The organism is Azospirillum thiophilum (assembly GCF_001305595.1).
Taxonomy (GTDB): Bacteria; Pseudomonadota; Alphaproteobacteria; order Azospirillales; family Azospirillaceae; genus Azospirillum; species Azospirillum thiophilum.
In genome coordinates, this window is record NZ_CP012405.1 from 163,102 (window position 1) to 219,216 (window position 56,115).

At 67.5% G+C, this 56,115-nt stretch carries 52 protein-coding genes (1 of these 52 only partly in view); 25 read left to right on the forward strand and 27 right to left on the reverse strand.

Annotated features, from left to right (window positions below; translation table 11 throughout):
• The 10 genes from AL072_RS26795 to AL072_RS26840 form a co-directional block, all read left to right on the forward strand.
• On the forward strand, positions 1 to 228 hold the end of the coding sequence (locus AL072_RS26795; protein WP_200909945.1) for an alcohol dehydrogenase catalytic domain-containing protein. The gene continues 894 nt to the left of window position 1, outside the view; 228 of the gene's 1,122 nt are visible here — the last part of the coding sequence; the start codon falls outside the window, past its left edge; the stop codon is at positions 226 to 228.
• Positions 221 to 1,075: an enoyl-CoA hydratase-related protein gene (locus AL072_RS26800; protein ID WP_063840402.1), complete on the forward strand. Its 855-nt coding sequence runs from the start codon at positions 221 to 223 to the stop codon at positions 1,073 to 1,075. The genes AL072_RS26795 and AL072_RS26800 overlap by 8 nt, the downstream gene beginning before the upstream one ends.
• A gap of 23 nt (positions 1,076 to 1,098) precedes the next feature.
• On the forward strand, positions 1,099 to 2,394 hold the full coding sequence (locus AL072_RS26805) for an ABC transporter substrate-binding protein (RefSeq protein WP_045585836.1): 1,296 nt from the start codon (positions 1,099 to 1,101) through the stop codon (positions 2,392 to 2,394).
• 141 nt (positions 2,395 to 2,535) lie between these two features.
• Positions 2,536 to 3,285 (forward strand): GntR family transcriptional regulator, encoded by a 750-nt coding sequence (locus tag AL072_RS26810; RefSeq protein WP_052710458.1) that lies wholly within the window; start codon positions 2,536 to 2,538, stop codon positions 3,283 to 3,285.
• Positions 3,286 to 3,300: 15 nt separating this feature from the next.
• Positions 3,301 to 4,191 carry a LysR family transcriptional regulator gene (locus tag AL072_RS26815; RefSeq protein WP_045585837.1) on the forward strand — a complete coding sequence of 297 codons (891 nt, stop codon included), beginning with the start codon at positions 3,301 to 3,303 and terminating at the stop codon, positions 4,189 to 4,191.
• 315 nt (positions 4,192 to 4,506) lie between these two features.
• Entirely contained in the window at positions 4,507 to 5,322 is an 816-nt protein-coding gene (locus tag AL072_RS26820) for a 2-hydroxyacid dehydrogenase (protein WP_200909946.1), read from the forward strand.
• Positions 5,319 to 6,539 carry an enolase C-terminal domain-like protein gene (locus tag AL072_RS26825; RefSeq protein WP_200909947.1) on the forward strand — a complete coding sequence of 407 codons (1,221 nt, stop codon included), beginning with the start codon at positions 5,319 to 5,321 and terminating at the stop codon, positions 6,537 to 6,539. Before AL072_RS26820 ends, AL072_RS26825 begins: the two co-directional genes overlap by 4 nt.
• A 38-nt stretch (positions 6,540 to 6,577) precedes the next feature.
• On the forward strand, positions 6,578 to 7,666 hold the full coding sequence (locus AL072_RS26830; protein ID WP_045585839.1) for a maleylacetate reductase: 1,089 nt from the start codon (positions 6,578 to 6,580) through the stop codon (positions 7,664 to 7,666).
• Between the two features lie 45 nt (positions 7,667 to 7,711).
• On the forward strand, positions 7,712 to 8,719 hold the full coding sequence (locus tag AL072_RS26835) for a TRAP transporter substrate-binding protein (RefSeq protein ID WP_045585840.1): 1,008 nt from the start codon (positions 7,712 to 7,714) through the stop codon (positions 8,717 to 8,719).
• Positions 8,716 to 10,590 carry a TRAP transporter large permease gene (locus AL072_RS26840; RefSeq protein WP_045585841.1) on the forward strand — a complete coding sequence of 625 codons (1,875 nt, stop codon included), beginning with the start codon at positions 8,716 to 8,718 and terminating at the stop codon, positions 10,588 to 10,590. The genes AL072_RS26835 and AL072_RS26840 overlap by 4 nt, the downstream gene beginning before the upstream one ends.
• A 73-nt stretch (positions 10,591 to 10,663) precedes the next feature.
• Here the strand turns inward: AL072_RS26840 and AL072_RS26845 are convergent, their stop codons facing one another.
• On the reverse strand, positions 10,664 to 11,875 hold the full coding sequence (locus tag AL072_RS26845) for an MFS transporter (protein WP_045585842.1): 1,212 nt from the start codon (positions 11,873 to 11,875) through the stop codon (positions 10,664 to 10,666).
• Positions 11,876 to 12,003: 128 nt separating this feature from the next.
• On the opposite strand from AL072_RS26845, the gene AL072_RS26850 reads away from it, so the two are divergent.
• The gene (locus AL072_RS26850; protein ID WP_045585843.1) at positions 12,004 to 12,780 is read left to right on the forward strand and encodes an AraC family transcriptional regulator; all 777 of its coding nucleotides are present in this window, start codon (positions 12,004 to 12,006) and stop codon (positions 12,778 to 12,780) included.
• 131 nt (positions 12,781 to 12,911) lie between these two features.
• On the forward strand, positions 12,912 to 13,931 hold the full coding sequence (locus AL072_RS26855; RefSeq protein ID WP_245637045.1) for an MBL fold metallo-hydrolase: 1,020 nt from the start codon (positions 12,912 to 12,914) through the stop codon (positions 13,929 to 13,931).
• Here the strand turns inward: AL072_RS26855 and AL072_RS26860 are convergent.
• The gene (locus tag AL072_RS26860; protein ID WP_045585844.1) at positions 13,855 to 15,258 is read right to left on the reverse strand and encodes an aminotransferase-like domain-containing protein; all 1,404 of its coding nucleotides are present in this window, start codon (positions 15,256 to 15,258) and stop codon (positions 13,855 to 13,857) included. The two genes, AL072_RS26855 and AL072_RS26860, sit on opposite strands and share 77 nt — an antisense overlap.
• Positions 15,259 to 15,389: 131 nt before the next feature.
• Here AL072_RS26860 and AL072_RS26865 point away from each other — a divergent pair, with 131 nt between their 5' ends.
• Positions 15,390 to 16,274 (forward strand): DMT family transporter, encoded by an 885-nt coding sequence (locus tag AL072_RS26865; protein WP_045585845.1) that lies wholly within the window; start codon positions 15,390 to 15,392, stop codon positions 16,272 to 16,274.
• A gap of 19 nt (positions 16,275 to 16,293) precedes the next feature.
• Here AL072_RS26865 and AL072_RS26870 read toward each other — a convergent pair whose 3' ends face one another.
• A complete protein-coding gene (locus AL072_RS26870; protein ID WP_045585846.1) occupies positions 16,294 to 17,514 on the reverse strand; it encodes an ATP-dependent DNA helicase in 1,221 nt (406 codons plus the stop codon).
• 437 nt (positions 17,515 to 17,951) lie between these two features.
• Here AL072_RS26870 and adhE point away from each other — a divergent pair, with 437 nt between their 5' ends.
• Positions 17,952 to 20,642, forward strand: coding sequence for a bifunctional acetaldehyde-CoA/alcohol dehydrogenase (gene adhE, locus AL072_RS26875; protein WP_045585847.1), 2,691 nt, complete (start codon positions 17,952 to 17,954; stop codon positions 20,640 to 20,642).
• A 57-nt stretch (positions 20,643 to 20,699) separates the two neighbouring features.
• Here adhE and AL072_RS26880 read toward each other — a convergent pair whose 3' ends face one another.
• The 4 genes from AL072_RS26880 to AL072_RS26895 form a co-directional block, all read right to left on the reverse strand.
• Positions 20,700 to 22,271, reverse strand: coding sequence for a GMC family oxidoreductase (locus tag AL072_RS26880; RefSeq protein WP_045585848.1), 1,572 nt, complete (start codon positions 22,269 to 22,271; stop codon positions 20,700 to 20,702).
• A 60-nt stretch (positions 22,272 to 22,331) separates the two neighbouring features.
• On the reverse strand, positions 22,332 to 22,886 hold the full coding sequence (locus AL072_RS26885) for a twin-arginine translocation signal domain-containing protein (RefSeq protein WP_045585849.1): 555 nt from the start codon (positions 22,884 to 22,886) through the stop codon (positions 22,332 to 22,334).
• 71 nt (positions 22,887 to 22,957) lie between these two features.
• Positions 22,958 to 23,353, reverse strand: a complete 396-nt coding sequence (locus AL072_RS26890; protein ID WP_045585850.1) for a VOC family protein — start codon at positions 23,351 to 23,353, stop codon at positions 22,958 to 22,960.
• 33 nt (positions 23,354 to 23,386) lie between these two features.
• Positions 23,387 to 23,782 carry a c-type cytochrome gene (locus AL072_RS26895; RefSeq protein ID WP_052710459.1) on the reverse strand — a complete coding sequence of 132 codons (396 nt, stop codon included), beginning with the start codon at positions 23,780 to 23,782 and terminating at the stop codon, positions 23,387 to 23,389.
• Positions 23,783 to 24,285: 503 nt separating this feature from the next.
• Here AL072_RS26895 and AL072_RS26900 point away from each other — a divergent pair.
• The 7 genes from AL072_RS26900 (at position 24,286) to AL072_RS26930 (ending at position 33,244) form a co-directional block, all read left to right on the forward strand.
• Complete coding sequence (locus AL072_RS26900; protein WP_045585851.1) at positions 24,286 to 25,950, forward strand: aromatic/alkene/methane monooxygenase hydroxylase/oxygenase subunit alpha; 1,665 nt, start codon at positions 24,286 to 24,288, stop codon at positions 25,948 to 25,950.
• 90 nt (positions 25,951 to 26,040) lie between these two features.
• A complete protein-coding gene (locus AL072_RS26905) occupies positions 26,041 to 27,099 on the forward strand; it encodes an NADH:ubiquinone reductase (Na(+)-transporting) subunit F (protein ID WP_045585852.1) in 1,059 nt (352 codons plus the stop codon).
• Between the two features lie 31 nt (positions 27,100 to 27,130).
• The gene (locus AL072_RS26910) at positions 27,131 to 28,294 is read left to right on the forward strand and encodes an aromatic/alkene monooxygenase hydroxylase subunit beta (RefSeq protein ID WP_045585853.1); all 1,164 of its coding nucleotides are present in this window, start codon (positions 27,131 to 27,133) and stop codon (positions 28,292 to 28,294) included.
• Between the two features lie 47 nt (positions 28,295 to 28,341).
• Entirely contained in the window at positions 28,342 to 28,698 is a 357-nt protein-coding gene (locus AL072_RS26915) for an MmoB/DmpM family protein (RefSeq protein WP_045585854.1), read from the forward strand.
• Between the two features lie 86 nt (positions 28,699 to 28,784).
• The gene (groEL, locus tag AL072_RS26920; RefSeq protein ID WP_045585855.1) at positions 28,785 to 30,425 is read left to right on the forward strand and encodes a molecular chaperone GroEL; all 1,641 of its coding nucleotides are present in this window, start codon (positions 28,785 to 28,787) and stop codon (positions 30,423 to 30,425) included.
• A gap of 244 nt (positions 30,426 to 30,669) precedes the next feature.
• Positions 30,670 to 32,817, forward strand: a complete 2,148-nt coding sequence (locus AL072_RS26925) for a sigma-54-dependent Fis family transcriptional regulator (protein WP_045585856.1) — start codon at positions 30,670 to 30,672, stop codon at positions 32,815 to 32,817.
• A gap of 61 nt (positions 32,818 to 32,878) precedes the next feature.
• Entirely contained in the window at positions 32,879 to 33,244 is a 366-nt protein-coding gene (locus AL072_RS26930) for a ribbon-helix-helix domain-containing protein (protein ID WP_045585857.1), read from the forward strand.
• Here the strand turns inward: AL072_RS26930 and AL072_RS26935 are convergent.
• The 6 genes from AL072_RS26935 to AL072_RS26960 are packed head-to-tail and all read right to left on the reverse strand — an operon-like array spanning position 33,201 to position 37,545.
• Entirely contained in the window at positions 33,201 to 33,962 is a 762-nt protein-coding gene (locus tag AL072_RS26935) for a (5-formylfuran-3-yl)methyl phosphate synthase (protein ID WP_063840403.1), read from the reverse strand. The two genes, AL072_RS26930 and AL072_RS26935, sit on opposite strands and share 44 nt — an antisense overlap.
• Entirely contained in the window at positions 33,959 to 34,543 is a 585-nt protein-coding gene (locus AL072_RS26940; RefSeq protein ID WP_200909948.1) for a DUF447 domain-containing protein, read from the reverse strand. The genes AL072_RS26935 and AL072_RS26940 overlap by 4 nt, the downstream gene beginning before the upstream one ends.
• Positions 34,534 to 35,931: a DUF6513 domain-containing protein gene (locus AL072_RS26945; protein WP_045585858.1), complete on the reverse strand. Its 1,398-nt coding sequence runs from the start codon at positions 35,929 to 35,931 to the stop codon at positions 34,534 to 34,536. The genes AL072_RS26940 and AL072_RS26945 overlap by 10 nt, the downstream gene beginning before the upstream one ends.
• Positions 35,907 to 36,572 (reverse strand): amino acid kinase family protein, encoded by a 666-nt coding sequence (locus tag AL072_RS26950; protein WP_045585859.1) that lies wholly within the window; start codon positions 36,570 to 36,572, stop codon positions 35,907 to 35,909. The genes AL072_RS26945 and AL072_RS26950 overlap by 25 nt, the downstream gene beginning before the upstream one ends.
• Positions 36,569 to 37,015, reverse strand: a complete 447-nt coding sequence (locus AL072_RS26955; RefSeq protein ID WP_045586011.1) for a dihydroneopterin aldolase — start codon at positions 37,013 to 37,015, stop codon at positions 36,569 to 36,571. The genes AL072_RS26950 and AL072_RS26955 overlap by 4 nt, the downstream gene beginning before the upstream one ends.
• Positions 37,016 to 37,065: 50 nt before the next feature.
• Positions 37,066 to 37,545, reverse strand: a complete 480-nt coding sequence (locus AL072_RS26960; protein ID WP_245637046.1) for a DUF3280 domain-containing protein — start codon at positions 37,543 to 37,545, stop codon at positions 37,066 to 37,068.
• A 108-nt stretch (positions 37,546 to 37,653) separates the two neighbouring features.
• Here AL072_RS26960 and AL072_RS26965 point away from each other — a divergent pair, with 108 nt between their 5' ends.
• On the forward strand, positions 37,654 to 38,256 hold the full coding sequence (locus AL072_RS26965; protein WP_045585861.1) for a hypothetical protein: 603 nt from the start codon (positions 37,654 to 37,656) through the stop codon (positions 38,254 to 38,256).
• Positions 38,257 to 38,280: 24 nt separating this feature from the next.
• Here the strand turns inward: AL072_RS26965 and AL072_RS26970 are convergent, their stop codons facing one another.
• The 5 genes from AL072_RS26970 to AL072_RS26990 form a co-directional block, all read right to left on the reverse strand.
• Complete coding sequence (locus AL072_RS26970; RefSeq protein WP_052710473.1) at positions 38,281 to 39,606, reverse strand: quinoprotein dehydrogenase-associated putative ABC transporter substrate-binding protein; 1,326 nt, start codon at positions 39,604 to 39,606, stop codon at positions 38,281 to 38,283.
• 20 nt (positions 39,607 to 39,626) lie between these two features.
• Positions 39,627 to 40,169 (reverse strand): c-type cytochrome, encoded by a 543-nt coding sequence (locus AL072_RS26975; RefSeq protein WP_082109393.1) that lies wholly within the window; start codon positions 40,167 to 40,169, stop codon positions 39,627 to 39,629.
• A gap of 96 nt (positions 40,170 to 40,265) precedes the next feature.
• Positions 40,266 to 42,098, reverse strand: a complete 1,833-nt coding sequence (locus AL072_RS26980) for a methanol/ethanol family PQQ-dependent dehydrogenase (RefSeq protein WP_045585862.1) — start codon at positions 42,096 to 42,098, stop codon at positions 40,266 to 40,268.
• A 393-nt stretch (positions 42,099 to 42,491) separates the two neighbouring features.
• Positions 42,492 to 43,307: an ABC transporter permease gene (locus AL072_RS26985; RefSeq protein WP_045585863.1), complete on the reverse strand. Its 816-nt coding sequence runs from the start codon at positions 43,305 to 43,307 to the stop codon at positions 42,492 to 42,494.
• Positions 43,307 to 44,107 (reverse strand): ABC transporter ATP-binding protein, encoded by an 801-nt coding sequence (locus tag AL072_RS26990; protein WP_082109394.1) that lies wholly within the window; start codon positions 44,105 to 44,107, stop codon positions 43,307 to 43,309. Before AL072_RS26990 ends, AL072_RS26985 begins: the two co-directional genes overlap by 1 nt.
• Positions 44,108 to 44,324: 217 nt before the next feature.
• Between AL072_RS26990 and AL072_RS26995 the strand changes: the two genes are divergently transcribed.
• From AL072_RS26995 to AL072_RS27005, 3 genes are read left to right on the forward strand one after another with little or no spacing between them, the layout of a single operon-like run.
• Entirely contained in the window at positions 44,325 to 45,443 is a 1,119-nt protein-coding gene (locus tag AL072_RS26995; protein WP_045585864.1) for an ATP-grasp domain-containing protein, read from the forward strand.
• A complete protein-coding gene (locus AL072_RS27000; protein WP_045585865.1) occupies positions 45,440 to 46,360 on the forward strand; it encodes a RimK family alpha-L-glutamate ligase in 921 nt (306 codons plus the stop codon). The genes AL072_RS26995 and AL072_RS27000 overlap by 4 nt, the downstream gene beginning before the upstream one ends.
• A gap of 11 nt (positions 46,361 to 46,371) precedes the next feature.
• Positions 46,372 to 47,220, forward strand: a complete 849-nt coding sequence (locus tag AL072_RS27005) for a RibD family protein (protein WP_045585866.1) — start codon at positions 46,372 to 46,374, stop codon at positions 47,218 to 47,220.
• Between the two features lie 161 nt (positions 47,221 to 47,381).
• Here the strand turns inward: AL072_RS27005 and pqqA are convergent, their stop codons facing one another.
• The 9 genes from pqqA to AL072_RS27045 all read right to left on the reverse strand — a co-directional run bounded on the left by pqqA (position 47,382) and on the right by AL072_RS27045 (position 56,107).
• Complete coding sequence (pqqA, locus tag AL072_RS33825; RefSeq protein ID WP_082109395.1) at positions 47,382 to 47,462, reverse strand: pyrroloquinoline quinone precursor peptide PqqA; 81 nt, start codon at positions 47,460 to 47,462, stop codon at positions 47,382 to 47,384.
• Between the two features lie 431 nt (positions 47,463 to 47,893).
• The gene (gene fae, locus AL072_RS27010; protein ID WP_281178706.1) at positions 47,894 to 48,421 is read right to left on the reverse strand and encodes a formaldehyde-activating enzyme; all 528 of its coding nucleotides are present in this window, start codon (positions 48,419 to 48,421) and stop codon (positions 47,894 to 47,896) included.
• Positions 48,422 to 48,759: 338 nt separating this feature from the next.
• Positions 48,760 to 49,137 (reverse strand): hypothetical protein, encoded by a 378-nt coding sequence (locus tag AL072_RS27015; protein WP_045585867.1) that lies wholly within the window; start codon positions 49,135 to 49,137, stop codon positions 48,760 to 48,762.
• A gap of 110 nt (positions 49,138 to 49,247) precedes the next feature.
• Positions 49,248 to 50,219, reverse strand: a complete 972-nt coding sequence (locus tag AL072_RS27020) for a PQQ-dependent catabolism-associated beta-propeller protein (protein WP_045585868.1) — start codon at positions 50,217 to 50,219, stop codon at positions 49,248 to 49,250.
• 20 nt (positions 50,220 to 50,239) lie between these two features.
• Complete coding sequence (locus tag AL072_RS27025) at positions 50,240 to 51,409, reverse strand: ABC transporter substrate-binding protein (protein WP_245637047.1); 1,170 nt, start codon at positions 51,407 to 51,409, stop codon at positions 50,240 to 50,242.
• A gap of 61 nt (positions 51,410 to 51,470) precedes the next feature.
• Entirely contained in the window at positions 51,471 to 52,226 is a 756-nt protein-coding gene (locus AL072_RS27030) for a formylmethanofuran dehydrogenase subunit C (RefSeq protein ID WP_052710460.1), read from the reverse strand.
• 10 nt (positions 52,227 to 52,236) lie between these two features.
• Complete coding sequence (gene fhcD, locus AL072_RS27035; RefSeq protein WP_245637048.1) at positions 52,237 to 53,163, reverse strand: formylmethanofuran--tetrahydromethanopterin N-formyltransferase; 927 nt, start codon at positions 53,161 to 53,163, stop codon at positions 52,237 to 52,239.
• Complete coding sequence (locus AL072_RS27040; RefSeq protein ID WP_045585870.1) at positions 53,163 to 54,839, reverse strand: formylmethanofuran dehydrogenase subunit A; 1,677 nt, start codon at positions 54,837 to 54,839, stop codon at positions 53,163 to 53,165. Before AL072_RS27040 ends, fhcD begins: the two co-directional genes overlap by 1 nt.
• Positions 54,833 to 56,107: a molybdopterin-binding domain-containing protein gene (locus tag AL072_RS27045; protein ID WP_045585871.1), complete on the reverse strand. Its 1,275-nt coding sequence runs from the start codon at positions 56,105 to 56,107 to the stop codon at positions 54,833 to 54,835. Before AL072_RS27045 ends, AL072_RS27040 begins: the two co-directional genes overlap by 7 nt.
• Positions 56,108 to 56,115: the final 8 nt, after the last annotated feature.

Here is a 56,115-nt window from a genome sequence, read left to right on the forward strand (position 1 = left end):
GAACTGCGCTTCGGCTCGATCTCCGGGGAACGGCGCATCCTGCGCTCCAGCCTGGGCGGGGCCCGGGCGGCCGACGATTTTCCGGCCTATGCCCGCGCCTATCTGGATGGCCGGCTGTGCCTGGACGAGTTGATCGACCGGCGCCTCCCGCTGGAAGACATCAACGATGCCTTCGGGGACGTGGAGCGCGGGGACGTGATCCGCGCCGTGGTGGTGATGCATGAGTGACGCGACCGAGACCGCCGGAACCGTCCGGCTGGAGCGCCGGGGTGCCGTCGCGCTGCTGACGCTCGACGCGCCGAAGACCCGCAACGCGGTGACCGACCCGCCAGTGCTCGATGCGCTGATCGCCGCGCTGGAGGAGGTCGGGGCCGACCGCGGCGTCCGGGTTCTGATCGTGACCGGAGCCGGCAGGGCGTTCAGTGCCGGCGGCAACATCCACGACATCCGCAACCGGCGCGGCATGTTCGCCGGCCCGGCCGACCAGGTGCGCAACGCCTACCGCGACGGGGTGCAGCGCATTCCCCGGACCATGGCAAATCTGGAAATTCCGGTGATCGCGGCGGTCAACGGCCCGGCCTATGGCGCCGGCTGCGATCTGGCCTTCATGTGCGATCTGCGCATCGCCGGGGAGTCGGCACGCATCAGTTCCAACTTCGTCAGGCTCGGGCTGATTTCGGGCGACGGCGGTCTGTGGTTCCTGTCGCGCGCCGCCGGCCCGGCGGTCGCCGCCGAGATGGCCTTCACCGGCCGGGCGGTGAGCGGCACCGAAGCGGCTGCCCTGGGCCTCGTCTCCCGCGTCGTTCCCGATGGGGAGTTGCTGCCCGCAGCCCTCGCCCTGGCCGGCGAGATCGCGGCCAACCCGCCGGAGGCGGTGCGGATGACCAAGCGCATGCTGCAGCAGGCCGGACGGGTCGACCTGTCCACCATGCTGGACATGGCGGCCGCCCTCCAAGGCATCTGCCATGCCGGAGAGGAATCCCGCGCCGCCATCGCGGCGGCCGCCGGGCCGGTGCCGCAACCGCCGGCATCGGAAGAACAAGAAGAACAAGCCGAAGGCAACACGCAAACCTGAAAAGAGAGAGGGAGGGACGATCCATGAAAAAGCCCGTGTCGAACCCCATCGCGCATGCGGTCCTGGCGGCCACGGCCGTTCTGGCGCTCTGCGCCTCCCCCTGGTCGGCCGCTTCGGCGGCGGCCCAGGGCGGCCAGCCGGCCCCTGCCGCTTCCCCCGCGTCCACCGGGCCGATCCGCATCGGCGTGCTGACCGATCTGTCGGGCTCGCTGGCCGACCTCAGCGGCCGCGGCAGCGTCGAGGCGGTCAAGATGGCGGTCGAGGATTTCGGTGCCTCCGTGCTCGGCCGCCCGGTCGAGGTGGTGGCCGCCGACCACCAGAACAAGGCCGACATCGGCTCGCAGATCGCCAACGACTGGTATGACAACAAGAATGTCGAGCTGATCATCGACCTGCCCAACTCGGCGGTGATGCTGGCGATCCAGGAACTGGGCCGGCGCAAGAACAAGATCGTGATCGGCACCGCCGGGGGGTCGTCCGACTTCACCGGCAAGGCCTGCTCGCCGAACGGCATCCATTGGGTCTACGACACCTACGCGCTGGCCGCCGGAACCGGGCGGACCATGGTCAAGCAGGGCGGCGACAGCTGGTACTTCATCACGCTGGACTATTCCTTCGGCCTGTCGCTGGAGCGCGATACCGCCGCCTTCGTCACCGGCGCGGGGGGCAAGGTCCTGGGCTCCGCCCGCCATCCGCTGAACAGCGCCGACTTCTCGTCCTACCTGCTGCAGGCGCAGGCGAGCAAGGCAAAGGTCATCGGGCTGGCCAATGCCGGCGGCGACCTGATCAACACCGTCAAGCAGGCGGCCGAGTTCGGCATCACCCGGCAGGGCCAGAAGCTGGCCGGCCTGCTGATGTTCCTGTCCGACATCCATGCGCTGGGGCTGGAGACGGCGCAGGGGCTGGTGCTGACAGAATCCTTCTATTGGGACCAGAACGAGGCCACGCGGACCTTCTCCAAGCGCTTTTTCGAGCGGACCGGGCGGATGCCGACCATGGTCCAGGCCGGCAACTACGGCGCGATCACCCATTATCTGAAGGCGGTCAAGGCCGCCGGGACGTCCGACACGGCCACGGTGATGAAGACGATGCGCGAGACGCCGATCAACGACTTCATGACCAGGGACGGGCGCATCCGCGAGGACGGCCGGGTGCTGCGCGACATGTACCTGTTCGAGGTGAAGACCCCGGCGGAGTCGAAGAGCCCCTGGGACTACTACAAGCAGCTCGGCGTCATCGCCGCGGCCGACGCCGCCCGCCCGCTGGCTGAAAGCGACTGTCCGCTGGTCCGCAACAAGGCCGCCGCCGCGAAGCCCTGAGACCGATCCTCCGCCGCTTGGTCTCATGCCTTGCGTCCCGGGCGCGGGCGCGCTAAGCCAGCATCGGGACGTGAGACGTTCCGGCCAAAGGCCGGAGCGTGGCCGCAGCCAAGGGACGAGACAAGGGGCGAGGGCGGTGCCGTGACGGATCCGGGCAACCAGACTGAGATTGGGCCGGCCGAAACCGGGCCGGCCGAATTCGCGTCGATGGCCGACAAGGCCTATGCCGGGATCGAGGAACTGATCGTGTCCGGCACCTTGCCGCCGCGCGGCTTCGTTTCCGAAAAGCAGCTCAGCGCCCAGCTCGGCATCGGCCGCACCCCGGTCCGTGAGGCGCTGAAGCGGCTGGAGCTGGACGGCATGGTCACCATCGTCCCCTCCCGCGGGATCATGGTGACCGAGGTGGACGTCAAGCTCCAGCTCTATGTCCTGGACGTCCGCCGTGAGCTGGAGCGGCTGATCGCCCGCCGCGCCGCCCGCTACGCCCTGCCGGCGGAGCGGGAGCGCTGCCGGGCGGTCGCCGCGGAGATGCTGGACGCCGCCAGGGCGGAGGACGGGATGCGCTTCATGCATCTCGACCAGGAGGTCAACCAGCTTCTCGACCAGTGCGCCCGCAATCCGGTGGCGACCCAGACGATCCGCCCGCTGCGGTCGCTGTCGCGGCGCTTCTGGTTCCAGAACTACCACGCCCATTCAGGCAGCCTGGAGGATGGCGCCCGGACCCACGCCGACCTGATGCTGGCGATCCACAAGGGCGACGTGGAGGCGGCGGCGACCGCATCGGACCGGCTGATGGGCTATGTGGAGGCCTATGCGCGCGAGACCCTGCGCTACCCCTTCGGGGACGAGCTTTCCGGGAGCCGGCTTTCCGAAGGGCGGGCGGCGCAGTAGCCGGTCTTCCGCGCCATGGATCGTCGCCGGCTCCAGTTTTTCGTCGCGCTCTGCGAGGAGTTGCATTTCCACCGCGCCGCCGCGCGGTGCCACATCACGCAGCCTGCCCTCAGCCAGCAGTTGCGGCAGTTGGAAGAGGAACTTCAGGTCCAGCTGATTCACCGCAACAAGCGGCGCGTGTCCCTGACGCGGGCGGGAGAGACCTTCCTGGGCGAGACCCGGAAGATTCTGCGGCAGATGGACCGGGCCGCGCAACTGGCGCGCCAGACTGACCGGGGCGAGATCGGGCAATTGTCGGTCGGCATGACGGCGCCGGCGCTCTACATCGTCTTTCCCGAGATCATGCACCGGTTCCGCACGGCGTTGCCCAATTTCGGCGTGAACGTCCATGTCATGACCACGGCGGAACAGGAAGAGGCGCTGCGGGCGGGAGCAATCGACGTCGGCATCTTCCATCCACCGCTCGACGACCAGTCGCTGTCGTCGCACCCGATCGCGCGCATGCGGTTCAACGTCGTGCTGTCCGACAGCAATCCCCTGGCCGCCCTGCCGAGCCTGCGGCTGGAGGATCTGTCGAAACAGCGATTCATCATCTTCCCGCGCGTGATCGGGCCGCGGCTCTATGACGAGATCATCAGCCTGTGCCAGCAGGCCGGGTTCAGCCCGGAACTGATCCTCGAAGCGTCCCCGGCGCAATCGATCATCGCGCTGGCCGCCGCCGATTTCGGCATCGGCCTCATCGCCTCCGATCTCCAGCAGTTCGAGCGGCCGGGGGTGGTCTACCGCCAGCTGGAGGGGCCGGCCCCCTATCTGACGCTGGGTGTCGCCTATCAGAGCGACGATACCTCTCCCGCCATCCAGACTTTCCTGAACGTGGCGACCGCCGTCGGCGAGCAGGTTTCGTAAGTCTGCCGGTTCCCGGCTCCGACCGGTGAAAACTTTTCCTTATCAAACGATCATTTTAAATCGTTGGACCTACTCAATTGGTTGGCCCTATCGTTCGTGCAACGGAGGACCCTGCCAATGAAAGTCTTCATGATTGGGGAAGCTGCCAATCACAAGGACAAGCTCGCCGCTTTCCTGACAACGTCCTGCGACATCGTTCCTCTTCCCCGCGAAGCCGCCCAATCGTCCGAGTTCGATTCCGCGATCTCGGCGGATGACGTGGTCGTGTCCTTGCGCTTCTCCCGTCGCGATGGCCCGGCCCCGGATTTTCGCCTTATGCATGTGCCGGGGGCCGGGCTGGACGGCATCGACATGGCATCCGTGCCGGCCGGAACCGGCATCTGTAACGTCTTCGAGCATGAAATCCCCATCGCCGAATTCGTCATGGCGGCGATGCTGAACTGGGAAATCCGTCCCGAAGCGCTGCGCGCTTCCTTCACCACCGATACATGGCCCGACGTCTACCGGTCGCGGGTGCCCCATGGCGAGATTTGCGGCCTTACCCTCGGTCTGGTCGGTTTCGGCCGCATCGGGCGGACCATCGCCCGGCGGGCGCGCGCCTTCGGCATGCGCATCGTCGCCGTCGACCAGTTTGCCGAGGATACCGATGGTCTGGCCGACGCCATCCTGCCGCCGGACCGGTTGCCCGAGATGCTCGCCGGGGCGGACTTCCTGGTGATCGCCTGCCCGTTGACCGACCGGACCCGCAACCTGATCGGCGCCGCCGAATTCGCAGCCATGAAGCCGACCGGCGTGCTGGTGAACGTGTCGCGCGCGCCCATCGTCGACGAGGCGGCGCTGTACGACGCGCTGTCGCGCCGGACGATCGGCGGCGCGGTGCTCGACGTCTGGTACGGCTATCCGGCCGGGGCCGACGACCGGGTCGCGCCGTCGCGCTTCCGTTTCGAGGAACTGCCCAACGCGGTCTGCACGCCCCATTCGTCGGCCTGGACGACCCGGCTGCCCGAGCGCCGCTACGCCTTCATCGCCCGGAACATCGACCGGCTGGCCGCCGGCGAACCGCTGCTGAATCTGGTGCGGGAGCCCGTCCCGGCATCCCGCCCCGCCATCCAAGACACGAGCGTTCCATGATCCGAGACAACGAGGACCTCGCCCGCCGCAGCGCGGGCGTGCCGATCAAGATCACCGGCGTGAAGACCGTCGTGGTCAATGCCGAGATGCGCAACTGGATCTTCGTGAAGGTCCTGACCGACCAGCCCGGCCTCTATGGCTGGGGCGAGGCCAGTCTGAACTGGAAGACGCGGGCGGTCACCGGCGCGGTCGAGGATCTGGAGCCGACCGTGCTGGGCCGCGATCCGCGCGACATCGAGCAATGCGTCCGCGCGATGAACAAGTTCAGCTACTACAAGCTGGGCATGGTCGGCGCGACGGCGATCAGCGGCATCGAACACGCACTCTGGGACATCTTCGGCAAGAGCGTCGGCCTGCCGGTGTGGCGTCTGCTGGGCGGCAAGGTGCGCGACCGCGTGCGCGTCTACACCCATCTCGGCCTCGGCGAGATGAAGTCGGTCTATGAGACCTTCGACATCGGTTCGCTGAAGGAGCGCGCCGCCGCGGTGACGGAGAAGGGCTACGACGCGCTCAAGGTGGTGTTCATCCCCTATGGCGCCCACAGCGCCCCGATCCCGGCCCAGCGCCATGTCGGCAAGATGATGCAGGCTCTGCGCGACACCGTGGGCGACGGGGTCGACATCATGATCGACTTCCACGGACGTCCCGGTTCCATCGCCGCCGCCATGGGATATATCCGCGAACTGGAGCCCTACCGGCCGATGTTCTGCGAGGAGCCGGTCCAGCCCGGCGACACCGAGGCGCTGCGCCGGATCGCCGAGCAGGCCGATTGTCCCATCGCGTCCGGCGAGCGGCTGGTCGGGCTGAAGGAGTTCCAGCCGGTCTTCGCGCAAAAGGCGGTCCACATCGCCCAGCCCGACCTGAACCACACCGGCGGCCTGCTGGAAGGCAAGCGGATCGCGGCGCTGGCCGAAGCCGAGCTGATCGGCATCGCCCCGCACAATCCCAACGGCCCGCTGGCCGGCGTCGCCGCCCTGCATTTCGACGTCTCGACGCCGAACTTCGTCATCCAGGAGGAGATGAGCGGCGCGGTGCCCTGGTACGACGACGTGGTGCAGACCCCGATCCGCCGCACCGGCAGCCATTGGGAGGTGCCCGACGCCCCCGGCTTCGGCATCGAGGTGAACGAGACGGAGGCGGCAAAGCACCCGTTCAAGCCGGAGGTGATGCACACGACCTCGGCCATCCTGGACGACGGTACCATCGTCGACTGGTAAGCGCCGCCTTCAAGCGATCCATCGGACGGATTTCCATCATGAGAGAATTCAGCACTCCCGGCGACGTGTTCAATGCGCTGCCGTCGCGGGTGGTCTTCGGGGCCGGCGCCGTCGACCGGATCGACGCGGAGGTGGAACGGCTGGGCGCCGGGCGCGCGCTCGTCGTCTCCACCCCCGGCCGCAGCGCCATGGGCGGGCGCGTCGCCGACCGTCTCGGCGGCCGCTGCATCGGCATTCTGCCGGAAGCCATTTCCCAGGTGCCGATCGAGCTTGCCATCCGCGGGCGGGCGAAGGCGCGGGAGATGGGCGCCGACTGCCTGGTCAGCGTCGGCGGCGGCGCCTCCATCGGGCTGGGCAAGGCCATCGCGCTGGAACTCGGGCTGCCGATCATCGCGGTGCCCACCACCTATTCCGGATCGGAGATGACCGGCTTCTGCGGCATCACCATCGACGGCGTGAAGCGGATGCACCAGAGCCTGCGCATGCTGGCCGGCACCGTCGTCTATGATCCGGCCCTGACGCTCGGGCTGCCGGTCGATGTCAGCATGGCCAGTGCCATGAACGCGCTCGCCCATTGCGTCGACGCCATCTACACCCCGACCATCAGCCCGGTGATCGTGCCGGCGGCGATGGAGGGCGCGCGGGCGATCATGGACGCGCTGCCGCGGGTGGCGGCCCGTCCGGACGATGCGGAGGCGCGCGCCGACCTGCTCTACGGCGCCCATCTCGCCGGCGCGGCGCTGGCCGGCGGCTTCGCCCTCCAGCATGGCGTCGCCCATGTGCTGGGCGGCACCTACGGGGTTTCGCACGGCCTGTCCCATGCGCTGGTGCTGCCCCATGTCGCCGCCTACAATGCGCCTTTCGCCCGCGGGGCGATGGACCGGCTGGCCGCCGCCATCGGCGTGGCGGATGTCGGTGCCGCCATCTTCGACGTGATGGAGACGGTCGGCCTGCCGACGCGCCTGACCGAAGTCGGCTTCTCCGCCGACCGGATCGAGGAGGCGGCCCGGATCACCGTCGAGACCGACAACGGCTACAACCCCGGCCCGGTGACCGAGGAGGCCGTGCGCGGCATTCTCGCCGCGGCGCTGGAAGGCCGTCGCCCGGATGTGCAGCAGGTCCGGTGAGGACGCCGAACCGGAACAGAGAAGACAAAAGGGGAGGAAACCAGGATGTTGATCAAGCGTAGACAGTTTCTGGCCGTCACCGCGGCGGGTGCGCTGGCCGCACCCTTCATCTCCAAGGCGCATGCCGCGGAGTTCGCCTGGAAGTTCGGCCACGGCTTCCCGGCCACCCATCCGCTGCATGTCCGTGCCGTCGAGGCGGCGGAGCGCATCCGCAAGGAGACCGGCGGAAAGGTCGACATCGCCGTCTTCCCCAACAGCCAGCTCGGCGGCGACAGCGACCTGCTGGCGCAGGTCCGCTCCGGCGCCATCGAATTCTTCAGCACCGGCGGGCTGATCCTGTCCACCCTGGTTCCGGTGGCGTCGATCAACGGCATGGGCTTCGCCTTCAAGGACTACGACGCGGTCTGGAAGGCGATGGACGGCCCGGTCGGCTCCGTGGTGCGCAAGGGCTTCGACAAGGTCGGCCTCTTCGCCTTCGACCGCATCTGGGACAACGGCTTCCGCCAGATCACCACCAGCACCAAGCCGATCACCGGGCCGGCCGATCTCGCCGCCTTCAAGATCCGCGTCCCGGTCAGCCCGGTCTATGTCTCGCTCTTCAAGGGGCTGGGCGCCTCGCCGACCAGCATCAACCTGGGCGAGGTCTATGCCGCGCTGCAGACCGGCGTGGTGGACGGGCAGGAGAATCCGCTGGTGGTGGCCGACACCGCCAAGTTCTACGAGGTGCAGAAATTCTGCTCCATCACCAACCATGTGTGGGACGGCTCCTGGATTGTCACCAACGGCCGCTCCTGGCGCGGGCTGCCCGACGATCTCCGCCAGATCGTCAGCCGCAACCTGAATGACGGCGCGCTGCAGCAGCGCCAGGACATCGCCGGCCTCAACGCCGCATTGCAGGAGTCGCTGTCGCAGAAGGGGCTGACCTTCAACAAGGTCGACCCGGCCCCCTTCCGGGAAATCCTGCGCAAGTCGGGCTTCTACGGCGAATGGAAGGCCAAATACGGTGAAGAGGCCTGGAGCGCGCTGGAAAGCTCGGTCGGGGCCCTGACATGACGGCGGCGGTGGATCATAAATCCACCGCCGGCCCGACCGACGGCGCCGGCTCCTGGCTGGCGCATGTCGACCGGCTTCTGGGATGGGTGTCGGAACTGCCTGTGGCGCTGCTGGTGGCGGCGGAGGTGGTGATTCTCTTCTCCGGGATCGTCGCCCGCTATGTGCTGCACACCCCGATCACCTGGTCGGACGAGCTGGCGTCGATCCTGTTCCTGTGGCTGGCGATGATGGGGGCGGTCGTCGCCTTCCGCCGCGGCGAGCATATGCGGATGACCGCCTTCGTCAGCTGGGCCTCGCCGCGCATGCAGGCGTTCCTTGACGTCTTCGCGGTGGCGGCGGCGCTGTGTTTCCTGCTGCTGGTCATCATGCCGGCCGGTGAATTCGCCTGGGAGGAGCTGGAGATCACCACGCCGGCGTTGGAGATCTCCAACATGTGGCGGGCGGCGGCCCTGCCGACCGGTCTCGGGCTGATGGTCGCGACCGCGCTGGTCCGGCTGGCTCGGGTTGGCGACCTCAAGCTGGTTGCGGCGGCCCTGGCGGCGGTGGGCGCGGTCGTCGCGCTGTTCCTCCTTCTGCAGCCGGTCCTGGCCGATCTCGGCAAGCTCAACCTGCTGGTCTTCTTCGTGCTCGTGGTGGCCGGCGCCGTCTTCGCCGGCGTGCCGATCGCCTTCGCCTTCGGCCTGTCGAGCTTCGGCTATCTGGCATTGACCACCCGGGTGCCGCTGCTGGTGGTGATCGGGCGGATGGATGAGGGGATGTCGCACCTGATCCTGCTGTCGGTGCCGCTGTTCGTCTTCCTAGGCTTGTTGATCGAGATGACCGGCATGGCCCGCGCCATGGTGGCGGTGTTGGCCAACCTGCTGGGCCATGTGCGCGGCGGCCTGTCCTATGTCCTGGTCGGCGCCATGTATCTGGTGTCGGGCATCTCCGGTTCGAAGGCGGCGGACATGGCGGCGGTGGCGCCGGTGCTGTTTCCGGAAATGAAGGCGCGTGGCGCCAAGCCGGGCGATCTGGTGGCGTTGCTGGCGGCGACCGGCGCGCAGACGGAGACCATCCCGCCCAGCATCGTGCTGATCACCATCGGCTCGGTCACCGGCGTGTCGATCGCCGCCCTGTTCACCGGCGGGCTGCTGCCCGGCCTGCTGCTGGCTGTGATGCTGTGCATCGTCGTGCGTTACCGTTACCGCAACGAGAACCTGTCCGGGGTGCGACGGCCGACCGGCCGCGAGCTGGGCCACAGCCTGGTGGTGGCGATTCCGGCGCTCGCCTTGCCGTTCGTCATCCGCACCGCGGTGATCGAGGGCGTCGCCACGGCAACCGAGGTCTCGACCATCGGCATCGTCTATTCCGTAGCCGTCGGGTTGCTGGTCTATCGCCGCTTCGACTGGCGCCGGGTGGTTCCCATGCTGGTGGAGACGGCGGCGCTGTCGGGGGCGATCCTGTTCATCATCGGCACCGCGACGGCGATGGCCTGGTGTTTGACCCGGTCGGGCTTCTCGACCGATCTGGCGCAGTTCATGGCCGGCCTGCCGGGCGGTGCCTTCACCTTCATCGCGGTGTCCATCGTCGCCTTCATCATCCTGGGCAGCGTGCTGGAAGGCATCCCGGCCATCGTGCTGTTCGGTCCGCTGCTGTTCCCCATCGCCCGCGAGATGGGGGTGCATGAGGTGCAATATGCGATGGTGGTGATCCTGGCCATGGGCATGGGCCTGTTCGCCCCGCCCTTCGGTGTAGGCTTCTATGTCGCCTCGGCCATCGGCCGGGTCAACCCGGACGAGGGCATGCGCCCGATCCTGGGCTATCTGGCCGCATTGCTGGTCGGCCTGGCGCTGGTCGCCGCCATTCCCTGGATCTCGATCGGCTTCCTGTAGGAGCCGACCGACGCAAGGAAGCCGGCCCCGGTGCGAACCGGGGCCGGCTTCTTCGCGTCGGCGTCCGCCTGCGTCACGCCGCCCGCGACTTGCGGCGCTCCACGTCGGGCAGGAAGACGGTCAGCAGCCCGAGAAGCGGCAGGAACGAGCAGGCCGCATAGACGAAGCCGATACCCCGCCAGTCTGCCAGAATGCCGAGCCCTGCCGCGCCGATCCCGGCCACGCCGAACGCCAGCCCGAAGAACAATCCCGACACCATGCCGACCCGGCCGGGAAGCAGTTCCTGCGCATAGACCACGATGGCCGGGAAGGCGGAGGCCAGCGCCAGCCCGATCACGGCGCTGAGAATGACTGTCGCCGTCAGGCCGACATAGGGCAGGGCCAGCGTGAAGGGCAAAATGCCGAGGATCGAAACCCAGATGACCGTCTTGCGGCCGATCCGGTCGCCGACCGGGCCGCCGATCACCGTTCCCGCTGCCACCGCCGCCAGGAAGACGAACAGGCAGAGCTGGGCATCCCCGGTGGACAGAGCGAAACGCTCCATCAGGTAGAAGGTGTAGTAGCTGGTGATGCTGGCCAGATAGACGTATTTGGAGACGATCAGGGCGATCAGGATGCCGACGGCCCGGGTGACCTGTCCGGCCGGCAGCCCGTCCTGCCTTGCGGTCGCGTGTCCGCTCCCCATGCGGGGCTTGGCGTTCAGCCGCTGCCAGCTGCCCAGCCGGGCCAGCACGACCATGCCGGCGAGCGCGGTGATGGCGAACCAGCTGAGGCTGCCCTGGCCATGGGGCAGGATGATGAAGGCGGCCAGCAGCGGGCCGAGCGCGGAACCGAGGTTGCCGCCGACCTGGAACAGGGACTGGGCCAGCCCATGGGCGCCGCCCGACGCCTGCCGCGCGATGCGCGACGCTTCCGGATGGAAGATGGACGAACCGAACCCCAGCAGCATTCCGCCGGCGAGCAGGGCCGGGAAGCCGGGCGCCCAGGCCAGGGTCAGAAGCCCGAGCAGGGTGGAGCCCATGCCGAAGACCAGCGAATAGGGCATCGGCTTGCGGTCGGTGAAAAGACCGACGAGCGGCTGCAGCAGCGATGCCGTCACCTGATAGGTGAAGGTGAGCAGGCCGAGCTGCGCGAAGCTGAGGCCGAACCCCTCCTTCAGGATCGGATAGATCGCCGGCAGCAGCGACTGGATCATGTCGTTGAGCAGATGGCAGGCGCTGATCGCGCCCAGGATGGAAAAAGCGGTCGTTCCGGTGCCCGGCCGGCTCAGGGTGGTCTCAGTCACGGGACTTGCCCTTTTGTATCCGTCGCGGGCACTTGGCCCGGCGGAGTTGCATCGAATGGACCGTAAGCCTACGGTCGTCGATGACGGCCCGCCACCGCGGTCAGGCCAGTTTCTTACGAGAATGGGCCATGGTCCTGAATCTCCGCATCGACGAGCTCGACTCCGTGCCGCGGCCGCTGATCGCCACCCGGCACGATTATCCGGACGGCGGCACCCTGCCGCTCCACCGCCACCGGCGGGGGCAGCTGATTTCCAGTGCCTGCGGCGTGCTGATCATGTCGACGCCGCAAGGGCGGTGGGTGGTGCCGCCCGATTTCGGCCTGTGGATCCCGCCCGGTGTCATGCATGAGGTGCGGATGATCGGGACGGTGACGACGCACAGCCTCTATCTGGAACCGGCATTTACGGACGGGATGCCGGATCGCTGCCAGGTGGTCGGCCTGTCCCCCTTCGTCCGCAGCCTGTTCTGCCGGGCGATGGAGGTTCCGGTGGACTACGATCCGGACAGCCATGGCGGTGCGGTGATGGCGCTGCTCCGGTACGAGATGCGGCATCTGCCGGCCCAGCCGCTGTCCGTTCCCTTCCCGACCAACCCGGCGTTGGCCGACCGGTGCCGGCGCTTCCTGCGCGAGCCGGCGGTGCATGAGACGATCGAGCAATGGTGCGAGGGGCTGGGCGTCAGCCGGCGCGCCTTTACCCGGCTGTTCCGGTGCGAAACCGGGCTCAGCTTCCTCGAATGGCGCCAGCAGGCTTGCCTTGCCGCCGCCCTGCCGCGGCTGGTGGCCGGTGAGACCGTCACGTCGGTCGCCATCGACCTCGGTTATGACAATCCGGCGGCCTTCACGGCGATGTTCAAGCGGGTGCTCGGTTCGTCGCCGCGAGCCTATTTCAAGGGTGGCGCCTGACCTTCGCTATTCATGCGGCCGCCGTTGATGTCGCCTTGAGTCACCCCCATCTGGCTCTGCACCAAACGGAAGGTTCGACAGGAATGCGCAATCCTTATTGGCAGGGTCCACGGTCCCATAATTTCGATGGCGTGCGTTTCTTCAACCCCGGCGAACCGGAGACCGACCGCACGCTTGCCCAGGTCCTTCGGTGGAAGCTCGCCCGCCAATCGGTGAAGTGGCCCACCAAGGTCGCGGTCGTCCCGGTGGTGCCGGAGCCCAATGTCGAAGGGCTTCGCGTCACGGTGATCGGGCATGCGACGGTTCTGATCCAGGCGGCGGGGCTCAACATCCTGACCGATCCGGTCTGGTCGACGCGCGCAAGCCCGTTCCGGCACGTCGGTCCGAAGCGGGTGACCGCGCCGGGCATCGAGTTCGACCATCTGCCGAGGATCGATGCGGTCCTTCTGTCGCACAACCACTACGACCATCTCGACCTGGATACCCTGCGGCGCCTCCATCACCGCGATGCGCCGCTGATCGTGACGCCGCTCGGCAACGACACGATCGTCCGGCGGCATCTGCGCGGGGCGAGGACGGTGGCGGGTGACTGGTGGGACAGCTTCGAGCTCGGGCAGGGCGCGGAGGTCCATATCGTGCCCGCCGTCCATTGGTCGTCGCGGACGCTCCGCGACCGGCGGATGGCGCTGTGGGGCGGGTTCGTCCTGCGTACGCGCAGCGGCGTCCTGTGCTTCACCGGCGACACCGGCTATGGCAGTGGAAGCGTCTTCAAGGCCATCCGGGATCGGCTGGGGCCCTGCGACCTCGCGCTCGTCCCCATCGGTGCCTATATGCCGCGCTGGTTCATGGCCGCGCAGCATTGCGATCCGGACGAGGCCCTGCAGATCATGCTCGATCTCGACACGCGGAAGGCCGTCGGCATCCATTGGGGCACCTTCGACCTGACCGACGAGGCGAGGGAGGAGCCGCCCGAACGGCTTCGGGCCGCGCTGGCCCGGCACGGCATCGATCCGGACCGGTTCGAGATCGGCTTTCCCGGTGCGGTCGTCAGCGCCTATCATTGTGAAAACGAGCTCACTCTGCAGGAAGGGAGGCCATCGCCTGCCGGAGAACCGCAAGAACCCGCGGATCGTTCGATTGCGCGACGTTGAAGCGCAGGAAGGCCGCGGCGGTCTGCGAAACGCTGAACACGTTGCCGGGTGCCAGGACGACGTCCTGCTCGACGGCCTTGCGGGCAATCGCGGCGGAATCGAGGCCGTCGGGCAGCCGGCACCAGAGGTAGAAGCCGCCGCGCGGCATCAGCCATGGCCGGATGCCGAGGGGCTCCAGTCGGGCGGCCGTTTCGCGTCTCGCCCGGTCCAGGCGCCGGCGCAACTCATCCATGTGCTTGCGGTAGCCGCCCTCCGCCAGAACGCTGGCGATCAGTTCCGCCGCGACCGGGCTCGGTCCGCCGAAGCTGGTCGCCACCTGGAGATCGAGCAGCCCTTCGATCCAATCCGCCCGCGCGGCGATGTAGCCGCAGCGGATCGAGGCGGACAGGGTCTTCGAGAAGCTGCCGATCCGGATGACGCGGTCGAGGCCGTCGAGCACGGCCAGACGCGGCGAGGGAGCCGGCTCGAAATCGGCGAAGATGTCGTCCTCGACGATCGTCAGGTCATGAGCCGCGGCCGCACGCAAAAGCCTGTGGGCGGTCTGCGGTGAGAGGCTGGCGCCGGTCGGGTTGTGGAGCGCCGAATTGGTGATGTAGAGGCGCGGCCGCTCGGTGGCCAGCGCCGTCTCGTAAGCCGCGATGTCGGGGCCGGAAGGCGTGTAGGGCACGCCGACGATCCGGACCCGATGCGCCCGGAGCAGCGCCTGGAAATTGAAGTAGCAGGGATCATCGATCAGCACGGTGTCGCCCGGGCTCAGCAGGAAGCGGCAGACCAGATCGGTCGCCTGCGTTCCCGAACCGGTCAGCAGCAGCTGTTCGGGCGATGCGTCGATGCCTTCCTCGGCGAACCGTCCGAGCAGGAGCCGGCGCAGGGCCGGCGAACCGCGCGTCCCGCCGTAATCGGTGAACGTCGCATCCTCCCCCCGCGCCAGTGTCCGGACGGCGCGGCGCAGCGGCTCGGTCGGCATCCAGTCCGCGGGGAGCCAGCCGCAGCCGGGCTTCAGGACGGCGGGATCGGCGTCGAGCGATTGCCGCGACACCCAGAAAGGGTCGACGGCCCGGTCCTGCCGCGGCCCCGCCTGTGCCAGCGTCATCGGGGACGAGGCGGTGCCGACGACATAGAAGCCGGAGCCGCGCCGGGCACGGATCAGCCCCTCGGCCGCGAGGCGGTCATAGGCCTCGACCACCGTGGACGGCGACACGCCCATGGTCGTGGCGAAGCTGCGGATCGACGGCAGCCGGTCGCCGGACGCCAGGGCGCGGTTCGACACCTTCTTCCGGATGGCCGCCATCACCGCACCGGTGCGGGTGTCCCGCTCGCCCGTCATTGGTTCACCGGAAATTGTATCCTTCATCGTAGGCATACAGTTTTGTCGAATTGTATTGCACTGTCTCTGTCCCCGCCAGCCATCAGTGCCTAGACTCGACCTCCTGGAAACGAGGATCGCGGATCGGGCACATGGACAGGACAGTGGGTGGATTGGACAACGGCTTCGGCAAGGGCCTGGGGAGCGGCCTGTTGGGCGTCATCATCTTCAGCGGCTCGCTGCCGGCGACTCGGGTCGCCGTCGGCGACTTTCCACCGCTGTTCCTGACCTCGGCCCGTGCCCTGATCGCGGCGCTTCTCGGGGCGGTCTTCCTTGTCGCGCTTCGGCAGGTGAAGCCGGCGCGCGCAGACCTTCGCTCGCTCATGGTGGTCGCCGTCGGCGTCGTGGTCGGCTTTCCGCTGCTGACGGCGCTCGCACTCCGGCATGTCACGTCGGCCCACTCCCTCGTCTTCATCGGCCTGCTGCCGCTGTCGACCGCCCTCTTCGGCGTGCTGCGCGGCGGCGAACGGCCCAAGCCGGTATTCTGGCTGTTCTCGGGCCTGGGCGCCGCGACGATCGCGGGCTTCGCCCTCCTCACCGGCGACGGAGGATCGATCACCGGCGACCTGCTGATGGTGGCGGCGATCCTGCTGTGCGGGCTGGGATATGCGGAGGGGGCGACGCTTTCGCGCCGGCTCGGCGGCTGGCAGGTGATCTCGTGGGCCCTGCTGCTGGCTCTGCCGGCCATGGCCGCCGTGGCGCTGTTGACCAGGCCGGACAGCTGGGCCGGGATCGGCGGTCCGGCCTGGCTCGGTCTCGCCTATGTGTCGATCTTCAGCATGCTGCTCGGCTTCGTCTTCTGGTATCGCGGGCTCGCGCTCGGTGGCATCGCCGGCGTCGGGCAGCTGCAATTGCTCCAGCCCTTCTTCGGCTTGGCGCTGGCCGCCCTGCTGCTGCATGAGCCGGTCGCCTGGTCGATGATCGCGGCGGCGGGGGTTGTCGTCCTCTGCGTCGCCGGCGCCAAGCGGTTCGCCTGAACGCCCGTGCGGGGCCCGTTCAGTCGGTTGCGCCGCTTCCGGGCCGGAGACAATCGTCGAAGACGGGCAGTTGCCACGGTCCGCCGAGATCGGCGTTGCGCAGGAGAAGCACCAGCTCGTCGCGCGACCGGGTGACGGCGGTGTAGAGCCAGCGCCATCTGTGTTCCCGGAATGCCGCCGAATCGTCGACGACGGTGACGGATGGGAACTCCGACCCCTGGGAGGCATGGCATGTGATCAGCCACGCCCAGTCATAGAGCTGGATATCCTTCCCCACCCGCGGTTGGGCCGTCCCCTCGGTGTAGTGGGCCTGGAACATCCAGGGATGCACGATCAGCTTGCTGCGCGGCCGGACTTCGTCCTCCATCTGCACGCCCAGCGACCACAGCCCGGCGTCGCCGCCCCGGGCTTCGGTCGCCGGCCTCGTCAGCGAGCCGATCATCCCGTTGAAGAGCCCCTCGTCCTTCTGGTTGCGCCGGCAGATGACGCGTTCGCCGGCCTGGGGCATGACGGAGTCATGACCGAGCAGAGCCCGCATCCTCTTCGTATAGGTGGTGCGGACACGGTGCGTGCCGCAGATCGCCTGCGTCGAGGGTCGCATCACCAGGGGCTGTGTATGACGGTCCAGGGGAAGGACATGGACCTTGCCGACCGAGCCGAACCGGCGAGGCAACTGCTGCCGGCGCAGCAGATGGGCCAATCGGATGACCGGGCTTTCCCGGGCGGTGCGGTGGGGCTCGGTCAGGCGGAAATCGGGCTCCCCGGCGGTGAACAGGCCTTGTCCGGATACCGGCGGCAACTGGTAGTCGTCGGCGATCACCAGGATCTTCTTGTCGGTCCGGAGAAGATCGCGCGCCACATCGTCACCCACCATCGACCCTTCGTCGCAGACGATGAGATCGGCGTCTGCCAGCGGCCCGTCGTTCCGCCGGGCGAAATACAGGTCGCCGGTGTCGCCGTCCTTGCGCGGGGCGTAGAGAAGCGAATGCAGCGTCGCCGCACCCTCGATGCCCTTCTGGCGCAGCACCTGAGCGGCCTTCCCGGTCGGTGCGCCGATGGCGTAGTCCTTCAACCGCCGGCGTTCCTGCAGATGGTCGAGCACGAAGGCCGTGGTTTTGCTCTTCCCCGTTCCGGCCTCGCCGGCAAGCCAGAACACCTGCGGGGCCTGGTCGTCCATATACCAGGCGTCGATCGCCTGGATGGCGCGATGCTGCTCGTCGGTCGGGGTATCGGAAGACATGGTCTCGGCTGCAATCGATTCATGGTTGGAGGCACCCTACTTTGGCAGCCTTTCTCCGGTCCATAGGCCGTGTGACCGCTGGCTGCCAGATTCCGCGGTTCGGCGCCGGCGCCCCTTGGAAAAAATGTGGTTACGTTCCAACCAGATAAGGAACCACGCCGCATGTAGGAAAACTACATATCAGTTGTTCAGGCTTGGAATCTGGCATGTCTGGATGGCGGTGCTCTTCCCTGTGAGAAATCCGAAACCCTTGGTGCGCCGTCTGATCCAAATCAAATGTAAGGTCAAGTGGTATGACCAGCCTTGTCGTCCGACCGGGAAGTAGGTAGGTTTCCTACATACCGCAGGAGCCGCAATGGCGCGCCGCTGGCGCGTTGCATCGGGTTCCGGGCCAAGGCGCCGGCCATATGGCGACACCCGACGGGAGACGCCCGATCATGGTTACGACTGTCAATACCCTTGCCGACCTGAACGCCCTGATCGGTCGCGTGAAGGCGGCGCAGCGGCTCTTCGCCGAATTTTCGCAGGAGAAGGTCGATCTGATCTTCCGCAGCGCCGCGCTGGCCGCCGCGAACGCCCGCATCCCGCTCGCCAAGATGGCGGTGGAGGAGACCGGCATGGGCGTGATGGAAGACAAGGTCATCAAGAACCACTTCGCCGCCGAGTACATCTACAACAAGTACAAGGACGAGAAGACCTGCGGGGTTCTGTCCGAGGACCGCGACGCCGGCATCATGACCATCGCCGAGCCGGTCGGGCTGATCTGCGGCATCGTTCCCACCACCAACCCGACCTCCACCGCCATCTTCAAGGCGCTGATCGCGCTGAAGACCCGCAACGGCCTCGTCATCTCCCCCCATCCCCGCGCCCGCAAATCGACCTGCGAGGCGGCCCGACTGGTGCTGGCTGCCGCGGTCGAGGCCGGTGCGCCCGACGACATCATCGGCTGGATCGACACGCCGTCGCTGGAGTTGTCCAACGCGGTGATGCACCATCCCGACATCAACCTGATCCTGGCCACCGGCGGACCGGGCATGGTCAAGGCCGCCTACTCGTCGGGCAAGCCGGCAATCGGCGTCGGCGCCGGCAACACCCCGGCGGTGATCGACGAGCATGCCGACATCAAGCGCGCCGTCGCCTCCATCCTGATGTCCAAGACCTTCGACAACGGCGTGGTCTGCGCGTCCGAGCAGTCGGCGGTGGTGGTCGATGCCGTCTATGACGCGGTCCGCGACCGCTTCGCCCATCATGGCGGCTACATCCTCTCGGCCGGCGAGGCAGAGGCGGTGCGAAAGGTGTTGCTGGTCGACGGCCACCTGAACGCCGACATCGTCGGCCAGCCCGCCCACGCCATCGCCGCGCTCGCCGGTCTTGGCGTTCCGGCATCGACCAAGGTGCTGATCGCCGAGGTCACCGATATCGACGAGGCGGAAGCCTTCGCCCATGAAAAGCTGTCGCCCACCCTGGCTCTCTACCGTGCCAAGGACTTCATGGACGCCTGCGACAAGGCGGCGGCGCTGGTGGCGCTGGGCGGAATCGGCCACACCTCGGCGCTCTACACCGACCAGGACCAGCAGGGCGAGCGCATCCGCCATTTCGGTGATAAGATGAAGACCGCCCGCATCCTGATCAACACGCCGTCCTCGCATGGTGGCATCGGCGACCTCTACAATTTCCGGCTGGCACCGTCGCTGACGCTGGGCTGCGGGTCGTGGGGCGGTAACTCGATATCCGAGAATGTCGGGCCGCAGCATCTGATCAACAAGAAGACGGTGGCCAAGCGGGCGGAAAACATGCTGTGGCATAAACTTCCCAAGTCGATCTACTTCCGCCGCGGCTGCCTGCCCTTCGCCTTGGAGGAGTTGCGCGGCAAGAAGCGCTGCCTGATCGTCACCGACCGCTTCCTGTTCGAGAACGGCTATGTCAACGACAGCGTGCGCATGTTGAAATCGCTGGGGCTGGAGGTGGAAACCTTCTTCGAGGTCAGCGCCGATCCGACGCTGGCGGTGGTGCGCAAGGGCGTGGCCTTGGCGAACGCCTTCCAACCGGACGTCATCCTGGCGCTCGGCGGCGGCTCGCCGATGGATGCAGCCAAGATCATCTGGGTGATGTACGAGGCGCCGGAGGTGGCGTTCGAGGATCTGGCGCTGCGCTTCATGGACATCCGCAAGCGCATCTACACATTCCCCAAGTTGGGGGTGAAGGCGCAGCTGGTGGCGGTGCCTACCACGTCGGGCACGGGATCGGAGGTGACGCCCTTCGCGGTGGTCACCGACGAGCGCACCGGCACCAAATACCCGATCGCCGACTATGAGCTGACGCCGACGATGGCGATCGTCGACGCCAATCTGGTGATGGACATGCCCAAGGGGCTGACGGCGGCCGGCGGCATCGACGCGGTGACGCATGCGCTGGAGGCCTATGTCTCGGTGGTCGCCAACGAGTATTCGGACGGCCAGGCACTGCAGGCGCTGAAGCTGCTGAAGGAGCATCTGCCGTCCGCCTACCGCAACGGCGCCCGCGATCCCAAGGCGCGCGAACTGGTGCATAACGCCGCGACGCTGGCCGGCATCGCCTTTGCCAACGCCTTCCTCGGGGTCTGCCATTCGATGGCGCACAAGCTGGGGGCTGAGTTCCACCTGCCGCACGGCATCGCCAACGCGCTGCTGATCGCCAACGTGATCCGCTACAACGCGGCGGACATCCCGACCAAGCAGACGGCGTTCAGCCAGTATGACCGGCCGAAGGGCGTGGCGCGCTACGCCGAGATCGCCCGCCATCTGGAACTGGGGGGCAGCCGCGACCATGAACGGGTCGAGAAGCTGATCGGCTGGGTCGAGGAGATGAAGCGGGCGCTGGAGATTCCCGCATCGATCCAGGCGGCCGGCGTGCCGGAGGCGGCCTTCCTCGCCAGGGTCGACGCGATCGCCGAGGCCGCCTTCGACGACCAGTGCACCGGCGCCAACCCGCGCTACCCGCTGGTCGCCGAGATCAGGCAACTGCTGCTCGACAGCTATTACGGGCGCGCCTATGTCGAGCCGTCGGCCCAGGTCCAGGTCCAGGCCCAGGCTCAGAACCCGGGGGTGACGAAGCCGGCCCCGCGCAAGGAACCTGCGCTCGCCAAATGACCCGACATGGAGAGGGGGCCGGTCATCCCGGTCCCCCTCTCCGCTGTCTTGCCCCGCTCAGATTTCCCGCCGGCTCATCTGCTCGGCGATGTGGTCGGCCTGGCGGATCGCCAGTGCGACGATGGTCAGGGTCGGGTTCTCGGACGCTCCGCTGGTGAACTGGCTGCCGTCGGACACGAACAGGTTCTTGATGTCGTGCGCCTGCCCCCATTTGTTGACGACGCCGTCCCGCGCATTGGCGCTCATGCGGTTGGTGCCGAGATTGTGGGTGGAAGGATAGGGCGGCGTGTGGATGGTCCTGACCGCACCCACCGCGTCGTAGACGGCCGACCCGCGGCCATAGGCGTGCGTGCGCATGGCGATGTCGTTGGGATGATCATCGAAATTCACGTTCGGGATGGGCAGGCCGAACTTGTCCTTTTCGGTGGCGTGCAGCGTGATCCGGTTGGTTTCGCGCGGCATGTCCTCCCCCACCAGCCACATGCCGGCGATATGGTCGTAGGCGTCGAGCGCCGAGCTGAAATCGCGGCCCCAGGCGCCGGGATCGAGGAAGGCGGCCATGAAGGGCACGCCGAGGGACAGCGTCTCCATCTCGTAGCCGCCGACGAAGCCGCGCTTCGGGTCGAAACGGGATTCGTCCTTGATGATTCCGGCCATGGTGGTGCCGCGGTACATGTGGACCGGCCGGTCAAACACCCCATAGACCGAGCCGGTCATGTGCCGCATGTAGTTGCGTCCGACCTGGCCGGACGAGTTCGCCAGTCCGTCCGGGAACATGGAGGATGCCGAGTTCAGCAGCAGGCGCGGGCTTTCGATGGAATTGCCGGCGACCGCGACGATGCGGGCCTTCTGCCGCTGCATGGCACCGGTGCCGTCGGCATAGAGCACCGCGCTGACCCGGCCCTTGGCGTCATGCTCGATCTTCAGCACCTGGGAGTTCGGCCGGACCTCCAGGTTGCCGGTCGCCTCGCCCTTGGGGATCTCGGTGTAGAGGGTGGACCATTTCGCACCCGACTTGCAGCCCTGGAAACAGAAGCCGATCTGCTGGCAGGGGCCGCGGCCATCGCGCGGCTTGCTGTTGATCGACATGTTGCCGGTGTGGAACTCGGAATAGCCCAGCTTCTTTGCGCCGGCCGCCAGCACCTTGTAATTGTTGTTGCCGGGCAGGCGCGGGATGCCGTTGGTACCGGTCGTGCCCATCTTGGATTCGGCCTTGGCGTAATAGGGCTCCATCTCCGCCAGCGTCACCGGCCAGTCGAGCAGGTTGGCCCCCTCCACCGCGCCGTAGGTGGTGCGTGCCTTGAACTCGTGCTCCTGGAAGCGGAGCGAGGCGCCGGCCCAATGGACGGTGGAGCCGCCCACCGCCTTGACGATCCATGCCGGCAGGTTGGGGAAATCCTTCGCCACCCGCCAGCCGCCCGACGTGGTGCGCTTGTCGAGCCATGAGATCTGCGAGAAGCTCTTCCACTCGTCATTCACGAAGTCCTGGATCTCATGGCGTCCACCGGCCTCCAGGCAGACGACCTTGATGCCCTTCTGTGCCAACTCGTTCGCCAGCGTGCCGCCGCCGGCACCCGACCCGATCACCACCACGACGCCGTCGTCGTCCAGTCCGAATTTTGCAGCCATTCCTCGGTCCTCCCCTAAGGGCGTTCATTGCGCGTTCATTGAGGCAGATCGACGGGCCGCTCAGGCGTCCTTGATCCAATCGAGATCGTCGAAGCCGCGGTGGATGTAGCCGCCATACTCGGCCGACGCCCCTTCGTAGCCGAGCTTCGCCCATACCTCCGGCTGGTTGTAGAGGGCGACCACCATGTCGCCGCGCACCTTGCGGAAGAACGGGGTTGCTTCGATGGATTTCAGCACCGCGACGCGGTCCGCCTCGGCCGGAATCGCGGTGTAAGGAGTTTTGTGGAGCTTGCGGGCGGCGGCGTCGAGTTCGGCGGCGCCTTGGTTCAGCTGACCTGCCAGGGTTGCGTCCTTGGCCGCCTCCTGGTCCATGGAGGCCAGCGCCTTCTCGTAATAGGCGTCGCCGAGACGGTCGTGCGGATAGAGGTCGCGCACCATGACGAGCAGGGTCTTGGCCGCGTCGGGCTTGATGACGCTCAGCGCCTCGGCCCAGGCCGGGGGCGCCGCCATCGAAACCATGCCGCCCGAAACCGCACCCGCCGCAGCCACCGACGCCGCGGAGCTTTTCAGGAAATTTCGCCTGTTGATCCGTGTCCGTTTGTCGAGAACGCGCATGATCGACGTCTCCTTCCCATGGTTTGTGGTTCTTGATGCCGTGTAAGCGTTCGGGATTCTGCGTTCTGTGGTCAGCGGTAGCGGCCGTGGCGCTGCAGGACCTCGGTCTTGTAGCCGTCCGGATCCGTGACGAAGAAGAAGCGGGCGAGCAGCGCGCCGCCGGGCGCGAACTCCTTCACCGGCGTCACCGGAAAGCCCAGGGCCGAGAGCCGGGCGTGTTCGTGGTCGAGATCGTCCACCGCCACCGCCATGTGTCCGTAGCCGTCGCCGTGCGTGTAGGGGGCGGCGCGGTCATGGTTGACGGTCAGTTCGAGTTCGACGTCATTCTCGGCGTTGCGCAGGTAGATCAAGGTGAAGCCGTCGAAGGCCAGCCGGTCGGCCGGCTCCAGCCCGAAAGCCTTCGCGTAGAAGTCCAGCGACTGCTGTTCGTCGAGGACGCGCACCATCATGTGGATGATCTTGGCCATGGTGATTCCTGCGATTGCGTTGATGGGGCGGCGTCAGCGGGTGGCGCTGCTTTCCAGGAAATTGACGATGCTCCGGCGGACGCTGTCGTCGTCCTGGCGGTAGTTCATGTAGCTGCCGGGAACGAACGCGTTGGAGTTGGCCAGCCAGCGCTCCAGATGGCCGGCATCCCAGGCGAAGCCGGCCCCGCGCAGCGCGTCCGAATACTCGAAGCCGTCCGCCGTTCCGGCCTTGCGGCCGATGAGCCCATAGAGTGGCGGGCCGGCGCGCGGCCCATCGTCCTTCTTCACCGAATGGCAGGTGCCGCATTGCTGCCGGAACAGCGTTTCGCCTTCCGCAGCCGCGGATTTCCGGGTGAAGGGCGAGAACGGCATCGACAAAAGGAGCAGCAGCATCACCAGGCGACGCGGCGACAGTCTCGCATGCCTCATCTTTTCAAATTCCTTCCGAAGCCTGTGTCGGCGCCTCCGCATCTCATCCGCAGACCGGCCGGGACGGCGCCGTCGAAAGGAAAGAGCAAGCGTCATGCCATCATTCGGGCCGGGGCTGCGGTGTTGGTGGAGGGCCCGTTTCTCCGCACCGCACCGGCGCCGGCCGTCTCGACTGTCTCGTTTCGAGACAACATCCTGCGACAAATCGTCCCATATCGAGACAGTAAGTGAAACAAGCAATTTGTGAAATCCGAGTGCCTGGCACCGCTTGGCGAGTTGGCACAGGCGTTGCTTCATAGGATGGACGATGCGGCCGCCCCGGTTCGGCGGACGCAAGCGGCCTGAAGTCGGCGGCTCTTCGAAGCGGTGCTGCCCGCCGGAACCAGTTCCGCCGATCCCGTCTGCAGGATGCCGGCGTCCCTATCACCCGGCATGCGCAGCCCACACGGTCCTTCAGGCCCGGTCACCGGATCAACTTCATCAAAATCATGGGGAGAGACGACATGCCGGATGGATTGACGCTGAACAAGATCACCAGCCAGAAAGGCATCGGCATCGCAGAGGCGGCACGGCGCGTCGCCGATCTCGGCTGGACGCCGTCCTACGTCAAGGAGGCGATGGCCTTTCCGACCGACTACAAGATCTCCAAGGCGCCGCGCGACCCGATGAAGCAGGTCCTCCGCTCCTACTTCCCGATGCAGGAGGAGAAGGACAACCGCGTCTACGGTGCGCTGGACGCGGCTCTGCGCGGCGACATGTTCCGCAATGTCGAGCCGCGCTGGATCGAGTGGATGAAGCTGTTCCTGGCGATCATCCCCTTCCCGGAGATCTCGGCCGCGCGGTCGATGGCGACGCTGGGACAGCTGGCGCCCGGCGACGACCTGCGCACCGGCTTCACCATGCAGATGATCGACGAGTTCCGGCACTCGACCATCCAGATGAACCTCAAGAAATGGTACATGGAGAACTATATCGACCCGGCCGGGTTCGACATCACCGAGAAGGCGTTCGGCAAATGCTACGCCACCACCATCGGCCGGCAGTTCGGCGAGGCCTTCCTGACCGGTGACGCCATCACCGCATCGAACATCTACCTGCAGGTCGTGGCCGAGACCGCCTTCACCAACACGCTGTTCGTCGCCATGCCGTCGGAGGCGGCACGCAACGGCGACTATGCCCTGCCGACCGTTTTCCTGTCGGTGCAGAGCGACGAATCCCGCCACATCGGCAACGGCCATTCGATGCTGATGTCGGTGCTGAAGGAGCCGGACAACCATCTGCTGCTGGAACGCGACATCCGTTACTCCTTCTGGCAGAACCACATGATCGTCGATGCCGCCATCGGCACGATCATCGAATACGGCACCAAGCATCGCGACAAGAACAAGGAATCCTACGCCGAGCTGTGGCACCGCTGGATCTTCGAGGATTACTACCGCACCTACCTGCTGCCGCTGGAGAAGTACGGCATCAAGATCCACCATGACGACGTTCACGAAGCCTTCGACAGCATCGTCAAGAAGAACTACGTCCACAAGATCGCGCAATTCTTCTCGGCCGGCTGGTGGGCCAATTTCTGGCGCATCGAGGCGATGACCGAACGCGACTTCGAATGGTTCGAGAGCAAATATCCGGGCTGGTACGACGAGTTCGGCGTCTGGTGGGAGAATTACGCCAAGCTCAGCAAGCCCGGCAGCGTTCCCATCACCTTCGCCGACACCGGCTACGTCTATCCGCATCGCTGCTGGTCGAGTCTGGTTCCCTGCGTCATCCGCGAGGATTTCCAGGTCGACGAGGTCGACGGCGAACTCTACACCTACGCCTCCGAGGTCGACCGCTGGACCCACAAGGAAGCCTTCGCGGCCGAATACCAGGGGCGCCCGACCCCGGCGATGGGCCGCTTCTCCGGCCGGCGCCAGTGGGAGGAGGTCTATGACGGCTGGGATCTCGCCGACGCCATCCAGGACATGGGCTTCGTCCGCCCCGACGGGAAGACGCTGGTCGCCCAGCCGCATCTGTCCTTCGAGGAGAAGGACATGTGGACGTTGGACCATGTGCGCGGCCACACGATCCGCAGCCCGTTGCTGGCGTTGCGCGAGATGACTCCGGACCAGCGCAAGGCCCATGTGGACGAGTACCGCAAGGGCTTCAAAATCCGCCGGGTCTGATTCCCAGCATCACCTCTGGGGCCACCCCCTTTCCCACCGGAAAGGGGGACGGGGATCCCATGCGGACATCACCGCGGAGATCGACAGACCATGACCGCACAAGCGCTGCAGAACAGTCCGGCCGTGCACACCGTCCGGCTGGAGCCGGTCGGCATCGAAATGGAGGTCGCGGAAGGGGAAACCATCCTCGACGCGGCCTTCCGCCAAGGCGTCTCGCTGATGCATGGCTGCAAGGAGGGGCAATGCTCCGCCTGCAAATGCCTGCTGATCGACGGCGACGTCGAGATGCTGAAATACTCCACCTTCGCGCTCTCCGATCCGGAGCGCGACAGCAACCACATCCTGCTGTGCCGCTCGCTTGCCTACAGCGACGTGTCGGTGGAACTGCTGAACTACGACGAGGATCTGCTGTCCCGCTCCATCCCGGTGAAGGATTTCACTGCCCGGTTGGCCGGGGTGGAAGCGCTGACCCACGACATCGTGGCGATCACGCTGGAGCTCGACCAGCCGATGAAGTTCTGGGCCGGCCAGTATGTCGACATCACCTTGCCCGGCGCCGGCATCACCCGGTCCTTCTCGATGGGCAACCCGCCGGAGGATGGCGGACGGCTGGAGTTCATCATCAAGAAATATCCGGACGGCGCCTTCTCGCGGCAGTTGGACGGCAGTCTGTCCCTCGGCGACCGGGTGGCGGTCCGCGGTCCCTATGGCAGCTGCTTCCGGCGCGAGGGCCGGGACGGGCCGATGATCCTGGTCGGCGGCGGATCGGGTATGGCGCCGCTGCTGTCGATCCTGCGCGATCAGGCCGCCAGCGGGGAGACGCGGCCGGTGCGCTTCTTCTACGGCGCCCGCAGCCGCCGGGATCTGTTCCATCTCGATCTCTTCGAGGAGTTCGCCCGCAGCCTGCCCGATTTCGCCTTCATCCCTGCCTTGTCGCACGCCGAGGACGGCGATGGCTGGGCCGGGGAGGCCGGCTTCGTCCACGAGGTGCTGCGCCGGCACCTGTCCGCCATGCCGGACGTGGAGGAGGCCGATGTCTTCTCCTGCGGGCCGCCGCCGATGATCGATGCGGTCCTGCCGGTCCTGCAGATGGCCGGCGTCGATTCCGCACGGATCTATTTCGACAAATTCACCCCCGCCACCCGCTGAGCCGGGCTGCAAAATCAAGGGAGGAACGACGATGACCATGCAGGATACCGCATCTGCGTCCGCCGCCGCCGGAGCCAAGACATTTCCCGGGTCCGACAGCCGCCGCTACAATTACTTCGAGCCGAAGGGCCGCAAGGCGACCCATTACGAGGACGTGACCGTCGACGTCCAGCCCGATCCGGAGCGCTACCTGCTTCAGAACTGGATCATCTCCTTCGGTGACGGCACGCCGACCTATTCCAAGGACTGGACCGCGCTGAAATGCGCGGACTGGCACGGCTTCCGCGCTCCCGACCAGGAATGGGAACGCACCCATTACCAGCGCCAGTCGACCATCGTCGGCATGATCCAGAACGTGGTGGAGAACGCACGCCGCGCCGGCGCTCCCCAGCGCTTCGACAAGGCCTGGGTCACCCTGCTCCAGAACCATGTCGGCGCCTTCAAGCATGCCGAATACGGGCTGGGCACGGCGCTGATGCGAGCCCAGCGCTACGGCTACACCCAGATGGTCAACAACGCCATCCTGACCAACGCCTCCTACAAGCTGCGCTTCGCCCAGGATCTCACGCTTTATCTGGCCGAGGTCGGCAGCGACATCGGAGGGTTCGACCTGGATGCCGGCAAGGCGCATTGGCTGGACGACCCGATCTGGCAGCCCTGCCGCGAGGCGGTCGAGCATATCCGCGCCGCGACCGATTTCCTGGAGCAGTATTTCGCCGTCAACCTCGTCTTCGAACCGCTGGTCGGCGAACTGTTCCGCAGCGGCTTCGTCATGCAGGTGGCGGCCGCCCAGAACGACTTCTCCACCCCGTCGGTCATCTCGGCGGCGGAAGCCGACTATGAACGCAACCTCGCCAATGGGGTGGAGCTGTTCGCCCTGCTGCTGCGCGACCCGGTCCATGGCGAGGCGAACCGCGACATGCTGCAGAGCTGGTTCGCCCACCATGGCGGGCTGGCGATGAAGGCGGCGTTGCAACTGCAACCGCTGTGGTCGCTGCCGCGGGTCAAGGCGGCGAGCTTCGCGGAAGCCTTCGAGCGGGCGCGCAACCGGGTGGCGGCCATCGGGCGCGAAGTCGGCATCGACGCCGACCTGCCGGCCCTGCCGCCGGTGGAGGCGGTGCAGGCGGCCACTCCCAATGCCGCTCCGGTGGCCGCTCCGGCGGCTGCCGCGGTTGCCGGCGCCGCGGCCGAGTGACCCTTTCCGTTCCACCCGCCGGCTTCCGTCATGAGAGGACAAGAACCATGAGCGTGACCACCGTGCAGCAGCTGTTCAAGCCGCTGAAGGACATCACCCAGGACAGCACCATTTCCCACCAGTGCGGCGTGACCATGAATGACAGCGTCGAAGCGCGCTGCATCGCCGAGGTGATGGAGAGCAAGCCGGGCATCACCGTCACCTATCTGCCGGCGATGATCCGTATCGACGGCGAAGGCAAGATCGAGTTCAGGATGAGCGAGATCGGCGAGGCGCTGGGGCGCGAGATGACGCCGCACATCTTCGAGATCTCCACCTCCACCCATTATGGCCGCATGGTGATGATCGACGAGGACACTGTCGTCCTCTTCGGCAACATGGACGACGCGCTCGCCTACGAATGAGCGCAGGGGCGGGGACCGCTCAGGTCCGGCGGACCCCGCCTCCTTTTTCCAAGATTGCAGAACCAAGAACGGGAGGAAACGACGCCATGGCGAAGATGATGCTGCACCATGCCGAGGCGCGGGCCGCGCTGGCGCGCGGGGTCGGGAAACTGGCGCTGGCGGTGCGCGGCACCTTGGGGCCGAAAGGCACCAACGCGATCATCGACCGTCCCATCGGCACGCCGATGATCTCGCGCGACGGGGTCAGCATCGCCGCGGAGATCGAGCTGCCCTGCCGCTTCGAGAACATGGGCGCGCAGGTGGTGCGCGAGGTGTCTAAGCAGACCAACGACGTGGCCGGCGACGGCACCACCACCGCCACCGTGCTGGCCGACGCGCTGATCCAGGATGGCGTCGCCGTGCTTGCCGACGGCCATGGCTCGGTCGAGTTGATCGGCGGGATGGACCGTGCCTGCGGCTTCGTCGTCGACCGGCTCCGCGGCATGGCCCGGCCGCTGGAGGGCCATGCCCGGCTGGAACAGGTGGCGACCGTCGCCGCGACCGATCCGGCGCTGGGGCACCTCGTGGCCGACGCGCTACGCCGGGTCGGGACGGATGGGGTGATCGACATCGAGTACGGCCAGCCGGGCGCGCCGACGGCACTGCATGTGCTGGAGGGCATGGTGCTCGACCGCGGCTTCCTGTCCCATCATATGGCGACCGAGCCGACCGGCCAGACGGCGGTGCTGGAGCGGCCGTACATCCTGCTGACCGACCACAAGATCGCCGATCCGGACCCGGTCCTGCGCCTGATCGACCGCATTGCCGCCGCCCGGCGCCCGCTGCTGATCGTCGCCGACAGCGTCGCGCCGGAGGTGGTGGCGGTGCTGATGGCGCTGCGCCGCGACGGCCGCGCCACCGTGGTGGCGATCAACCCGCCGGAATTCGGGCACTGGCGTCAGGCGACGATGGAGGACATCGCGATCCTGACCGGCGGGCGCGTGGTCGCCCGCGATCTCGGCGGACGCCTCGACAGCGTGACGGCGGAGGATCTGGGGAGCGCCGACCGGGTCGAGGTGTCTGCCGCCCGCACCTCCATCCTGCGCGGCCATGGCCGGGCCGATGCGCTGGCGGCCCGCCGTGCCCTGGTCCGGACCCAGTGGGAGGAGGCGCCGCCCAACATCGAGCGGGACAAGCTGTCCCAGCGGCTGGCGAAGCTGACGCAGGGCACCGCCTTGATCGAGGTCGGCGGTGCAACGCCGGTTGAACAGAAGCGGGTCGCGCAGCTTCTGGAGGATTCGCTCGCCGCCGCCCGCGCCGCCCTGGCGGAAGGGGTGGTGCCCGGCGGCGGCACCGCGCTGGCCCGTATCGCTCCGCTGCTCGACCGGCTGGCCGAGGATGTCGGGGAGGGGGAACGCGCCGGGGTGCTGCTGCTGCAGCGGGCGATGCTGCAACCACTGTGCTGCATCGCCGAGAACGGCGGTGTCGATGGGCGCGGCGTCGCCGCCCGTGTCGCTGAATTGCCCGACGGCGCGGGATTCGATGCCCGGACCGGCCGCTTCGGCGACCTGTTCGCCGCCGGGATCATCGACCCGGTGAAGGTCACCGCGCTGGCCTTGCAGAACGCGGTGTCGGTCGCCAAGCTGATCCTGACCACCCATACCCTGATCGCCGACATCCCCGACGATACCGATCCCACCGCCGGCCCGGCCCGCGGCGGCGGAATGGAGCGGTATGGGCGGACCTGAGCCGTCCTTCGCCGCTCCTGCCGTCCCTCCCATCGCGAGCGCCCCTCCACCTTCGGGAAAAGGACAAGGAAAAAGGCCATAGAGTATTCCGCTACTACCGCTCCCGCTTCAGTTCGGCTTATGATTTTCTATACGAACAATTCGGCATGCCGAGCATATGGGGTGAGTCTCTGCATCCGGACCAAAGCACAATCGGCGCACGGGGAAGCAACCGCGGAAGACGCCGGGTAGCAGGGAGGGGAGTGTGTTGACCAACGAAGAGGTCGGCATCGGCCGTCGGGCCGTTGCCTCGTCCGGTCCGGCCCTCCATGCGCTGGTGGAGGGCGAAACGGCGACGATGAAGGCGTGGGAGGATTTCCTGTCCGGATCCAGACGCGAGAACCTGCCGGTTCGCGACGTGGTGATCCGGTCCTGGGCACGGTGCCAAAGTTTCCTGGTCGATGCGCGGGCAGGGGCGGCCCCGGTTGTAGGCAGGGACCAGATCGAGGCCCTGCGCCGCGACAACCGCGATCTGCTCCAGGCGGCGGCCACGACGCTGGCGGAGGCGGCCGATCTGCTGGCCGGAACCCGGACGGTGATGCTGATCACCGATGCCGGCGGGGTGGTGCTGGAGGCCGCCGGCGACCGGGCGACGCTGAACGCGGCGCGCGATATCAGCCTGGGCTGCGGCGGCCACTGGAGCGAGAGCTGTGCCGGCACCAACGGCATCGGCACGGCGCTTGCCTCCAAACAGCCGGTGATGGTCCAGGCGGCGGAGCATTACTGCGCCGGGATCAAGGGATGGAGCTGCGCCGGCGCACCGATCCACGATCCGGTCGACGGATCGGTTGTTGGGCTGCTCGACATCTCCGGGCTGAAGCAAGGCTTCAGCGGGCAGGCGTTGGCGCTGGCGGTGGTCGCCGCCCGGCAGGTCGAATGGAACCTCGCCCGCCAGACCGAGGCGGAGCATGTGCGCCTCCTGGAAGCCTGCCTGGAGGACAGCCAGAAATATGCGGGCGAGGGGCTGATCGCGTTGGATGCCCGCGGCCGCCTCCTCTATGCCAGCCGCAAGGCCGCACACCTGCTGAAGGCCAGCCTCGGGTCGGAGCTGCCGCAGTTGAGCCGGGGGACCAGGCTGCCCATTGCCGGAGCGGGGGTGGGGGCCGGGGATGCGGCGGGCGATGGGACGACCGGCCGGCTGCCGGTTCCGGCCGACTGGGTAAGGCCGCTGATGCTCGACGGCGAACGGCGGGGCACGTTGCTGGTCATTCCCGGCATGGCATCCGCCAAACCGTCGCCCGGTCGCAGGCCGGCTGCCGATGAATCCGACCAGGCGCGCTCGCGCTTTGCCGACATCGTCGGCGGCAGCGACAGCCTGCGCGCGGTGATCGGACAGGGGGAGCGGCTAGCTCCTCTGCCGGTTCCCATCCTGATCGAGGGTGAGACCGGGGTGGGAAAGGAACTGTTCGCGCGCGCCATACACGGTCACAGCATGGTGTCCGGCGGTCCATTCGTGCCGTTCAACTGCGGTGCGGTCTCCCGCGAGATGCTGGGCAGCGAGCTGTTCGGCTATGTGCGCGGCGCCTTCACCGGCGCTTCGGCCGAAGGACGGGCGGGCCGCTTCGAGCTGGCGGACGGCGGAACCCTGTGCCTCGACGAGATCGGCGAACTGCCGCTGGATCTTCAGCCCTACCTGCTGCGGGTTCTGGAGGAGGGCGTGCTGTACCGCATCGGCGACGGCACGCCGCGGCGGGTCTCGGTCCGGCTGCTCGCCATGACCAACCGGAATTTGCGGCAGGAGGTGGCCGCCGGCCGGTTCCGGCGGGATCTGTACCACCGTCTTGCCGTGACCGCCCTGCGGGTGCCGCCGCTGCGGGAGCGTCAGGGCGACGTTCCGCGCCTGATCGCCCATTTCAATGGTCAACTCGCCGCCCGCCATGGGCGCGGACCCGTCCGCTTCACGGCCGAGGCGTTCGAGCGGCTGCATCGGTATGATTGGCCTGGCAATGTGCGGGAACTGAGGAATCTGGTCGAGCGCGCGGTTCTGCTCTCCACCGGCGGCATCGTCGGCATCGACGATCTTCCCGAGGAGTTGCGCGACGCCTGCGGCAACGCGGCTGCCGACGGCTGGCCGTTGCGGAGTCCGCCGATGCCGCTTGGAATGTCGGCCGCCATGTCTCCCGGCATGCAGTCGCCGGTCGTGTCCCCCATGTCCTTGACGGTGACCGAACAGCGCACCATCGAGGACGTGATCGCTGCGACCGGCGGCAATCTCTCGGACGCCGCGACGGTGCTCGGTATTTCCCGAAGCACGCTTTACCGGAAAATGAGCCAGCACGGCATCAGGCGCACGACGGCCGGCAAGACGCGGGACGATAGGACGGGGATGGGCGTCGTCGTCGGCCAAGCCTGACACCGGCCGCTGACTCCGGCCTGAAGCATGAAGTAGACCTTGTTCGAAGGGGGGCCGAGGCATGTGCCGGATCTTCGTCAACACCGACCCGATCCTTTACGAGGCGCGATCCCGATCGGTGCGCATCCACGGCATGGTCACCAGTATTCGGCTGGAGAACCTGTTCTGGACTATCCTGTCGGACATCGCTGCGGAACAGGGGACCACGACCAACCGCCTCATCGTCACCCTCCATGACGAGGTCGTGGAGGCCCATGGCGCAGTGCAGAATCTGGCCTCCTTCCTGCGTGTCAGCTGCGCGCGCTATCTGAGCATGACGGCAGGCGAGCTGTTGCCCGACGAGGCGCGCACGAAGGCCGGCTCGATGACGGGCGGCGCATCCGTCATCGCCCTGTGGCGGGGCCATTCTCCGTCGGACGGGGCGTGAGGGCTGCAATCGGCGGGTCCGGGATCGGGCGTCCCGCCATTCGGGCGGCGACGCGGCATACGGCCTGCGGATCGATGTCCGCGGTCCGCTCTCCCCCGCACAGCGCGCCGCGGAAGCCGAGATAGTCGGGCGACAGCGCCAGCAGGGCCGGGATATCCGCGACCCGCAGCGAACCCGCCAGCCCCGTCAGCAAACCGAGCGAGCGCGTGCAGGTCACGAACGCCGCGAGCTGCCCATCCGGCCAATGGTGGCGAAGGCCATGGCGTTTTCCCGCCGTGTCGAGCATCGCTCCGGCAAAGCCGGCGGCCGCGATCCTGTCGATCGGCAGGCAGCCAGGGTCGGTCGGCCACTGGTCGGCTAAGAGCACGGCGATCAGCCGGGTTCCTCTCGCCGCCAATGGCGCCAGCGCATCGATGCAGCGATCCGGGGCACCCTCCGGCGTGAAGCCGATCTTCACGAAATCAACCCCGGTCTCAGCGACGCGCCGCGCTGCCGGCAGAACGATATCGGGCTTCATCGGATGGTCGCCGATGGTGGCGCTGAGCTGCGGGCGTCCGGGCAGGAACGCCAGTGCGCGAAGCGTCGTGGCAATGTGCTCGACCGGCCAAGCCCCCAATGCCCCGGCGGCAGGATCCTTCAGATCCAGGATGTCGGGTGCCGCAGGCAGGATCCGGGCGATTTCGGCGTCGTTCGCGACGCTGGCAAGCCAACCTGTCATGGGTTCTCCCCGGCGCGATGTGCGGCGATGTGGTCCATCAGCCAGCCCCAAGCTTCCAACTCTTGCGGGCCGGCGGTCTTGCCGATGGCGATGGACAGATAGTCGATCTCCTGCACGATCTTGTTGGCGGGCAGCATGTGCAGGCGGCTGGCCAGGATGGCCGCCTCGATCACCGCCGCCTGTGCCCGGTTGAAGCCGTGGAAGTCAGCATGTGCCGCGGTATGGACGGTCCGGCAGAGGAATCGCGGGCGCAGCGGGTCGTCCAGAACCTCCGTGACCGCAACCTCCTCATGGGCCAGACAGCCGGCCAGCCGCGGCGCATCGACCCGTTCGGCCGGGACGGTCGGCCAGTCGCGGCGGCGTCCGCTGATGCAGCCGGCGAAGACCCGCACGTCGTCGGTGTGGTTGACGACGGCGCAGCGCCGGGCGAGCAGGTTGTCCAGCGTCCGCGATGGCCGGAACGGGGCAAGCACCATCCGTTCACCGTCCCGGTCCGGCTCGATCGTCACCCCCATCGGCGCCACATGGGGCCGCCCATCGGCGTCGGTCGTCGTGATGATGGTTTCGCGTATCAGGGGCATCGTCTGGTCGGGCCCTCGGCTTGGAAACCGGCCTGATCACCGGCCTGATCGTTGATCGGGCTATCGGTCGCGACACCCCAGCGCAACGCGCTGTCCTGCGCATATCGCTTGCCGAGCTGCCACGCGATCTGCGCCCGTGCCAACTCTACCCCCAGATAGAAGGCGTGGCCGGCATCGGTTCCCGGATCGAGCCGGGGGAACAGGTCGAACGGATCGCTGGCAAGGTGGTGGCCGTCGCGGTTGTAGAGATGGATCCCCTCCGCGCTGACCTCGATGCGGTAATTCGGGTCGCGGATCTGCGTGGCGGTTTCGGCGATCTGTTCGGCGCTGCGGACGAAGGGCCGGCGGTCGCGCAGGCACAACAGCCCGCTGCCGAAGCCGCGCGGCATGCTTCGCGCAGCGCGGGCTGCGAAGAACTGGCGCCGCGCCGCGTCGAATTCGCGGATGGCGCGTCGGCAATGCGGGCTGACCTGCACCGCCAGGACGTTGGCGATGCGCAGCTCCGAGACCACGCCCATCAATACCGCGGTGACGCCCGGCGTATCGGCGTCGGTCAACTCGGTCACGTTGCCGATCCCCATCAGGATCTCGGCGTCCGGCCAGCGCTCCCGCACCGTCCGGTAGCGCAGCAGGGAGTCGGTGAAGCCGTGATGGATCGGCTCCAGGATCGGATCGACCAGGAAACGGCGGCCACGGCGGGTCATGCGGTCGATGGCGCGTGCGAGGCTGGCCAGATCTTGCGGAGTGGTCGGGATCAGCACCGGCACGGCATCGCCCTCGTCGGCGAGGTGGAGCGTCTCCTCGGTCAGGCTGAGCAGATAGTCGGCACCGGCCCTGTTGGCCCGGCGCAACTCGTCCGCATTCAGGGAATCGACACTGACGGCGAAGCCGGCGCCATGCAGGGCGGCGACCGCTTCCTCCAGATGGGGGAAGGGGGTATCGGGCAGGCAGCCGAGATCGATGATGTCGGCTCCTTCGGCCCGCAGTTCGGTGGCCTTGGCGAGGATGGCGCCGGTATCGCGCGATGGCGCGTCGACGATCTCGGCGAAGATGCGGGTGTCGTGGCGGCTGAGGTCGAGCGGGCGGGCCTGCCGCTGGAAGAATTGCGGCAGATCCTCGAGCTCGTCGGGGCCGCGCTCGAACCTCGTGCCGAAATGGGTGGCGAGGATGCCGAGATCGCCGCGGAAACGGCCCGGCAACAGAACCAGATCGGCGCCGCGCGCGGAGTCCAACCTTCGCAGCACGATCTCCGTGGTGGCGAGGGCGGCGACCTTGACACCGAGATTGACGATTCTCGCCTCGAAGGGCAGGGGATGGAGCGAATCCAGGACCTGACGCAGCCGATCCTCCGCCAGGGAGCCGGTCAGGAAGAGAATGTGCCGGACCATGCCGCCTCCGGTTCCGTGTCCGCCAGCCTCTCGGCCGACAGCAGCAGCGTGCCGGCCGGCGTGCCGCCACGCAGGTCCGTCGCGAACAGGGGCAGGTCGTCGCACCCGACGCAGCGGACTTCCGCCGACAGGCGTCCCATGCGGTTCGGCAGGACCGGGTCGATCACGCCGATCCGCGACAGCGCCAGCGCGTCGGCCGTTTCCGTCGGCAGCGGCACCGATTTCACCAGCACCAGCCGGTCGGCCCCCAGCCGCTCCGCCAGCCATGCCGCGAGCGTGTCGGAGGTGACGTCCCAGCTTTCCTCGACATCCGCCTCGGCCGCCAGCAGAGCCGGCAGCCAGACCGCGGCTCCCGGCGCCGCTTCCATGTCGGCGACCGTCCGCGCCGGGACCAGCCCCGGCTCCAGGTCGAGCAGCGCCAGCCCATATTGCTCCATGCCCAGGATCGCCATACGGTGCGCCGCCCGCGCGCCATAGCCGAGCACCGGTTGCGCGTGGCGGACGGTGTCGGCAAAGGGGCCGCCACCGGGGACGATGACGATGCGCCGTGCCCGCTCGGCCGCGAGATGGGAAAGCCAGGGGCGGAGGGTGTCGCCGTTCCACAGGCTGCCGCCCAGCTTGACGATCCAGGGCCCGTTCATTGCGTCACCGCCCGCGTGCCGGTCAACACCACGCCGACGCCGGTCGCCCGCGGGACGATTTCCAGCTTTTCCACCTGCACGCGGGCGGAGACCGCCTGCGGCGGCGACAGGCACAGCGCCAGCAGTTTCTCAGCCAGCACCTCCAGCAACTGGATGTGGGGGCTCTGCGCGAAGGCCTCGACACCCTGGATCAGGTATTCGTAGGAGACGACGGCGTCGAGATCGTCGACGAAGGGCCGGTTCGGCACCTCCACGGTGACGGCCAGATTGACGCGGACGCGCTGGGTTCCGGTCTTCTCATGATCCCAGACGCCGATGCGGAAGTCGCCGACATAATCATGCAGCACAAGATCGTAGCGACGCATGCCGGCGTTGGTGGGCGACGCTGCCGGCCGCAGGACGTTCATGATGGTGCGGTAGCCGCTCTGGGTATCGTCCGGCATGTCCCGATCCTCCTTGCCACCTGCCGCAGCATCCGCCGGGCGGCCGCCGCTCATCGCTTCACCGGCGCATGGTCCGCCAGCCGATGCTCCACCAGCCAGGCGACGCCGCGCGACCACGCGGCGGCATTGTCACCGCGGATGTCGCCGCGCGCCGTCGTCACCACCCGGCCGGTGCCGACATCCTCGACCACCAGGGCGATCCACAGGATCAGGCTGCTGACCTTGTGGACGACGCCGAAGACCACGAGGTCGGCGCCGGCGGCACGCGCAATCCCATCCTCGCAGCCGTTGCAGGAGCGGATCTCCGTCCCCGGCGGGACCAGCCGCGCCGTCGCGTCGCCGTCGATCACCTCATAGCCCCTGTCGTCCAGATGGCGACGGAGCTCCGCGCTGACCTGCTTCAACCGTGCCGCATGGTCCGGTGCGGGTGGCTCGCCGCTGGTGTCCTCCAGCTCGATGTCCAACACCAGGGTCCGCGCGGCGGCGGCGGTTGCGTAGGCGAACGATGCCGCCAAGCCGATCATTATCATGCAGATCATAGCGGCTCCGGTCCTCCTCTCCGCATGATCCATCGGGCTTCCCCTTTTGCGCACCGGTTCCGATTGAACCGGATCGTCAGTGTTGCCATCATTCCCGTCATGCACCGACATCCTCTCGCCCTCGCCGCGGTTCTGATCATCGGGTTGCCGGCGTCGGCCGCCGCGCAGGATCCGAAGAACCCGGACTGGCCCTGTCCGCAAATCCTGGTCCCGACCCTGTCGCCGGCCTCCGTCTGGGATGGCCCGCCGATCGATGGGCTGGGAGACGGCTGGCAAAGGGATCCGGCGGTCGCCACCCTGGTCCGGCGCGCGGCCGACGGCAGCGTCGATGCCGCCACGCTGGAACCGGAGGCCGCGGCGCTGGCGGCGGCCGCGGGGGAGGGGAGGGACGGCAAGCTGGCACAGGTCTTCGCCGGAACCTTCCAGACCCTCGACCGCCAGCGCAGCGCGGCCATCGCCTCGATCGAGCGCTATGCCCAGCACCAGCGGGCCCTGCGCGAGCGCATCGCAGCCGCCCTGCGTGACCTCGACGCGGCTTCGGGCGATGCGTCCCGTGCCCAGGAGATCAAGAGTGCCATCGCCTGGGACCGCCGCATCCTCGACGACCGGCGGCGGGCGCAGACCGCGGTGTGCGAGCAGCCCGCCCGCATCGAGCAGAGGCTGGGCCAGATCGCGCGCCTGCTGTCGGCGCTGTTGCCCTGATCCACTGTCCGGAAGGGGCGGCACTCAGTTGGCCGCCCGGGGTTCCGGCCGGGGTTCCGGTTCGACGGTGACAAGCTCGCGGCCGGACGCCGTCCAGCCGTCGGTGCCGGCGGGATACCAGTTGACCGCCTGATAGCCCATCGCCATCGCGCGTTTGGCGGCGTTCCAGCTCATCCAGCAATCGGGCTGGCAGAACACCACCAGCGGGCGCTTGCGATCGCCGCCGGTCAGCGCCTCCAGGTTGGTCCGGAAATAGGCCTCCTGCTCGGCCGAGAGGGCACCGTAGCCGACATTCGGCAGCCAATGGGCACCCGGAAGGCTGCGGTGCGGTGGCGGAACCCAGCGGCTTTGCGCCGACAGCCCGTCGGGCTTCGGCGGCGTCGGCAGGACGTCGATCAGGACGGCGCCGGCCTTTGCCAGCCGCTCGACGTCGGCCGGTCCCACCGTCCCGGCGCTACCCAGGGATGGCGGTGTCGGAGACCGGTAATCCGCCATCCGGTAGCCGTCGGGTTCCGGCACAGCCGCCCGGATCGTTCCGTCGGCTTCGGCGAGCGGGACATGGTATTCGGTCAGAATGCGGTCGATGTCGCCCTGGCGGCGCACGATAAAGCCGTTCAGCCAGTGCCGCCAGTCCGGCTCGTCCGGGCGGATGCCCATGGAGATCATGTATTGGAAGGGCGAGGTTCCCGGCTCGTCCCTCAGCGGCACGACCGCCAGCGGCACCGGCTGCCGGGCGGCGAAATAGCCGGCGATGGGCCCCCACAGGATCGCGGCGTCGGTCCGGGCCGCAGCGACATCCTCGACCGCCTGCTGCGCCGGGTGATGGGCTCGCGTGTCGGTATCCAGCTGGTAGGGTTCCAGGTTGGTCAGCCCGTGGCGCAACATCGCCTCCGACGGCGGCGTGCGCGCGACCACCCCGATGCGCGCACCCTGCAACGACGGATCCGCCAGCGTCTTCGCCGTGATCCCGGAATCCTTGCGGTAGATCAGGGCGTAGGTGGAGCGGTAATAGGGGTTGGTGTTCTGCATCAGCTCCTCGCCGACCGCCGTCCCCATCACCAGATCGCACTGGCGGGTGCGCAGCGTGTTGCGGACGAAGCCGATGGTCTGCGGCCACCAGGTGAAGGTCAGCGGCAGCTTCAGCTCGTCGGCGATGAGCCGGGCGATCCGGTTCTCGAAACCCTCGCCGCGGTCGTTGGAGAAGGGAAGCAGGCTGGCGTCCGCGCAGACGCGCAGCACCTCCGTCGGGATGCCCTCCGCCGCCCGGGCGGGGCTGCCGGCGGATGCGGCCGCTGCGCACAGCGCCGCGGCCACCACGCCGGCCAGTCTTGTCGCGGGTCGTCGGATCATTCCGGACACACGGCCCGGATTCATGACGGTGCCTTGAACCGCTCGGGCCGGCCGCGGCCGACCTTGTCGTCGGAGCGCGCCTTGAGATAGCGGTAGATGTCGGCGAGATGGAGCATCACATTGGGATCGGAGCCGAAGGTCGGCATCACCTTGTCGCCGGTTGCGCCCATGTTGGTGCGGCCGTTGGTCACCACATCGGTGAATTTCCAATAATCCATCTGCTTGAGGGAATCGACCAGGGATGGCGCGAAGGACGATCCCAGCCCGTCCGGCCCGTGGCAGACATGGCAGGACGAGGCGTAGCGCCGGTAGCCGTTGTAGGTGCCCTGGTCCACCTTGCCATCCCGCACCGCATAGAGCGGCACGCCCTCGTCGTCCACCAGATCCTCGGGGTCGGCGGCCTTCGCCTCCTGCGGGGCGCTCTTCCCGTCCGGTGGAGTTTGCGCCGTCCGGTTCGGAGCGGACGGGCTCTGTGTCGCATCCTGCTGGCCGAATGCGCTGCCGAGGGTCAATGTCGCGGCGAACCCCAGTGCGGCGCACAGCCCGATCAGGTAATTGGGCATCTCGATATCTCTCCCCACTGCCTTTTCTCGTCGGTGCCGACTATCGGATAGGAGAGGGCACCGGCCCCCCAGGACCGGCGCCCTCTTGGGAACACGTCACTGGTTGTCCGGCAGGGCAAAGACGCTCAGCATGCCGCCGAGCTGGGTGTATTCGCCGAGCGACTTGTGGGCACCCACCGCACCGAGACCTTCCTGTTCGCCGGTCAGTCCGGCGGCCAGCCCGATGCCGGCCCAGCCGCCGACGCCCGACAGGACGGCGATGTACTGCTTGCCCTTGTGCATGTAGGTGTTGACGTTGCCGATGATGCCGGACGCGGTCTTGAAGCTGTACAGATCCTTGCCGTCACGCAGGTCGATCGCCTTCAGGAAGCCTTCCAGCGTCCCGTAGAAGCCAACGCCGCCCTTGGTCGACAGGGCGCCGCTCCACACCGCGAAACGCTCCGGCTTCGACCAGACGATCTTGCCGGCAGCCGGATCCCAGGCGATGAAATTGCCCATGCCGCCGTGCGAGTTCGGGGCCGGATACATGCTGAGCGTCGCGCCGACATAGGGCTGTCCGGCCGAATACTCGACTTTGAAGGGCTCGTAATCCATGCAGATGTGGTTGGTCGGCACATAGACCAGGCCGCTGTCAGGCGAATAGGATGCCGGCTGCTGGTCCTTGGACCCCAGCGCCGCCGGGCAGACACCGGTGGTGTTGTGGTCCTCGCCCTGGGCGAAGGTGCTGTATTTGTCGTTGACCTTGGGGCGGCCGGTCTTCATGTCGATCTCGCTCGCCCAGTTCACGGTCGGATCGTATTTCTGCGCGACCAGCAATTCGCCGTTGGTGCGGTCGATGGTGTAGGCGAACCCGTTGCGGTCGAAGTTGATCAGGGCCTTGCGCTGCTGTCCGCCGATGGTCACGTCGGCCAGGATGTTCTCGTTGACGCCGTCATAGTCCCATTCGTCGAACGGGGTCTTCTGGAACACCCATTTCGCCTGTCCGGTGTCGGCATCACGGGCGAAGATGGTCATCGACCATTTGTTGTCGCTCTTGGCCCGGTCCTTGTCGACGGCACGCTGGGCCGGGTTCCAGGTGCCGGGGTTGCCGGTGCCGTAATAGATCAGGTTCAGTTCGGGATCGTAGGTGTACCAGCCCCAGGTGGTTCCTCCGCCGATCTTCCATTGGTCGGCCGGCCAGGTCTTGATGCCCAGGTCGGGCTCGCCGATCGGCTTGCCGAGCATCATCGTCTTCTGCGGGTCGATCATCACGTCCTTGTCGGGACCGGTCGAATAGGCCCGCCACACCATCTTGCCGGTGTTGATGTCGTAGGCCGTCAAGTGGCCGCGGACACCGAACTCGCCGCCGCTGATGCCGACATAGACCTTGTCCTTCACCACCATCGGGGCGGCGGTCAGCGTCTCGCCCTTGGTCGCGTCGCCGTTCTTGGCGCTCCACAGCACCTTGCCGGTGCCGGCGTCCAGCGCCACCAGCGTGTTGTCGGCCTGGCCCAGGAACAGCTTGTTGCCTGCCACCGCGACGCCGCGGGTGACGGTGTCGCAGCACATCACCGGAATGACGGTCGAATCCTGCTTGGGCTCGTATTTCCACTTGATGCGCCCGTTGTCGTTGAGGTCGAGCGCATAGACATTGTTGGGAAACGGAGTGGAGATGTACATCGTGTCGCCGATCACGACGGGACCGCCTTCGTGACCGCGCAGCACGCCGGTGGAGAACTGCCAGATCGGACGCAGGTTCTTCACGTTGTCGCGGGTGATCTGGTCGAGCGGGCTGTAACGCTGGCCGGCATAGTTGCCGAGCTGCATCGCCCAGTTCGCCGGGTCCTTCTGGTTCTTCAGGGTGTCGTCATTGGCATGGGCTGCGGGGGCGGCGAGAGCGGTCGCCTGGATTGCGGCAGTGACGAGCAGACAGCGCACAAAAGGGTTCATTTGTTTCCTCCCATTTTTAAAGGGGTGGTCGGTTGTCCCGGTGGAGGTGCGGCGACGAGGGTCGGTTCTTCAGAGGGCGTGTTCCCTCCATGAGTGAGGCCCGACGTCGATCCGGTCGGCGTCGGGGCATCGGTTCCTGATAGTCCGCATCCAAACTTCTGCAGCATCGCAGGCACCCCGGTTATCGATGCCGGAGCCAGATCCTTGGCGAGGTTCTAAACAGACCCGCACTATGTTGGTGATGCTGACATTCAGTTTGATCAAATAAATATAAGCTGTGAAGATTATTTTCCGCTATCGTTCAAAAGTTTTCAAAAGAAGCGAAATAGCGGATATGTTGAAACAAATGGGGTAATCCGTACGGATGAAAAAGCCGCGCTTCCGGTCGGCATGTCAGGATTGTTCCGTCGGTCCGCCGCGCCGGGCCCAGAAACCGCGGCCGGGATCGTAAGCGAGCACCGCGGCACCGAGGAACACCGCCAGGCAACCGGCCACCGCAAGCAATGCCGTGCCGTCGACTCGGAGATAGAGGCTGAAGCGGATCAGCTCCACCGCCTGGGTGAAGGGGTTGAAGGCGGCGATCAGGTACAGCGACGGGCTGCCCTCCTTGATGCGCCACAGCGGGTAGAGGGCGGAGGAGGCGAAGAACATCGGGAAGATCACGAAGTTCATCACGCCGGCGAAATTCTCCAGTTGCTTGACGAAGGACGACAGCAGCAGCCCCAGTGCGCCCAGCATCAGCCCGCTGAGCAGCAGCGCCGGCAGCGCCGCGAGGTAGCCGAGCGGCGGCGGCTCCACCCCCCATAGCCAGGCGATGCCGAGGAACACATAGACCTGTGCGATCGACACCGCGACGCCGGCCAGCAGCTTGGCCATCAGCAGGTACCAGCGCGGCAGCGGGCTGACCAGCAATGTCCGCATGCTGCCCATCTCGCGGTCGTAGACCATCGACAACGAGTTCTGCATGCCGTTGAACAGCTGGATCATCGCGACCAACCCGGGAACCACATATTCGTCGTAGAGGATGTAGGTCTCATAGGGCGGGATGATCGACACGCCCAGCACCGCGCGGAAGCCGACGGCGAAGATCGCCAGCCAGACCAGCGGCCGTACCAGCGCCGCGAAGAAGCGCTCGCGCTGATGGACGAAGCGCAGGCCCTCGCGGACGATGATGCTGCGCAGGCAATACCAGTAGGCGGCGGCACCCATCATCGAACCTCCCGTGACGTCAGGGACGCGAAGGCGTCGGGCAGGGTCGCCGTGCCGGTGGCCGCACAGAGCGAGCGTATGGTGCCGGCGGCGTGCAGGCGTCCCTGGTGCAGCACGACGATGGTGTCGTCGGCTTCCGCCTCGTCCATCAGATGGGTGGCCCAGAGCACGGCCAGCCCCTGTTCCCGGCAAAGCGTGCGGACATGGTGCAGGATGTGCCGGCGTGCTTCGACGTCGAGGCCGACGGTCGGTTCGTCGAGCAGCAGCAGGCTCGGCCGGTGCAGCAAGGCACGGGCGATCTCGACCCGGCGGCGTTGCCCGCCGGACAAGGTGCGGACCTTCTCGTCGGCGCGGTCGGCCAAGCCGATGCGCTCCAACTCCTCCATCGCGCGGGCTTCGCAATCGGACGGCCGCATCCCATGCAGGCCGCCGTGATAGCGCATATTCTGGCGCACGGAGAGATCGAGGTCGAGCGTCGGCTGCTGGAACACCACGCCGATGCGCGCCAATGCGCGGGTCGGATGTCGTCGCAGGTCGAAGCCGAAGATGCGGATGGCACCGGTGCGGTTGGTGTAAAGCCGGGTGATCAGCGAGAACAAGGTCGTCTTGCCGGCGCCGTTGAGGCCGAGCAGCATGGTGAAGCCGGCCGGGGGAACCGCAAAGGATACGCGGTCCAGCGCCACGCGCTTGCCGAAGCCATGGCTGAGATCCTCCACTGCCAGGGCCGCCGGAACCGGCGCTGCCGGGTCGTCGGTGACGGGAATCGACGGAGGCTCCGCAGGCATTGCGGTTTCGTACATCCTGTCTTCCCCCACGCCGCGCCGAGGACGCAGCCACACCGTTGTCCGGAAGCGCCGTTGCAAAGATGGCCCCTTGGCGTGATTGTTGGCGGTGCGAATTAATATTCAAGCTGCTTTCGCAAGAGGGCGCGCAATCTTGACGCAGGCGGTAATCCCGAAGAGTGACGCCACCGTTTCCGCTGTGGATCGTCCCCCCTTGGTTCACAGGGGCGAGACCATGCCCGGACCGGACCTGATGGTCGTGGCGCTGTCGGCACGGGCGCTGTCGGCCAGTGCCCGCCGCGGTGGGAAGCAGGTCGCCGCGATGGATTTGTTTGCCGATGCGGACACGGCTGCGATGGCCGAGCGGTGCATCGCCTTGCCGTCGCGCCGGCTGCGGATGCCCGGTCCGGCACTGCTGCGGGCATTGGCGGCGCCTGACCTGCGCGGGGTGCCGCTCGTCTATGGTGCCGGCTTCGAGGACAGGCCGGACCTGCTGGCAGCACTGGCGCGCGGCCGGCCGCTGATCGGCAACCGGGCGGAAACGGTGGCTCGGCTGAAGGATCCGCTGGGCTTTGCGGCATTGCTCGCCCGGCTGGGCGTGCCGCATCCGGAGGTCGCCGTATCGTTCCCGCGTGCGTCCGGAGAATGGCTGCTCAAGCGTGCCGGCGCCAGCGGCGGCGCCCATATCCGGCCGGCGCGCAGGCGAATGCCGGCCGGATATTATGCCCAGCGCCGCATGCCGGGGCGTCCGGTGTCCTTGCTGTTCCTTGCCGACGGCAGGCGGGCGGTGCCGGTCGGTTTCAGCCGGCAATGGTCGGATCCGGCACCAGGGCAGCCCTATCGCTATGGGGGCGCGGTCGGTCCGCTGCTGCCCTCGCCGGCCTTCGGCGGGATCGCCGAGGCCATGGTCGATGCGGCGGCGCGGATCGCCGGGGCGGTCGGGCTGGTCGGGCTCAACAGCGCCGACTTCCTGGCCGGCCCAGCCGGCTGGTGGCTGCTGGAGATTAACCCGCGGCCGGGGGCGACGCTCGACCTGTTCGACCGTCCGCCGATGCCCAGCCTGCTGGACCTGCATCTGGCCGCCTGCGCCGGGGAACTGCCGGCCCGTCTACCGCCCCTTGCCGGCTGCCAGGCCGCGGCCCTCGTCTATAGTCCCGTAGCGGTCGCCTTGGGGCATGAGGTCCGTTGGCCCGACTGGACCGCCGACCACCCCCAGCTCCCGGCGCAGATCCCGGCGGGGGCTCCGCTCTGCACCGTGCTTGCCGATGCCGCCGATGCGGTGGCAGCCCGGCGCTTGGCCGGCCGGCGCAGGCGGGAACTGCTTGCGGAGCACGTCGTGGAGGAGATGGCATGACGGGCACGATCGCCCTCTTCACCGATGGGGCCGACTGGCACGCGGCACGGTTGGAGCGTGCCATCGCGCGGCGGGGATACGAATGCCGCCGCGTTCCGTTGAACGCCTGCGGTTTCGCCGTCGGACGGACGGAATCGGGATTGCTGCTGCCGGGGTTCGGCGATGCGCTGCCGTCGGGCGCCTTGGTGCGGGTGGTCGGGCAGGGCAGCTTCGAACAGGTGACGTTGCGGCTGGGGGTGCTCCACGCGCTCGGCCGGCTGGGGGTGCCGGTCTACAACAGCGCCCGTGCCATCGAATGCTGTGTCGACAAGTGCACCACGAGTTTCCTGCTGGCCCGCGCAGGCATACCGACGCCTCCGGCCGTCGCCGTGCAGTCGCCCGAGTTGGCGCGTGCAGCCGTGGAGTCATGGCCCGATTGCGTGCTGAAGCCGCTGTTCGGCGCCCAGGGGCGCGGCCTGCGCCGTCTGTCGGGACCGGCGGACGTGCCGGAACCCGAGGCGATGGCCGGCGTCTATTACCTGCAACCCTTCGTGCCACCGTGCCGGGAAGGCGCGTGGTGCGATTGCCGCATCTTCGTGGTGGGAGGCCGCGCGGTGGCAGCGATGATCCGCCATGGCCGGAGCTGGATCACCAACATCCACCAGGGCGCCAGTTGTGAAGCACTCGCTCCGGATGGTGCCGTTGCCGATCTGGCGGTGCGAGCAGCCGCCGCAGTAGGCGCGGACTATGCCGGTGTCGACCTGATTGCCTCTCCCGGCAGTTCCGGGGGCAGTTCCGGGCAGTGGCTGGTGTTGGAGGTGAACTCGATGCCGGCTTGGCAGGGGTTGCAGACCGTCAGCGACATCGACATTGCCGACGCGCTTGCCGGGGATTTCCTGCGCCGCGTCGATGCCGCGGCATCAGCGGGGCAGCGATGACCGGGGCTGCAATGACCGCGCGCATGCTCCGGCTGTTTCCCGGGCAGCCGGAAGAGGTTGCGGTCGCCGGGGCCTATCTCTCCCATCGCCTGCATGAGTTGGGGAGCGAAGCCAGTCCCTTCGTCTATGCCAGTTTCGTCAGCAGCCTGGATGGTCGCATCGCGCTGCGCGATCCCGCCACCGGGGAGAGCCGCTTGCCGGCCGGACTGGTCAGCGACACCGACTTCCGCCTGTTCCTCGAACTCCAGGCACAGGCGGATTGCCTGATCACCCATGGCGGCTATCTGCGCGACCTTGCGGCGGGGCGCCTGGACGATGTGCTGCAAGTCGGCATGCAGAAGGCCGCAAACGGGCTCGCGCGCTGGCGGGCGGACAATGGTCTGCCGCCCCAACCGGTCGTGGTGGTCGCCAGTGCCAGCCTGGAATTTCCGATGCCGGACTCGCTGGCGCGTCATGGACAGCGCGTTTTCATCGCCACCGGCGCCGCCGCCCCTCCCGAGCGGGTCGCGCATTGGCGCGCTGCCGGTTACGAGGTTCTGATCGCCGGTGCCGGGCAGTCGGTGGAGGGGGCAGCGCTCTTGCGGGAATTGGACATGCGGGGGCTGCGCAGCCTCTATCTGCTTGCCGGACCTCGCATGCTCGACACCATGCTGCGCGATGGCCGGCTGTCGCGGCTGTACCTCACCACTGCGCACCGGCTACTTGGTGGGGAGAGCTTCCACAGCATGCTTGCCGGCTCCGAACTGGGGAAGGCGGGCAGGCTGCGGCTGGGCGCGTTGCACTACGATTCCGGCACGCTGGACGGCACCGGCCAATTCTTCGCCCATTTCGAGCCATGGGCACATGGGCCTGAGCTTTGAATCCAGTGCATTCGATCGGCTCCGGCCGGTCGCACGGAACAGCACAGGCAGCGGCGGCGTCCCGTGCGGTTTTGATCCCGCCGCGGGAAGCCGCCGTCAGGTGCCGCCGTCAAACATGGCAAGCGGCACGATGTTTCACAGTGCGGCTGCTGCCGCGCCGGTCACAAACCCGCACATGCATAGGCATTGATTTCAGTTCCGACCGGAATTTCGACGATCGTCGGCTTGCGCCAGCTTTTCATGTCCGTGTCCTCCTCCGTTGAACTGGGCGGTCAGGCATCATCGCCAGGGCGGCCCGTTAGGAAACTCTACCCGCGATGCTCCGACGCAGCCATCACCCGAATGGATAGGGAAGTGAGAATTATGGCTAGTTCTTTGTGCGTTGCAAAATTATTTGCGGACCGGTTGTCGATTTGAATTAGAATAATTCAACCCATTGGGTATTGATTTGAGAGATTACATAATCATCGAATATTTTATTTTAAAATCGATCCGAGTGACGATGCGTTGCCCGAAATTGTTGCTCCAGGAAGAAGGGTTGGGAGATGGCTGAGGGAGCGGAAGGTATTTCATCCTTTCCAATGTCCCGCATGGCCTCGTGAGACGGCTGGGAGCGAAGGCGGTGACGCCCCTGTCCGGTCATGGGGCCGGCGAAGAGGCGCCACCCGTCCGGTCATGCAGCGAACGGATGCTTGGCAATGTCCTTCTGGTTCATCAGATCCTTGGCGGTAGGATAGCCGGACACCGCGCGTTCGATGGCTTCCTTGGTGGCGCGATAGTTATAGTCCTGGATCTTGGCGTTGTCCTTGGCCTCCCAATGGATGAAGACGCCGACGCAGATGAAGATGTTGTCGATCTCGTCCTGCGGGATGGTGCCCTCGGCGACGCAGTCGGCGACGGCCTTGGCGACGCCATGCTGGGCAGGACCGAACATCTGCACCGCCTGTTCGGCACCCTTGATCGTGACCTTGTTGAACAGGATGGTTGACGGCTTGCATTGCAGGTTGGGGGCGATGACCGCCAGCAGACTGGTGAAGCCGTCCTTGTTGTTGGTCAGTGCAGTGCAGAAGGCGGTTTCCGCCGCACTTCCGCGAGGCCCCATGATCAGATCGATGTGGGCCACCTCGTTTCCGTCGCCGACGAGTGATTCGCCCACCAGCACGCGATTGATCTTCGGGGATGACCCCTGCCACATGCCCATCGCCGTATTCTCCCATATCTTTGAAATCAGTGGAGGACCGCCGCAGGGTGACCGCCGTGGTCCTTGCGGTCGTGCCGTCCATGTCGATCCAGAGAAAGCAGTGATCTGGACAACCGCGGCCCGGCATCGGTCACGGCAGGCATTATGCCAGTTAGTTTGTTGGCGCAACAAACTCGCAAAAGGGGTTCGGAGTAACTTGAAATCGCAGCCGCCGCCTTTCCTCTGCGCGAATACAGGCCGGGACGGCATGGCCGATCGGTCAGGATCACACCATATTCGGGCAATCTCTGTTCAGGACGGCGGCTGCGGTTGCGTCGCAGGACGAAGGTAAAGCGGCGTTACTGCTGACCCTGCTTATCGGACGATCCACTCGAACCGCCCTGGGTGACCGGTTTCCCACCGATGGTGCCCTGCCGCTGCTGCTGCAACGAGCTATCGGGCAGTTGCCCTGTCGGAGTCGCGGTTCCGTCGGTGGACGAACCGGAACTGCCCTGGGGCACCGGGGTGCCGCCGATGGCGCCCTGACGCTTTCCAGGCAGGGAGTCGGGGGGCAATTGTCCGCTGGTCGCGGCCGGAGCGTTCTGGGTGCTGGTGCTGTTGGGCGAACTCGTACCGGAATTGCCCGTGGTGGATTGGGCCGAAGCCGGCAGGGTCGCGGCAGCCATGGCGGCGATTCCGCCGGCGATTCCGATGGCGAGGATGTGTTTCGTCTTCATGATGTGGCCTCCCTGGCGACCGGGCTGCCGTCGGCGGTCGCCGGCGCGCCGGCCCGGTCACTTCCGTCAACCGGCGGTCCGGCTTGCCGGTTCCCTCTCCCCTTCTTGCGTCACTGCTTGACCACGACGCCCCACGGGGCGCCGCCGACCGGGATGCTCTTGATCACCTTGTTGCGTTCCAGGTCGATGACCGACAGGTCGTTGCTGATGCCGTTGGTGGTGTAGAGCCGCTTCTCGTCGGGCGAGAAGGCGAGGTTCCAGACACGCTGGCCGACCAGGAAATAGCGCTTCACTTCGAGGCTCGCGATGTCGATCTCGGCGATGCGGTTGGCCGGGCCCAGTGCCACGAAGGCGCGCGTTCCGTCGCGGGTCATCTGGATGCCCACCGCCTGGATGGCCTCGCGCCGGACGCCGGTGACCTCGAAGCGGATCTTCTTGATCATCTTGCGCGTCGCCGCGTCGATGACGCTCACCGTGCCGCCGATCTCGCTGGACACCCAGACCTGCTTGCCGTCGTCGGTGAAGCGGGCGACGCGCGGCCGGCTGTCGACCAGCACGTTGCCGACGACGGCACGCTTCTCGGTGTCGATGAAATGCGCCATGTTGGTGGTTTCCGACGTGTTGACCAGGGTCTTGCCGTCGGGACTGATGCCCATCCCTTCCGGTTCGACGCCGACCTGGATGTTGCCGATCGCCTTGCGGCTCGGGATGTCGATGATCGTCACCATGTTGTCGTCCTCATTGGCGACGTAGAGCCTGGTGCCGTCGGGCGAGAGGACGAACAGTTCCGGATCGGGGCCGGACGGCAGCGCATGGACCACCTTGCCGCTGGCGATGTCCACGACGTCGACGCGGTTATCGTCGCCGACGCACACGTAGAGCTGTGTTCCGTCGGCGCTCAGCGTGATACCGCGGGGCCGGCGCCCGACCTTGATCTTGTTGGTGATCTGCAGGCTGTCGCCATCCACGACGGCGATCTGGTTGTCCTTCTCGTTGGAGACGAAGATGGTTTCGGACGCCGCCGGCTCGGCCATCAGGGCCGGTGCGGCGAGGATCAGGATGGCATAACGAAGCAGATGCATGGGGCGCTCCACCTTTTTTGTTACCGGTTGGGACGGCATTTGGTTTCCGGCGCATCGTCGCCGAGCGTGTCGAGGGGGGTCACGGGATGCAGGAAGCCCTCCTGCGGCGACACCGAGACCAGCATGCGGGGGCCGGCGATCAGGATGGGCTGGCGCATCTGGCCGTCCCATGCCCGGAAGGACAGGGCTTCGCCCTTGAATCCGGCCAACTCGAAGTCCGGGCTGCGCAGATAGGCGGCGAGATCGTCGAAGCCGGTGCCGCCGGTGCGGGCCGCCGCCTCGCCGACGCTGCGCACCGCAAGCCACGCGGCATAGTCGCGCGCCGTCATCCAGCGGCCGGCCAGCTTCTCGAACCGGCTCTGCAACTGGGTGCCGCCCCATTGCTCGTTGACCCGCGACCAGCCGGTTGCGGTCAGCCCCTGGGTGCCGGCCACCGGGCGGGGACGCCAGGTGCGTCCGTCGAGGTAATCGCCGAAATCGCCGATCTCGTCGGCGACGATCAGCACCTCGTAATCCGGCCCCTGGGTGGCGAGCGGAATGTCGGATTGGATGGTGGTGATGCCGGTGTCGGTGCGCCGGTTGCCGGTGTCGAAGGTCCAGGTCGTTTCCGCGACGATCCGGCCGCCGAAGCGCTTGGCGGCACGGCGGATGGCCTCGGCATAGAGCGCGTCGCCGGGATTGCGGCCGATCAGCAGGCTCCAGCCGGTCCATTTCTTCCAGGCGAGATATTGAGCCAGCGCGTCGGCCAGCATGCGCCGGCTGGCGGCGGTGTGCAGGATATTGGGCCGGCACTGCTCGTTGCGCAGTGCGTCGTCCGGTGCGCGGGCGTTGAACAGCAGCATGGAGCGGGCTTCCGGCCGGTCGGCGGCGCTCAGCAGCGCGTCGGCCGGCAGATCGGCGACGACGAAGCGCACCCCCTCGTCGGCCAGCGCCTTCAGCCCGGCGCCGATGTCGCCGTCCGCGGGCAGGACCTGCTCGACCAGCCGGTAGCTCTGGTTCAGGAACATGCCGGTGGTGGTGTTATCCGCCAGGGCCAGCCGGGCACCCTGGAGCCCCTCGTCGGTCGCTACCGGTTCGAGGAAGCTCGCGGGCGTGCGCGGGTCCTCGTGGCGCGCAAGATAGCCGATCACAACCGCCTGTGCGCCGCCATCCTGGGCGACGGCGGTGGACGCCGTTGCCGGCGCGAGCATCGCAGCCGACAGGACCGCCGCCGCAAGCCACCTGCCGGCATGCGATAAGTTCGATCTCCGATCAGACAATCGCCAGAATCTCACCATGCCCTCCTTCCGCAAGATCGCCGATGAAACGATGGGCGCGGGTCGTGCCCGCGCTCTCGAACCAGCTGCCGGTCCCCTCCAGCGCACGCCGCAGGAGGTGCAGGAACAGCCAGTCGCGCGTGCCGCCGTCGGCAAAGCCCTCCGGGGGCGCGGCCTTCGGCCGGCCCAGCAGCAGCGTGCCGCGCCGCATGCCGAATCCCGGATGCAGGCCGCAACCTCCGCCGATGGCAAGCGTGCCGGCAACCATGAAGGCTGCGGCATGGGCGCCGGCCTGTCCGTCGACGACGACGATCCCCCGCCGCATCCGTTCGCCCACGCGGTCGCCGGTGTTTCCGCCGACGCTGATCAGCCCGCCCCGCATTCCCTGCGGCCGGCCGGGCAGGGCGCCGCCCAGCGCCTCCCCGGCGTTTCCGGTTATGCGCAGCAGCCCGCCGCCCATCCCGGCGCCGGCATGGGCGGCGACATCGCCTTCGACGAGCAGTCGTCCCGATGCCATGCCGACGCCGACCCGGTGCAGGATGGCGCCGCCCGGCCGGATCAGCAGACCGTCCGTCGCATCGCCCGCCGACATATCGAAGAGGTCGCCCAAGGGAGCCGCCCCACCGCGGCAGGGCAGCGACAGCCGCGCGACGGCATCTGCCGGAAGCTCGGCCAAGCGGTCGGGCAGCACGGCGGACATGTCCACCGGCAGTCCGGCATCGCCGCGGAAGGTCAGGGTCAGGCCGGTCATGACATCACCCTCATGCCATCACCTCATGCAGGTGGAAGTGATGCGGGCCGAGCTTGCCACCATAATTTCCGGCGGTGATCGCCAGCACGCCGGCCGCCGCCCCGCCGGCCGTGGCGGCGGCGATGCCGGCCCGCATGCCGGCGCGGATGGCCGCCTCGTCGGTCCCGTCGAGCACCAGTTCCAACACCGCCTCGACATCGTCGGACAGCAGCGTCCGGGGTTCGACGGCCCGCAGGGTCGGGCAGAAATAGGTGTTGGTGGAGGCGACCAGCCCACGGTACTTCGATCCGACCTTGGAGCCGGACCGCACCACCCCGCCGGGAAAGGGCAGGATGATGCCCGGCAGGGGCCGGATCGCCCCGACAGCCGCCTCCGCCGCGGCGAGGCACTGGCGATGGCTGGCGGCAAGGATCAGGAAATTGCCGCCGCCGATGCCCTTCGCCACGGCGACGCTGTCCTCGCAGACGAATTCCCCGTCCATCACCGGGATCCGCCAGAATCGACGGGTGCCGAAGCGCTTGGAGATCTGATGGCCATCGCCGAAATAGCGAAGGCCGTTGCCGAGCGGGATTCGCTTGGCCCCGTCGAGCAGGCCGGCGTAGCAGGCCGAGCCCGGCGAGGTCATGACGCATTGCCCGACGCGGGCGACGACATGCTTGGCCAGATCGGCGGTCGACATGCCGAAGACCATCACCGCGGCACCATGCCGGCCGTCCGGCGTTTCGTCGGGCGTCAGCAGCCGTTCGACAGCCGCCTCGCAGCCGCAGCCGATGACGGAGGTGGCGAAGCCGGTCAGGCTGGCGGTCGCGGCATCGACCCATAGGGGGGTGTCGGCGGTCACCACCAGCCGGGTGTAGCTCATCGGGAAGGCTTCGGCGAAGGTGTCCTCGATGCGCACGCCGTTGATCCGCATCCTGTCGGTCGGGATATCCGCCATCACTGCACCTCCCGACGCCGGCAGGGGTGGAGGAGGGGGCCGGCGCCATGCCGGATCTCCTCGTCGCGGATGCGGAAATGCTTTATCGGCAGGCCCAGCCTCTCGTCGAAGTGGCGGGCGATGCGGCGCTCGATCAGATCGTCGTAGCCGGGCCGGACGACATGGGTCCGGCCCTGCGCCATCGCCACCAGCGTCCCGTCCCGCACCACCAGCCGCCCGCTCTTGAAGACCAGATCCGGCCGTTCGAACATGGCCCGGCGGTCGGGCCGGTCGGTGTAGACGGTGACGTCGGCCGAGGCGCCCGGCCCGAGATGGCCACGGTCGGCAAGGCCGAGGATGCGGGCCGGAGCCGCGCGGGTCATGACGGCGATCTCGCCCAGCGTATATTCGCGGGCGATCGACCCCAGCGTGGTGTTGGCCGGCGCGTCTGGGTGGATCTCCGCGAGCTTCTCCAGCCGGTAGTCGCGGTCCATCAGCAGCCGGATCAGCTCCGGATAGAAGGTGAAGGGGGCGCCGTTCGGGTGGTCGGTCGTCAGGAACACCCGCCAGGGATCGTCGAGCAGCAGGAACAGCTCCAGCCCGATCGCCCATTGCAGCGCGTTGACATAGGATTTGTCGCGGTAGCGGAAGGGCACCACGCCGCAGCCGGCATCGCATTCGATGTCCATCGCCAGCCATTTGCGCGGATGCGCCAGCGGGGCGGTGTGGCGCTGCGCCATGGTGTCGGCCGATGCGGTCACCGTCTGGCCGAACATCACCTGTCCGATGTCCACCGACAGCGTTGGCGTCCGGTTGATCGCCTCGGCCAACGCCACCGCGCCCGATGAGAATTTGCGGTCGCCCACCGTGTCGTAGCTGTGGAACTGGATATGCGTCATGTGCAGCGGCAGGCCGGATGCCGCCTGGATGGTGTCGAGCGTCGTCGCCACGTTGCCGGGAACGCCCAGGTTGCAGCCATGGACATGCAGCGGGTGGGGCAGTCCCAGCTCGTACACCGCACGGGCCAGCACGGTCAGGACGGTGCGGGGCGTGACGCCGTAATGCGGTCCGGCCTCGTCCAGGTCGAGCTGGCGGGCGTTGAACTTGAAGGCGTTGATGCCGCCGGGATTGACCACCTTGACCGCGAGGCTCTGGGTCGCCGTCAACATCCAGGCGACATAATCGTTGACCGCGGCCTGCCCGGCATTGGTGGCGATCAGGTCCAGCAGGAAATCGTCGTTGCCCAGGACCAGATAGCCGCCGGTGTCGATGTAGGGGATGTCGGCCATCTCCAGATGGGCATGCCGGGCGTTGGATCCCAGCATCGCCGGCTCGAAGGCGGCGGTGAAGCCCATCTCGATGTAGCGGGCGCCGGTCGTGTGGGTGGAAGGGGTGGCGATGCCGCTGCCCCCGCCGCAGCCGCCTCCGCCGCAGCTTCCGGCGGCGAAGCGGTGGTGGTCATGCTCCTCGCCCATCAGCAGGCGGGCGAGGTTGACCTTGCCGCCGGCGATGTGGCTGTGGATGTCGATGGCACCGGCCATCACCAGCTTGCCGGACAGATCGTGCACGGTGTCGGGTGTGGCACCGGGGCCGGGGTCCGGGGCTATGCGCTCGTCGCGCAGCCAGAGGTCGGCGATTTCGCCGTGCCGGCCGTTGGCCGGGTCGAACACGCGCCCGCCGGACAGCTTCGTCAGCATCGGGCGGGCTCCGTGGACATGGACGTGTCTTCAAGTGCCGTCGCGATCTGCCGCAGGACAGCGGCGACGCTCGGCAGGCCGCGGACGACCAGCACCCCGGTCCGGAGCGCGACCACGCTGTCGGCGCGGAACACGTCGCCGGCATGATCGATGCCCGGCGTTCCCACCGGAATGAAAAGGGCGGGCTCCGCCGTGAAGGCGGTTTCGGGGGGGGCCAGTGCTATGACGGCGGTCCCGGTGCCGGCCATGGCGGCGATCTCCGGCATCTCCGGACGGAAGGCGGAAATCCACAGGATGACGTCCGCGTCGCGGGCGCGCTCGCGCCAGTCGAAGCGGTCGGGGTCATGCAGCGGCATTCCCCTGTCGAAGCCGGTACGCAGGGGAAAGCCGGTGCGCCATGTGCAGGCCTGGTTGGCGCCGACCAGATTGTCGGCTCCCGACAGAGGGAGACCGGCGCAGCGCGTCGTGCCGTCCACCTTGCGGATCAGGCGGACCAGCCCCTCGACGATCAGGTCGGGCTGCGGTCCCGCGAACAGCCCGGCCGCCCAGACCACCACGGCATAGCGGGCGGCGCGAAGCCGGGCCGCCAAGTCAGCCATCGGGCCGGTGGCTCCATGACCGGCCAGCGCGGCACGCAACCCCGTAACCAAGCTGGCGAGGTCCGGTTGCGGACCGTCCGCCATCCCAACCTTTTCGATCCGGCCGCCGAGGCACTGCGCCGTTTCCGGCAACGGATCGCCTCCCAGGAACAGCACGCTGCGGCCGGTGCCGCCGGGGAAGGCCGGCTCGGGCACCACCCACCGCTCCCACAGGCGGGGGAAGGCGGCGGCCGGATCCGGTCCGACGACCAGCACGAGGTCACAGCGGTTGCGCAGTTCGGCCAGTGTCGTCACCGACCAGCCGAGGCGACGGAGCACCGCCAGATTGCGGAACAGGGCGTCGGAGTGTTCATGGTCCACCGTGGCCCCGATGCGTCCGGCCAGCGTCAGGGCGGCGAGCACGCCGTCCACATCGGTCGCCAGCCCGGCGATCAGCGGGGCGCGGCTGTCGCCCAGCAACCGGGCGGCCTCGGCCACGGCCTGCGTCATGGGAACGGCTGTTCCGCCGATGCGGGGGGCCGTCTGCACCGCCGTCGACCGGCGGAACAGCCGGTCCGCCTGCGGGCAGCCGCTGGGGCGGGGCGCGATCCCGGAATCGTCCTGCTCGATCCCGATATCGCCGCACCCCAGCCCGCAGAATGGACAGAGGGTATCGGGGTGGAAAGCCATGGCGCCCC

Excerpts from the sequence above, each read along its gene's own strand:
- AL072_RS26890 (WP_045585850.1), bottom strand. The coding sequence starts at position 23,353 with ATGGCCAAGATCATCCACATGATGGTGCGCGTCCTCGACGAACAGCAG.
- AL072_RS27005 (WP_045585866.1), top strand. The coding sequence starts at position 46,372 with ATGACCGCGCGCATGCTCCGGCTGTTTCCCGGGCAGCCGGAAGAGGTT.
- AL072_RS26910 (WP_045585853.1), top strand. The coding sequence starts at position 27,131 with ATGACCATGCAGGATACCGCATCTGCGTCCGCCGCCGCCGGAGCCAAG.
- AL072_RS26990 (WP_082109394.1), bottom strand. The coding sequence starts at position 44,107 with ATGTACGAAACCGCAATGCCTGCGGAGCCTCCGTCGATTCCCGTCACC.
- pqqA (WP_082109395.1), bottom strand. The coding sequence starts at position 47,462 with ATGAAAAGCTGGCGCAAGCCGACGATCGTCGAAATTCCGGTCGGAACT.
- AL072_RS26975 (WP_082109393.1), bottom strand. The coding sequence starts at position 40,169 with ATGCCCAATTACCTGATCGGGCTGTGCGCCGCACTGGGGTTCGCCGCG.
- AL072_RS26905 (WP_045585852.1), top strand. The coding sequence starts at position 26,041 with ATGACCGCACAAGCGCTGCAGAACAGTCCGGCCGTGCACACCGTCCGG.
- AL072_RS27030 (WP_052710460.1), bottom strand. The coding sequence starts at position 52,226 with ATGACCGGCCTGACCCTGACCTTCCGCGGCGATGCCGGACTGCCGGTG.
- AL072_RS26955 (WP_045586011.1), bottom strand. The coding sequence starts at position 37,015 with ATGCCGGACGATACCCAGAGCGGCTACCGCACCATCATGAACGTCCTG.
- AL072_RS26805 (WP_045585836.1), top strand. The coding sequence starts at position 1,099 with ATGAAAAAGCCCGTGTCGAACCCCATCGCGCATGCGGTCCTGGCGGCC.
- fae (WP_281178706.1), bottom strand. The coding sequence starts at position 48,421 with ATGGGCATGTGGCAGGGGTCATCCCCGAAGATCAATCGCGTGCTGGTG.
- AL072_RS26885 (WP_045585849.1), bottom strand. The coding sequence starts at position 22,886 with ATGCGCGTTCTCGACAAACGGACACGGATCAACAGGCGAAATTTCCTG.
- AL072_RS27000 (WP_045585865.1), top strand. The coding sequence starts at position 45,440 with ATGACGGGCACGATCGCCCTCTTCACCGATGGGGCCGACTGGCACGCG.
- AL072_RS26840 (WP_045585841.1), top strand. The coding sequence starts at position 8,716 with ATGACGGCGGCGGTGGATCATAAATCCACCGCCGGCCCGACCGACGGC.
- AL072_RS27015 (WP_045585867.1), bottom strand. The coding sequence starts at position 49,137 with ATGAAGACGAAACACATCCTCGCCATCGGAATCGCCGGCGGAATCGCC.
- AL072_RS26895 (WP_052710459.1), bottom strand. The coding sequence starts at position 23,782 with ATGAGGCATGCGAGACTGTCGCCGCGTCGCCTGGTGATGCTGCTGCTC.
- AL072_RS26985 (WP_045585863.1), bottom strand. The coding sequence starts at position 43,307 with ATGGGTGCCGCCGCCTACTGGTATTGCCTGCGCAGCATCATCGTCCGC.
- AL072_RS26940 (WP_200909948.1), bottom strand. The coding sequence starts at position 34,543 with ATGCCCCTGATACGCGAAACCATCATCACGACGACCGACGCCGATGGG.
- AL072_RS26970 (WP_052710473.1), bottom strand. The coding sequence starts at position 39,606 with ATGATCCGACGACCCGCGACAAGACTGGCCGGCGTGGTGGCCGCGGCG.
- AL072_RS26830 (WP_045585839.1), top strand. The coding sequence starts at position 6,578 with ATGAGAGAATTCAGCACTCCCGGCGACGTGTTCAATGCGCTGCCGTCG.
- AL072_RS26965 (WP_045585861.1), top strand. The coding sequence starts at position 37,654 with ATGCACCGACATCCTCTCGCCCTCGCCGCGGTTCTGATCATCGGGTTG.
- AL072_RS26930 (WP_045585857.1), top strand. The coding sequence starts at position 32,879 with ATGTGCCGGATCTTCGTCAACACCGACCCGATCCTTTACGAGGCGCGA.
- AL072_RS26900 (WP_045585851.1), top strand. The coding sequence starts at position 24,286 with ATGCCGGATGGATTGACGCTGAACAAGATCACCAGCCAGAAAGGCATC.
- AL072_RS26835 (WP_045585840.1), top strand. The coding sequence starts at position 7,712 with ATGTTGATCAAGCGTAGACAGTTTCTGGCCGTCACCGCGGCGGGTGCG.
- fhcD (WP_245637048.1), bottom strand. The coding sequence starts at position 53,163 with ATGGCGGATATCCCGACCGACAGGATGCGGATCAACGGCGTGCGCATC.
- AL072_RS27040 (WP_045585870.1), bottom strand. The coding sequence starts at position 54,839 with ATGCTGACGAAGCTGTCCGGCGGGCGCGTGTTCGACCCGGCCAACGGC.
- AL072_RS26825 (WP_200909947.1), top strand. The coding sequence starts at position 5,319 with ATGATCCGAGACAACGAGGACCTCGCCCGCCGCAGCGCGGGCGTGCCG.
- AL072_RS27045 (WP_045585871.1), bottom strand. The coding sequence starts at position 56,107 with ATGGCTTTCCACCCCGATACCCTCTGTCCATTCTGCGGGCTGGGGTGC.
- AL072_RS26870 (WP_045585846.1), bottom strand. The coding sequence starts at position 17,514 with ATGTCTTCCGATACCCCGACCGACGAGCAGCATCGCGCCATCCAGGCG.
- AL072_RS26860 (WP_045585844.1), bottom strand. The coding sequence starts at position 15,258 with ATGACGGGCGAGCGGGACACCCGCACCGGTGCGGTGATGGCGGCCATC.
- AL072_RS27025 (WP_245637047.1), bottom strand. The coding sequence starts at position 51,409 with ATGCTCGCGCCGGCAACGGCGTCCACCGCCGTCGCCCAGGATGGCGGC.
- AL072_RS26850 (WP_045585843.1), top strand. The coding sequence starts at position 12,004 with ATGGTCCTGAATCTCCGCATCGACGAGCTCGACTCCGTGCCGCGGCCG.
- AL072_RS26960 (WP_245637046.1), bottom strand. The coding sequence starts at position 37,545 with ATGATAATGATCGGCTTGGCGGCATCGTTCGCCTACGCAACCGCCGCC.
- AL072_RS26820 (WP_200909946.1), top strand. The coding sequence starts at position 4,507 with ATGCATGTGCCGGGGGCCGGGCTGGACGGCATCGACATGGCATCCGTG.
- AL072_RS26815 (WP_045585837.1), top strand. The coding sequence starts at position 3,301 with ATGGATCGTCGCCGGCTCCAGTTTTTCGTCGCGCTCTGCGAGGAGTTG.
- AL072_RS26800 (WP_063840402.1), top strand. The coding sequence starts at position 221 with ATGAGTGACGCGACCGAGACCGCCGGAACCGTCCGGCTGGAGCGCCGG.
- adhE (WP_045585847.1), top strand. The coding sequence starts at position 17,952 with ATGGTTACGACTGTCAATACCCTTGCCGACCTGAACGCCCTGATCGGT.
- AL072_RS26880 (WP_045585848.1), bottom strand. The coding sequence starts at position 22,271 with ATGGCTGCAAAATTCGGACTGGACGACGACGGCGTCGTGGTGGTGATC.
- groEL (WP_045585855.1), top strand. The coding sequence starts at position 28,785 with ATGGCGAAGATGATGCTGCACCATGCCGAGGCGCGGGCCGCGCTGGCG.
- AL072_RS26935 (WP_063840403.1), bottom strand. The coding sequence starts at position 33,962 with ATGACAGGTTGGCTTGCCAGCGTCGCGAACGACGCCGAAATCGCCCGG.
- AL072_RS26915 (WP_045585854.1), top strand. The coding sequence starts at position 28,342 with ATGAGCGTGACCACCGTGCAGCAGCTGTTCAAGCCGCTGAAGGACATC.
- AL072_RS26865 (WP_045585845.1), top strand. The coding sequence starts at position 15,390 with ATGGACAGGACAGTGGGTGGATTGGACAACGGCTTCGGCAAGGGCCTG.
- AL072_RS26995 (WP_045585864.1), top strand. The coding sequence starts at position 44,325 with ATGCCCGGACCGGACCTGATGGTCGTGGCGCTGTCGGCACGGGCGCTG.
- AL072_RS26950 (WP_045585859.1), bottom strand. The coding sequence starts at position 36,572 with ATGAACGGGCCCTGGATCGTCAAGCTGGGCGGCAGCCTGTGGAACGGC.
- AL072_RS27020 (WP_045585868.1), bottom strand. The coding sequence starts at position 50,219 with ATGCATCTGCTTCGTTATGCCATCCTGATCCTCGCCGCACCGGCCCTG.
- AL072_RS26945 (WP_045585858.1), bottom strand. The coding sequence starts at position 35,931 with ATGGTCCGGCACATTCTCTTCCTGACCGGCTCCCTGGCGGAGGATCGG.
- AL072_RS26980 (WP_045585862.1), bottom strand. The coding sequence starts at position 42,098 with ATGAACCCTTTTGTGCGCTGTCTGCTCGTCACTGCCGCAATCCAGGCG.